At 37.7% G+C, this 57,671-nt stretch carries 47 protein-coding genes and 2 pseudogenes; 28 read left to right on the forward strand and 21 right to left on the reverse strand.

The genetic code is table 11. From position 1 onward, the window contains the following. Nucleotides 1–143: 143 nt before the first annotated feature. Nucleotides 144–1,257 (reverse strand): annotated as a pseudogene (locus CV014_RS09635) (transposase); the annotation flags it as partial. A 366-nt stretch (nt 1,258–1,623) separates the two neighbouring features. Beyond that, complete coding sequence (locus CV014_RS09640) at nt 1,624–1,941, reverse strand: GNAT family N-acetyltransferase (RefSeq protein WP_236141818.1); 318 nt, start codon at nt 1,939–1,941, stop codon at nt 1,624–1,626. Nucleotides 1,942–2,215: 274 nt separating this feature from the next. On the opposite strand from CV014_RS09640, the pseudogene CV014_RS09645 reads away from it, so the two are divergent. Beyond that, a pseudogene (locus CV014_RS09645) lies at nt 2,216–3,329 on the forward strand (transposase); the annotation flags it as partial. Here CV014_RS09645 and CV014_RS09650 read toward each other — a convergent pair. Next, nucleotides 3,277–3,831: a hypothetical protein gene (locus CV014_RS09650; RefSeq protein WP_236141819.1), complete on the reverse strand. Its 555-nt coding sequence runs from the start codon at nt 3,829–3,831 to the stop codon at nt 3,277–3,279. The pseudogene CV014_RS09645 and the gene CV014_RS09650 overlap by 53 nt on opposite strands. A 302-nt stretch (nt 3,832–4,133) precedes the next feature. Here CV014_RS09650 and CV014_RS09655 point away from each other — a divergent pair, with 302 nt between their 5' ends. Next, complete coding sequence (locus tag CV014_RS09655) at nt 4,134–5,261, forward strand: site-2 protease family protein (protein WP_236141820.1); 1,128 nt, start codon at nt 4,134–4,136, stop codon at nt 5,259–5,261. Between the two features lie 151 nt (nt 5,262–5,412). On the opposite strand, the gene CV014_RS09660 is transcribed toward CV014_RS09655, so the two are convergent. Then, on the reverse strand, nt 5,413–5,808 hold the full coding sequence (locus tag CV014_RS09660; RefSeq protein WP_236141821.1) for a hypothetical protein: 396 nt from the start codon (nt 5,806–5,808) through the stop codon (nt 5,413–5,415). 698 nt (nt 5,809–6,506) lie between these two features. On the opposite strand from CV014_RS09660, the gene CV014_RS09665 reads away from it, so the two are divergent. Beyond that, nucleotides 6,507–7,277, forward strand: coding sequence for a superoxide dismutase (locus CV014_RS09665; RefSeq protein ID WP_268964579.1), 771 nt, complete (start codon nt 6,507–6,509; stop codon nt 7,275–7,277). 95 nt (nt 7,278–7,372) lie between these two features. On the opposite strand, the gene ureC is transcribed toward CV014_RS09665, so the two are convergent. The 8 genes from ureC to CV014_RS09700 all read right to left on the reverse strand — a co-directional run bounded on the left by ureC (nt 7,373) and on the right by CV014_RS09700 (nt 13,140). Continuing rightward, nucleotides 7,373–9,079 (reverse strand): urease subunit alpha, encoded by a 1,707-nt coding sequence (gene ureC, locus CV014_RS09670; protein WP_236141822.1) that lies wholly within the window; start codon nt 9,077–9,079, stop codon nt 7,373–7,375. A gap of 167 nt (nt 9,080–9,246) precedes the next feature. Continuing rightward, on the reverse strand, nt 9,247–9,432 hold the full coding sequence (locus CV014_RS29960) for a Coq4 family protein (RefSeq protein ID WP_268964580.1): 186 nt from the start codon (nt 9,430–9,432) through the stop codon (nt 9,247–9,249). Continuing rightward, the gene (locus tag CV014_RS09675) at nt 9,432–9,920 is read right to left on the reverse strand and encodes a Coq4 family protein (protein WP_268964581.1); all 489 of its coding nucleotides are present in this window, start codon (nt 9,918–9,920) and stop codon (nt 9,432–9,434) included. Before CV014_RS09675 ends, CV014_RS29960 begins: the two co-directional genes overlap by 1 nt. A 46-nt stretch (nt 9,921–9,966) precedes the next feature. Continuing rightward, a complete protein-coding gene (locus CV014_RS09680) occupies nt 9,967–10,272 on the reverse strand; it encodes an urease subunit beta (RefSeq protein ID WP_236141823.1) in 306 nt (101 codons plus the stop codon). Between the two features lie 16 nt (nt 10,273–10,288). Then, entirely contained in the window at nt 10,289–11,062 is a 774-nt protein-coding gene (locus CV014_RS09685) for a Uma2 family endonuclease (RefSeq protein WP_236141824.1), read from the reverse strand. Between the two features lie 75 nt (nt 11,063–11,137). Continuing rightward, nucleotides 11,138–11,440 carry an urease subunit gamma gene (gene ureA, locus CV014_RS09690; protein ID WP_236141825.1) on the reverse strand — a complete coding sequence of 101 codons (303 nt, stop codon included), beginning with the start codon at nt 11,438–11,440 and terminating at the stop codon, nt 11,138–11,140. A gap of 163 nt (nt 11,441–11,603) precedes the next feature. After that, entirely contained in the window at nt 11,604–12,464 is an 861-nt protein-coding gene (locus CV014_RS09695) for an urease accessory protein UreD (protein WP_236141826.1), read from the reverse strand. A 58-nt stretch (nt 12,465–12,522) separates the two neighbouring features. Next, nucleotides 12,523–13,140 carry a tetratricopeptide repeat protein gene (locus CV014_RS09700; RefSeq protein WP_236141882.1) on the reverse strand — a complete coding sequence of 206 codons (618 nt, stop codon included), beginning with the start codon at nt 13,138–13,140 and terminating at the stop codon, nt 12,523–12,525. A 76-nt stretch (nt 13,141–13,216) separates the two neighbouring features. Between CV014_RS09700 and CV014_RS09705 the strand changes: the two genes are divergently transcribed. The 4 genes from CV014_RS09705 (at nt 13,217) to CV014_RS09720 (ending at nt 17,825) form a co-directional block, all read left to right on the forward strand. Beyond that, on the forward strand, nt 13,217–13,681 hold the full coding sequence (locus CV014_RS09705; protein WP_442946898.1) for an MEKHLA domain-containing protein: 465 nt from the start codon (nt 13,217–13,219) through the stop codon (nt 13,679–13,681). Continuing rightward, nucleotides 13,663–14,460, forward strand: a complete 798-nt coding sequence (locus CV014_RS09710; protein ID WP_236141827.1) for a hypothetical protein — start codon at nt 13,663–13,665, stop codon at nt 14,458–14,460. The genes CV014_RS09705 and CV014_RS09710 overlap by 19 nt, the downstream gene beginning before the upstream one ends. Nucleotides 14,461–15,450: 990 nt before the next feature. Further along, complete coding sequence (locus CV014_RS09715) at nt 15,451–16,449, forward strand: terpene synthase family protein (RefSeq protein WP_236141828.1); 999 nt, start codon at nt 15,451–15,453, stop codon at nt 16,447–16,449. Nucleotides 16,450–16,457: 8 nt separating this feature from the next. Continuing rightward, complete coding sequence (locus CV014_RS09720; RefSeq protein WP_236141829.1) at nt 16,458–17,825, forward strand: FAD-dependent oxidoreductase; 1,368 nt, start codon at nt 16,458–16,460, stop codon at nt 17,823–17,825. Nucleotides 17,826–17,869: 44 nt separating this feature from the next. Here CV014_RS09720 and CV014_RS09725 read toward each other — a convergent pair whose 3' ends face one another. The 5 genes from CV014_RS09725 to CV014_RS09745 form a co-directional block, all read right to left on the reverse strand. Beyond that, nucleotides 17,870–23,551 (reverse strand): ATP-binding sensor histidine kinase, encoded by a 5,682-nt coding sequence (locus tag CV014_RS09725; protein WP_236141830.1) that lies wholly within the window; start codon nt 23,549–23,551, stop codon nt 17,870–17,872. 507 nt (nt 23,552–24,058) lie between these two features. Next, nucleotides 24,059–24,946: a hypothetical protein gene (locus CV014_RS09730; RefSeq protein WP_236141831.1), complete on the reverse strand. Its 888-nt coding sequence runs from the start codon at nt 24,944–24,946 to the stop codon at nt 24,059–24,061. Between the two features lie 76 nt (nt 24,947–25,022). Beyond that, entirely contained in the window at nt 25,023–25,532 is a 510-nt protein-coding gene (locus tag CV014_RS09735) for a hypothetical protein (protein ID WP_236141832.1), read from the reverse strand. Nucleotides 25,533–25,783: 251 nt separating this feature from the next. Beyond that, complete coding sequence (locus CV014_RS09740) at nt 25,784–29,866, reverse strand: hypothetical protein (RefSeq protein WP_236141833.1); 4,083 nt, start codon at nt 29,864–29,866, stop codon at nt 25,784–25,786. A 423-nt stretch (nt 29,867–30,289) separates the two neighbouring features. Next, nucleotides 30,290–30,553 (reverse strand): hypothetical protein, encoded by a 264-nt coding sequence (locus tag CV014_RS09745; protein ID WP_236141834.1) that lies wholly within the window; start codon nt 30,551–30,553, stop codon nt 30,290–30,292. Nucleotides 30,554–30,736: 183 nt separating this feature from the next. On the opposite strand from CV014_RS09745, the gene CV014_RS09750 reads away from it, so the two are divergent. Beyond that, nucleotides 30,737–31,411 carry a Crp/Fnr family transcriptional regulator gene (locus CV014_RS09750; protein WP_103135626.1) on the forward strand — a complete coding sequence of 225 codons (675 nt, stop codon included), beginning with the start codon at nt 30,737–30,739 and terminating at the stop codon, nt 31,409–31,411. Between the two features lie 13 nt (nt 31,412–31,424). On the opposite strand, the gene CV014_RS09755 is transcribed toward CV014_RS09750, so the two are convergent. Beyond that, nucleotides 31,425–31,568: a hypothetical protein gene (locus tag CV014_RS09755; RefSeq protein ID WP_236141835.1), complete on the reverse strand. Its 144-nt coding sequence runs from the start codon at nt 31,566–31,568 to the stop codon at nt 31,425–31,427. Here CV014_RS09755 and CV014_RS09760 point away from each other — a divergent pair. Then, nucleotides 31,567–32,298, forward strand: coding sequence for a DUF2232 domain-containing protein (locus tag CV014_RS09760; protein ID WP_236141836.1), 732 nt, complete (start codon nt 31,567–31,569; stop codon nt 32,296–32,298). The two genes, CV014_RS09755 and CV014_RS09760, sit on opposite strands and share 2 nt — an antisense overlap. 221 nt (nt 32,299–32,519) lie before the next feature. Here the strand turns inward: CV014_RS09760 and CV014_RS09765 are convergent, their stop codons facing one another. Next, on the reverse strand, nt 32,520–32,903 hold the full coding sequence (locus tag CV014_RS09765) for an HNH endonuclease (protein WP_236141837.1): 384 nt from the start codon (nt 32,901–32,903) through the stop codon (nt 32,520–32,522). Nucleotides 32,904–32,978: 75 nt separating this feature from the next. Beyond that, a complete protein-coding gene (locus CV014_RS09770) occupies nt 32,979–33,224 on the reverse strand; it encodes a hypothetical protein (protein ID WP_442946899.1) in 246 nt (81 codons plus the stop codon). 277 nt (nt 33,225–33,501) lie between these two features. Here CV014_RS09770 and cobT point away from each other — a divergent pair, with 277 nt between their 5' ends. Next, entirely contained in the window at nt 33,502–34,677 is a 1,176-nt protein-coding gene (gene cobT / locus CV014_RS09775; RefSeq protein WP_236141839.1) for a nicotinate mononucleotide-dependent phosphoribosyltransferase CobT, read from the forward strand. 104 nt (nt 34,678–34,781) lie between these two features. Beyond that, the gene (locus CV014_RS09780; protein WP_236141840.1) at nt 34,782–35,099 is read left to right on the forward strand and encodes a hypothetical protein; all 318 of its coding nucleotides are present in this window, start codon (nt 34,782–34,784) and stop codon (nt 35,097–35,099) included. A gap of 16 nt (nt 35,100–35,115) precedes the next feature. On the opposite strand, the gene CV014_RS09785 is transcribed toward CV014_RS09780, so the two are convergent. After that, nucleotides 35,116–35,490, reverse strand: coding sequence for a hypothetical protein (locus CV014_RS09785; protein WP_236141841.1), 375 nt, complete (start codon nt 35,488–35,490; stop codon nt 35,116–35,118). Nucleotides 35,491–36,279: 789 nt separating this feature from the next. Here CV014_RS09785 and CV014_RS09790 point away from each other — a divergent pair. The 17 genes from CV014_RS09790 to CV014_RS09870 all read left to right on the forward strand — a co-directional run bounded on the left by CV014_RS09790 (nt 36,280) and on the right by CV014_RS09870 (nt 57,598). Then, nucleotides 36,280–37,086, forward strand: a complete 807-nt coding sequence (locus CV014_RS09790) for an ABC transporter permease (RefSeq protein ID WP_236141842.1) — start codon at nt 36,280–36,282, stop codon at nt 37,084–37,086. Beyond that, a complete protein-coding gene (locus tag CV014_RS09795) occupies nt 37,087–37,833 on the forward strand; it encodes an ABC transporter ATP-binding protein (protein WP_236141843.1) in 747 nt (248 codons plus the stop codon). A gap of 80 nt (nt 37,834–37,913) precedes the next feature. Then, a complete protein-coding gene (locus CV014_RS09800) occupies nt 37,914–38,846 on the forward strand; it encodes an NAD-dependent epimerase/dehydratase family protein (protein WP_236141844.1) in 933 nt (310 codons plus the stop codon). Nucleotides 38,847–38,858: 12 nt separating this feature from the next. Continuing rightward, on the forward strand, nt 38,859–39,599 hold the full coding sequence (locus CV014_RS09805) for a sugar phosphate nucleotidyltransferase (protein WP_236141845.1): 741 nt from the start codon (nt 38,859–38,861) through the stop codon (nt 39,597–39,599). Nucleotides 39,600–39,601: 2 nt separating this feature from the next. Beyond that, nucleotides 39,602–41,080: a glycosyltransferase gene (locus CV014_RS09810; RefSeq protein WP_236141846.1), complete on the forward strand. Its 1,479-nt coding sequence runs from the start codon at nt 39,602–39,604 to the stop codon at nt 41,078–41,080. Between the two features lie 83 nt (nt 41,081–41,163). Beyond that, nucleotides 41,164–42,144, forward strand: coding sequence for a GHMP family kinase ATP-binding protein (locus tag CV014_RS09815; RefSeq protein WP_236141847.1), 981 nt, complete (start codon nt 41,164–41,166; stop codon nt 42,142–42,144). Nucleotides 42,145–42,171: 27 nt separating this feature from the next. Beyond that, entirely contained in the window at nt 42,172–45,141 is a 2,970-nt protein-coding gene (locus CV014_RS09820) for a glycosyltransferase (RefSeq protein ID WP_236141848.1), read from the forward strand. Nucleotides 45,142–45,233: 92 nt separating this feature from the next. Continuing rightward, entirely contained in the window at nt 45,234–46,457 is a 1,224-nt protein-coding gene (locus tag CV014_RS09825) for an FkbM family methyltransferase (RefSeq protein WP_236141849.1), read from the forward strand. A gap of 30 nt (nt 46,458–46,487) precedes the next feature. Then, nucleotides 46,488–47,432 carry an FkbM family methyltransferase gene (locus tag CV014_RS09830; RefSeq protein WP_236141850.1) on the forward strand — a complete coding sequence of 315 codons (945 nt, stop codon included), beginning with the start codon at nt 46,488–46,490 and terminating at the stop codon, nt 47,430–47,432. Between the two features lie 118 nt (nt 47,433–47,550). Next, nucleotides 47,551–48,807, forward strand: a complete 1,257-nt coding sequence (locus CV014_RS09835) for a class I SAM-dependent methyltransferase (RefSeq protein WP_236141851.1) — start codon at nt 47,551–47,553, stop codon at nt 48,805–48,807. 3 nt (nt 48,808–48,810) lie between these two features. Next, nucleotides 48,811–49,740: an NAD-dependent epimerase/dehydratase family protein gene (locus CV014_RS09840; protein ID WP_236141852.1), complete on the forward strand. Its 930-nt coding sequence runs from the start codon at nt 48,811–48,813 to the stop codon at nt 49,738–49,740. 9 nt (nt 49,741–49,749) lie between these two features. Continuing rightward, entirely contained in the window at nt 49,750–50,319 is a 570-nt protein-coding gene (gene gmhA, locus CV014_RS09845; protein WP_236141853.1) for a D-sedoheptulose 7-phosphate isomerase, read from the forward strand. Between the two features lie 56 nt (nt 50,320–50,375). Beyond that, on the forward strand, nt 50,376–50,948 hold the full coding sequence (locus tag CV014_RS09850; RefSeq protein WP_236141854.1) for a D-glycero-alpha-D-manno-heptose-1,7-bisphosphate 7-phosphatase: 573 nt from the start codon (nt 50,376–50,378) through the stop codon (nt 50,946–50,948). A gap of 33 nt (nt 50,949–50,981) precedes the next feature. Further along, complete coding sequence (locus tag CV014_RS09855; RefSeq protein WP_236141855.1) at nt 50,982–52,154, forward strand: hypothetical protein; 1,173 nt, start codon at nt 50,982–50,984, stop codon at nt 52,152–52,154. Then, nucleotides 52,123–53,295 (forward strand): glycosyltransferase family 4 protein, encoded by a 1,173-nt coding sequence (locus CV014_RS09860; RefSeq protein WP_236141884.1) that lies wholly within the window; start codon nt 52,123–52,125, stop codon nt 53,293–53,295. The genes CV014_RS09855 and CV014_RS09860 overlap by 32 nt, the downstream gene beginning before the upstream one ends. A 537-nt stretch (nt 53,296–53,832) precedes the next feature. Continuing rightward, nucleotides 53,833–55,023, forward strand: coding sequence for a class I SAM-dependent methyltransferase (locus CV014_RS09865; RefSeq protein ID WP_236141856.1), 1,191 nt, complete (start codon nt 53,833–53,835; stop codon nt 55,021–55,023). A gap of 28 nt (nt 55,024–55,051) precedes the next feature. Beyond that, the gene (locus CV014_RS09870) at nt 55,052–57,598 is read left to right on the forward strand and encodes a glycosyltransferase (protein ID WP_236141857.1); all 2,547 of its coding nucleotides are present in this window, start codon (nt 55,052–55,054) and stop codon (nt 57,596–57,598) included. Nucleotides 57,599–57,671 lie beyond the last annotated feature (73 nt).

Genomic DNA, 57,671 nt, shown 5'->3' on the forward strand with positions numbered 1-57,671 from the left:
TTTTTTCTCATCTGAGTATCCTCTTGGTGGGCTGTAGACATCAATGAATTGGCGAGCGCATGATACACAAATGTAATTTTGTTTACTCACATCTTGCACCTGGAAATCTGGATGTCAAAACCATGACTACGTGCAAGGGGAGTTAGGCGTTCAATGTGAAGTAAAAGAAGATACACAACCATTTGTGGAAAAATAGACTCAAGGGCAGTTTGTGCAGCCTGACCCCAATCAGGTGGCGATGGGGACTGAAAATGCAGATAAGTCCAATGAGCAATCAGGTATGCAGCTAGAGAAAGAATTAGCCAGCGATACATCCCCTTGAGAGTTCCTTGCCCAAAACGGTGCAAGCCAAAACGATGCTTTGCGGTTTTAAACCACCCCTCAATCTGCCAACGACGCTTACCCCACCCTTCGGGTTCGGCAGTCGCTCATGGGGGAAACCCCCAAGACCGCGCTGCCTCACCACTTAAGAGTAGAAGCTTTCATGGGACGGGTAGACAAAACAAATCGTTTTTCTAGCTTGCCGTTATCACGCTTTAAGTAATACCACGAAACAGTAACAGGGAACTTTAAACCAAACAGATAAACCTGTTGCCCCTGCTTATGTAAACGTCTGATAAGTCTGCCATCGGCTAACTTACGACTGATAGATACACCTGTAACAGCATGATATTTAAGCTGACGTACACCCTCAAGAAACTCTACACTACCAAAAGCAGTATCTGCTAAAATAATAGTCTGAAATTGTTGAGTTAAAGATTGAGGTAAACGTTTCACAAGTTTCAATCCAAGCTGTGCTGGGGATGGCGTTCCCTTACCCCTCCAAACACGAAAATTCCAAGGAATACGCCATCTTCCTATAACTAAATAAACGACAACTATATGTAAACCACGCTTGCCGTTGTAAACTCTAATTAAGTCCCCAAATTCTGAGAACTTTCCCCGCTTTTCTAACGTTGTTAAGTCAATAATGACTTGTAAAAAAGGTTTCCTTCCTGGAGTTGATGACGATAATATCTTTAAAGCTGTTAAGAGCGCGTGGTGACGGATTACTTTAATCATTTTCCTTGTTGACCAAGGGTTTATGTTTAAGAATCTGCTGATTGCGCTTGAAGATTTTGTCTGACTGTGTTCGGGTAACGGGTGTCCTTGTGCCTCTAAAAATAAAGTCAGCATCGCTTCTAAATTATCTTTCTGATACTGCGTCGGCATCAATTCTTTGAGGGTGTAAACTAGGTTTTGGGCGTGGGCAAGCATTTTTCTTGCTTTTTATCGAATCTACATTTCACGCCTTTTCTCTCATGTTTTAAGCTTCAAAAGCAACCCTGACGATTTCATGTTGGTCATCTCCTTGCTTATGACGCTCAAAGCATCATCCCAGCATTTTGTTATCTCTGCGGTTAAATACGTAAAAATGCTAGTTACTGAGTATATTTAGTTACAAAGGTATTTTCCTTATGCTTCTTCCGTTACTGTAATCTTTTGCGCTGTTTATTCACTTTTTATGTGTTTACACAGCTAGGTGCAAGATATGAGTTTACCTCTTCTCTTTCCGTTCTTACGAATTTTCGTAGCTCCGCAGTATGGACATTGCACAGTAGGTGTCCTCAATTCATCCCTCTATTATGCAATGCCAGATTTTGCTTCTAGCAATGAGCCAGCCACCACACATTTAGCGTAGCCTTTACCTCGCAATGCTGGGGGTGTCCACACTCCACCAATCTGTACAATGTCGGGTAAACAGCTATTAAATGCAGAGTAAGCTACTGGTGTATTTTCTGCTACTAATAGCCAGTGAGTAGCCATAGCTTGATGTGCTTCCAGGGTTTGACGACAGGTTAGTTGCAAGTCTGGGGTGGCTACTATTCCTAAAGCTTCCACATTATAAGCAACGCTCCAATCGGTGAGTAAATCTAACTCATCAAAACGAGGTAAACTCATATCTTGCACCTAGCTGTGTAAACACATAAAAAGTGAATAAACAGCGCAAAAGATTACAGTAACGGAAGAAGCATAAGGAAAATACCTTTGTAACTAAATATACTCAGTAACTAGCATTTTTACGTATTTAACCGCAGAGATAACAAAATGCTGGGATGATGCTTTGAGCGTCATAAGCAAGGAGATGACCAACATGAAATCGTCAGGGTTGCTTTTGAAGCTTAAAACATGAGAGAAAAGGCGTGAAATGTAGATTCGATAAAAAGCAAGAAAAATGCTTGCCCACGCCCAAAACCTAGTTTACACCCTCAAAGAATTGATGCCGACGCAGTATCAGAAAGATAATTTAGAAGCGATGCTGACTTTATTTTTAGAGGCACAAGGACACCCGTTACCCGAACACAGTCAGACAAAATCTTCAAGCGCAATCAGCAGATTCTTAAACATAAACCCTTGGTCAACAAGGAAAATGATTAAAGTAATCCGTCACCACGCGCTCTTAACAGCTTTAAAGATATTATCGTCATCAACTCCAGGAAGGAAACCTTTTTTACAAGTCATTATTGACTTAACAACGTTAGAAAAGCGGGGAAAGTTCTCAGAATTTGGGGACTTAATTAGAGTTTACAACGGCAAGCGTGGTTTACATATAGTTGTCGTTTATTTAGTTATAGGAAGATGACGTATTCCTTGGAATTTTCGTGTTTGGAGGGGTAAGGGAACGCCATCCCCAGCACAGCTTGGATTGAAACTTGTGAAACGTTTACCTCAATCTTTAACTCAACAATTTCAGACTATTATTTTAGCAGATACTGCTTTTGGTAGTGTAGAGTTTCTTGAGGGTGTACGTCAGCTTAAATATCATGCTGTTACAGGTGTATCTATCAGTCGTAAGTTAGCCGATGGCAGACTTATCAGACGTTTACATAAGCAGGGGCAACAGGTTTATCTGTTTGGTTTAAAGTTCCCTGTTACTGTTTCGTGGTATTACTTAAAGCGTGATAACGGCAAGCTAGAAAAACGATTTGTTTTGTCTACCCGTCCCATGAAAGCTTCTACTCTTAAGTGGTGAGGCAGCGCGGTCTTGGGGGTTTCCCCCATGAGCGACTGCCGAACCCGAAGGGTGGGGTAAGCGTCGTTGGCAGATTGAGGGGTGGTTTAAAACCGCAAAGCATCGTTTTGGCTTGCACCGTTTTGGGCAAGGAACTCTCAAGGGGATGTATCGCTGGCTAATTCTTTCTCTAGCTGCATACCTGATTGCTCATTGGACTTATCTGCATTTTCAGTCCCCATTGCCACCTGATTGGGGTCAGGCTGCACAAACTGCCCTTGAGTCTATTTTTCCACAAATGGTTGTGTATCTTCTTTTACTTCACATTGAACGCCTAACTCCCCTTGCACGTAGTCATGGTTTTGACATCCAGATTTCCAGGTGCAAGATGTGAGTAAACGACATTGCACTTTTCCTGATGCTAAAGCAATGGGAATTTGTAAGTCTTGTGGAGCTAAGGAAAATAATATCTCTTGCTCGTCTTGACGAATTGCTTGATTACCGATTCTCAATATCTGTTTCGTAGCGGTAACTTGGGAGGCTGGCCCGGCGATTCCAGAAATAGCTTGACCAGACTGTGTTACAGTTGCTTGCACTACTGCTTCTAAATAAACAGGTGCTTGCACCACTAGCATACCGTTCCAATAATGAGCTGCGATCGCAACTATCTGATGATCTACAATAGCGGCTACATAGGTTCCCTGAAATCTTCTACCTTGGTTAATCAGTCCTGCATTGTGACAATTTGAACGCAAAAACATCGATGTATCAATATGTTGCAAGAGGAAGTTTTCTAATAACACTTCGTCTCCAGGTTGTAGGGTTTTCAAGGTATACATAGTTGATTAGTCAATAGTCAATAATCAATAGTCAATAGTCATTAGTCATCTCTAGAAATGAGGTTTTCATCTATACAGCATAAGGGTTTGAGATTCTTTTTCGGAGATGTCTATTTAGTCATTAGTTAGTAGGGGCGGGTTCAGTGAGAAATTCACCTTGTCAAACAGATATTTTGGTTCACCCCGCACGTACATTAGTCATTAGTCTATGACTCTATCTTTTGCTAGAGGGATTAATCATCATTATTTTCTAATATTTTGGTGACTTATTGTTCTCTTTTACGCTCAGGTAAAAGTAAGTTATGCAAGGGTTTCGCTTAGGCTCTATTTTCGGGTTTGAAATCCGAATAGACTTGTCTTGGTTGTTAATTTTCTTTCTGGTTCTGTGGACTTTAAGCGCAGGTTTATTCCCCGCCAATTATCCAGGACTTGACAATATTACTTATTTGGGGATGGGTATAGTAGCAACTTTGCTATTTTTTGCATCTTTACTAGCTCATGAAATTTCTCATTCTTTTGTCGCTAGGTCAAAAGGAATTCCGGTTGAGGGTATTACTCTGTTTATTTTTGGTGGTGTTTCCCGCACGCGTGTGGATGCTTCAACTCCTGGAGATGAATTTCAAATAGCAATTATTGGCCCTGTTACTAGTTTGATACTTGCTGCCCTATTTGCCTTGCTCTGGTATATTGGTCACATTGCTGGTTGGAGTGTAGTAGTTAATGGTGTGACTTCTTATTTAGCATCTATTAACTTAGCTCTAGCTATATTTAATATGTTGCCAGGGTTTCCTTTAGATGGTGGTCGTGTATTTCGTTCTTTGTTGTGGAAGTATACCAATAACTTAAAAAAAGCTACACAAATAGCTTCCACAGGTGGGAAGTGGCTTGGTTATTTACTGATAGCTTTAGGTTTGTTGCAGATGTTTGGTGGTGCTGTTATCGGTGGACTTTGGTTAATTCTGATTGGTTGGTTTTTGTACACTGCGGCTGAAGCTAGCTATGAGGAAATATTGCTGCGTACCAGTTTACAAGGAGTACGCGCACGGGAAATTATGACACCCTATCCAGAAACGGTAGATGCTAATTTGACGCTACAGGAATTAGTGGATAAATATTTCCTCAGTCGTCGTTATCAATCTTTTCCTGTGATGGCAGATAGTCAACCAATCGGTATGATCACTTTAAATCAAGTTAGGGACATCCCGCGAGATGAATGGACTCACCGCACTGTCCAAGAAACGATGATTCCTACAGAACAGGGTTTAAGCGCAAATCCTGAAGAGCCAATGCCTCAAATTCTCCAGAAAATGCAAGAATCAGGGGTAAGACGAGTGCTAGTGACTCAAGATGGTTTACTTGCTGGGATTATTACCGCCAACGACATCGCAAACTGGCTACAGCGACGACGAGAGTTTGGTTCAGTTGGTTGATACCAATTCAAAATACCCTTCGGGAAGGCTTACGCCTACAAAATTCAAAATTAAGAAATCTATATCCTGCAAGGGTTTCTGATTTGGATCTGTTTCATGATTTTATTGAATCGATATGAGGTAGAAGTCACAAGGTTGGAAGCATCATCACCTACGACGGGAAGATGTTTTTATGAGAGTTTTTCTTTTCTTTCTCCGGTGAATATTCAGAACAGTTTTTTGCTTCTTCTGTCATGACTATGCCAGGATTTACTGCACATTTTAAATAATGATTATTAGAATAAAATTTACATTTTTGGCAAGGTAATCGATGTGAGCCTCTTACAGATATGACCATCTTGTCTTCTAAAATAGTCCGAATTTTTCGCAACATGATAAAAAAGACAATCCAGCTAAAAATTAAGCCAACAGGAGTTAAAGATATAGCTAATTCGGGAACGCCTATAGCATCTGTCGGTGATGATTTAGATTGAATCTCTTTGATGTTTTTCGGAGGAAGATTTTGATTTAAGGTGAATTTATTCTGCAATACTGTAGAAACGGCCATATTACATACCTTTGATTTTTTATGAAAAAAGATGATATTTTTAACTTTTTTGAACATTAACAACAGAATTTATGACTATAATAAATACAATCTTCGGACTGATTTGGAAAACCAATAGCATTTTGATGAAATAGGTGATAACTGGTTTATGCTAATTCCATGCAATGAATTAACATATTTAGCTCAATCATTTATGTCGGCTCAAGCCCCTAGTAGTCACTTAATTATATGTTTAGCAAAAGAAATTTTCTTCCATCTCTGCCAATAGTTTTGCTTGTATTTTTTTACTCTATATCCAAAGTTATATATTCTAGACTTTAGATGTGAATATATATTTTTGTGGTAAAATCCATGAAAAAATAGCTATTTCCCCAGATGAAGACCAGGCAATTACTATTTTTGGTGATTAAAATGTAGTGGTTTATCGATTTAAATAAATATCCTATTCTTTGACGATTAAATTAATTATCAATCAGACCATATGATTATTTAATGAATAAATTTTAAAAACCAATTTATATATAAAATATTAATTGTCTAAATTTAAAAATTATAAAATAGGTTATTATTTTGCTTGTAACCTGAAATAATTGCAAATTTAGTGACATTTTTAAAATCAGATGATTGCGGAAAGTTGGTAAAAAGACAAAATGCAGATAGCTGGTTTAGGAATTAAATACATCTTGAGGTAAAAGTTTATGTTTGGGTTCTTGCAAAAGACATTGGCATTGCTGTTGACGGTAATTTTGTTGGTCGCTTGTGGGACAATGCCATCAGCTGAGTCACAGTCTCTCCAAGATACAAAATCTAATGCTAAGTCTTCTTTACCCGTGGCTTATGTTGATCAAGAATTAAGTGCTGCGCCTGCTAAGTTACCACCATTACCTTATGATTACTCAGCTTTGAGTAAAGCTATTGATGCGGAAACTATGAAACTCCATCATGATGCACATCACGCTAGTTATGTCAATAATTTGAATGATGCCCTCAAGGACTTTCCAGAATTACAGAAAAAGAGTGTGGAAGCGATACTGCGGGATTTAAATAGTGTACCGGAAAAAATTCGGACTAAGGTACGCAATAATGCAGGCGGACATTTGAACCACACTATTTTCTGGCAAATTATGAGTCCTGATGGCGGTGGAGAACCAACAGGGGAACTCGCCAAGGAAATTAACCAAACTTTTGGCAGTTTTGATGCTTTTAAAAAGGAATTTAACGCAGCTGGTGCTGGTCGTTTTGGTAGTGGTTGGGTGTGGTTAGTGCGTAATGGTCAAGGTAAGTTGGAGATTACGACTACTGCTAATCAAGATAGTCCGATTATGGAAGGTTTATATCCAATTATGGGGAATGATGTTTGGGAACACGCTTATTATTTGCGATATCGTAACCGTCGCCCTGAGTATTTAACTAATTGGTGGAATGTGGCGAATTGGGCGGAAATTAACAAGCGAGCCTCCGTTCGGTAGGAGCTACGCTAACGCAAGCTTCACTAAAATCATAATTTAGGTAATGGGAAAGCCTTCTGACTAGCATCTAGCTACAAGAAGGCTATACACAAGATTTAAAACAAAAAGTATCTTTGCGCCATCGGTAGAACTGTGGCGGGTTCACAGGTTAATAATTCGCCATCGGCTTTCACTTCATAGGTTTCGGGATCTACTTCTATGTGAGGTAAAGCGTCATTGAGTTTCATATCCTGTTTAGTTAATTGACGTGTCCCGGAAACTGCAACGGCTGATTTTTTCAACCCCAATTGCTGGGGAATGTCTCTAGCTAAAGCCCCTTGGGACACAAAGGTTAAAGATGTGGCGTGTTTCGCACCAGCAAAACTACCAAACATCGGTCGCATATGTACAGGTTGGGGTGTGGGAATGCTGGCGTTAGCGTCTCCCATTTGTGACCATGCAATCATCCCGCCTTTAATGACTATCTCTGGTTTAACTCCAAAAAACGCTGGTCGCCACAAGCATAAATCTGCTAGTTTACCTTCTTCTACAGAGCCGACATACTCCGCAATTCCATGTGCAATGGCTGGATTTATTGTGTATTTAGCAACATATCTTTTAGCGCGCAAATTATCAGCTTCCCCATCTAACGCAAGGCTTCCCCGTTGCACCTTCATTTTATGAGCTGTTTGCCAGGTGCGAATAATTACTTCTCCCACCCTTCCCATCGCCTGAGAATCGGAGGAAATCATGCTAAACGCGCCTAAGTCGTGGAGAATATCTTCGGCGGCGATGGTTTCGCGACGGATGCGGGATTCTGCAAAGGCCACATCTTCAGGGATGCTGGGGTCGAGGTGATGACAGACCATCAACATATCTAGGTGTTCGTCTAGAGTGTTGAGGGTGTAAGGACGGGTGGGGTTGGTAGAAGAGGGGAGGACGTTGGGTTGACCGCAGACTTTAATGATATCTGGTGCGTGTCCACCGCCTGCGCCTTCGGTGTGGTAGGTGTGGATGACGCGATTTTTAAAGGCGGCGATGGTATCTTCGACAAATCCGGCTTCGTTGAGGGTGTCGGTGTGAATGGCTACTTGTACATCATATTCATCGGCGACGCTGAGACAAGTATCTATAGTTGCGGGTGTAGTTCCCCAGTCTTCATGAAGTTTTAACCCCATTGCGCCGGCTAAAACTTGTTCGACTAAGCCTTGGGGTTGGCTGGCGTTTCCCTTACCTAAAAAGCCTAAGTTGATGGGGAAAGCATCAGCCGCTTGTAGCATTCGGTAGATGTTCCAGGGGCCGGGGGTGCAGGTGGTGGCGTTTGTGCCGGTGGCGGGGCCTGTACCACCGCCAATCATGGTTGTAACACCGGAGGCGATCGCAACTTCAATTTGCTGGGGACAGATAAAATGAATATGGCTATCAATTCCGCCAGCCGTGAGAATCATACCTTCACCAGCTAAGGCTTCTGTACCAGGGCCGATAATAATATCGATGTTGTCTTGAATATAGGGATTCCCAGCTTTCCCGATTTTAAATATTTTGCCGTCTTTAATGCCGATATCTGCTTTGACTATTCCCCACCAGTCGAGAATTAAGGCGTTGGTGATGACTAAATCTACTGCACCATCGGCGTTAGCAATCGGGGATTGTCCCATCCCATCACGGATGACTTTCCCACCACCAAATTTTACTTCGTCGCCGTAGGTGGTAAGGTCTTGTTCTACTTGTATAAATAATTCTGTATCGGCTAAACGGATGCGATCGCCTACTGTCGGCCCATAGGTTTCTGCGTAGGCGCGGCGACTCATTCTGTAACTCATAACTAATCCTGATAATTATTTTTTATTCCCATCTGAAACACTCCAGCTACTGATAGCATTTCACAAAAGAATGATCCAAATTATTGGTTTTCCATTCTTTCCCCTGCTCCCTTGCAGTCTATTTGTATCAAACTTAAAGTGAAACGCTATGCAGGCAGATTTAAGTTTTAGGGTATATAGACTGAGGTGGGTTCAATTCCTAGTTCACTGCGCCATTGAGATAGGGGTTTATCCCAATTTTCTTCCCATTTTTGGGCTATGAGGGGTTTAGCTTTTGCTCCCATACGATAGCCTATGGCAATTTGTGTTAATAAATTATCCATTTGTTCTGGTGCATTAATTAATGTTCTCATTAATCCCCTGCTAAGAGAATGATGGGTAAGGGGATACGAATTTGGGCTAAACAAAAGGCTTGTAATCCTAATTCGCCGTTGACATCAAAGCCTAATCCTGTAACTACGTGCCAAATATCATGAGTTTGTCTGAGGCGATGTAGGATATAGCTGGTGTCATCTGTGATTTTTAAACCCCGATAGTAATTGGGGTCAAAACCTGTATCTTTTATATATTTAGCAAAGGCATATCCTAATGAACCTTCAGGACATTTGCCAATCGCTTCCATATCTGGAGGTGGTGCAATATAACGTTCTTGAATAATTTGTGCTACTTCTGGTTTTGATTTGATATATTCAATTGCTAATTTAGTCGCTTTGATGTTAATCATCCCATCTTCAATATCAGGAGTTGCATCAGCACGACCAGGATCTATAAATAGAGTAATTGCACCTTTTAGTGTGTTTAAAAACTCTAGATTTAACCCACGTAAATCTTTCAAAAACATCTGACCCTGCCTTTGTGTATTTGGTATTAAGGTATGCAAGACTTAACTATAATTGACCATTTACCTTAGCATTAAAACCGTAAACTTGCCGACTACCAGTAAAGGGTATTAAAGTGATTTCCTTTTCATCCCCTGGTTCAAAGCGTACTGCTGTCCCGGCGGGAATATCTAAACGCATTCCTAATGCTTGTTCCCTATCAAAAATCAAGGCGTTGTTAACTTCATAAAAATGAAAATGTGAACCTACTTGAATCGGGCGATCGCCTGTATTTGCTACAGTTAATTTCACAATGAGACGACCTGCATTGAGTTCAATTTCTCCGTCTGGTGTGATGATTTCCCCTGGTATCATATGTAATCTGAATTCCTTATTGAGTTGGTAAGTTATTGGGGTCTATACCTTGCGATATTAAATAAGCAAGTAATCGTTCTTTTTCCTGTTTTTCCTGTTCTGCGCGTTGGCGTTCTTGTTCTGCAATTTGGCGTTCTTGTTCAATTTTTTCCACCGCCCAAGGTAACAAATTTCCCTTTTGATCCCACCAACGTAGCCAATAACCTGTATGGGCTTCTTTTGTTCCTTGCCATGTTCCCAAATATAAGCCCATTGCATCTACCCAATGACAACCATTTTCATCAGGTAATTTCAGTTCATATCGCCCATTTTCTAGTTGATAATATTCTAATAATCCGCTAATAGGTTCAAAAATGATATAGATGGTAACTTGCAATATTTGCTCATAAAAAAACCATCTTCCTGGCGGATAAGTGCGTTTAACAGAATATTCTCCACCGTCATTATCTGAGAGAAATTCCATCACTATTAGAGGAATTTCACCTTCTAAAATCGGTGTGTAACTTTTGCGATTACTAATTACTTCCTTTACTGACGGCACATATACCCAATCTGGGGCTTTAATCACCAGTTGTTCGTTAATAGTTGCACACAATCCAAAGTTTGATGCTATCAGCATTTGTGGTTGAATAAAACCACTAATTTCTAAACTTTCACGCAAAGCACCAGCCAAGATAGGCTGACCTGTATTTTCCACCGGTTCATCCTCTAGTTTGAAGTCTTGGGGTAAGGCTTCCCACTTGATATTCAGTTCAGTTTGGGGTTTAGTTTGGCTGAGTTGGGTTGCCATAATCAATTCACAATTCCAAATTAAGAAACTGATTTTTAAATTATCTACAACTATTCTGACTTAAAAATCATCTTTTCATCGAATTGGATTATGGACTGTAACTAATTTTGTGCCATCAGGAAATGTTGCTTCTACTTGCACTTCATGTACCATTTCTGCTACACCTGTCATCACATCATCTCTGGTTAATAATGTTGTACCGTAACTCATCAATTCGGCTACGGTTTGACCATCTCTTGCACCTTCTAAAATTGCTGCGGAAATATAAGCCACAGCTTCAGGATAATTTAATTTCAATCCTCGGTTTTTGCGCCTTTCTGCTAATAAAGCAGCCGTAAAAATCAATAATTTATCTTTTTCTTGTGGCGTAAGTTGCATTTTATTTTCTCCTTTACAAGTTGATTAAACCTGACTTTTCACGTTATGTGGAAAAGTTAACGTAAAACCTAACCCCCTAACCCCCTTCCCTACTAGGGAAGGGGGAAAATTAAAGCCTCTGAGGTTTGGAGAGGGGTTTTCCAGATCCCGTGAAAAGTCAGGATTAAACTTGCCACACTCTAGGTATGCAATAACTGCGATTGAAGATATCAAATCGTAGCATTTGCCACACGGACGTAAACCAGTTTCTCACCTCAGATGTAGAAGCACCACGGTATCGACACAAAAATCCATTTTCTAAGTTGGTAACGCCTATTTGGGAGTGCTGAGTGCTGAGTGGGGAGTGGGGAGTAAAGAGAGAACGTGCTTTTTCAATGGTTGCTTGGGTAACTGGAGTACCTACGTAGATAAAGTTAGCGGCGATGGGTTGTCCTGATAAGCCGTGGGGACTGTGGAAAACTGCTTCACTACCAGGGAGATACTGACGATCTATCCATAATGGCACACCATTTTGCCAAATTTCGGTGTGCGATCGCCATTCTCCTTGAACAAATTTCTCTCCTCTGGTACTGCGTCCAAAGCGGGTAATTTCCCAGCCTACGAAATTAGCCCCAGTTGCTAATTCTATCCGTAAATCTTGGCGATAAATTGCCCCGTTAAATAAAATTGTTTCTTGGGGTAGCCACTCTAAACAAGCACCTGCATCTATTTGGATATTAATAGTTTGTCGAGCCTGTAAGCCATTGCTGCGATATATCTTAGAGGCTGCGGCGGTAGTAATTACGGCTTGGGTTTGGGGTTGGAGGTGAATATCAGTAGATAGGCGATCGCCTCCCACAACTCCCCCGGCTGTGTGTAAAATGACGCTATGACAGACTTTTTCCCCTTCTGGATAAAAGGGACGTTGTACTTTTAGCGGTGCTTGGTGATGATTATAAATTAAATCAGTTTTACCGAGGCGATTAGCATAAACTAAATTAAGTTTGCCACACCAACCCGTTTCAATTCCTAAATTAGCCGTCATTATATCTATTCATATTTCTAAAGTTTCTTCTCTATCTTTTTCCTTTTGCCTTTTCAATTCACCATCCTCTAACTTTTTTATGTACTTGCGCCAAATACCACATATAGTCTTCAATTTGATATTTATCAGCCGCTTTAATTATATAATCTTTAGCTAAATCTACACTATTCTCAGCTTCATAATATAATCCCAGGTAAAGATGAGCATAAAATTGACTGCGATTTCCACCTGATTTGCCTACTCGCAAAACATCATCTATTGTACAATTACCTGCATATAAATCATAAACACAGCGCATAATTTCTCTGGGGTCATTTTTGACTGGTAAAAGAGATTTTTTTGCCTCATTCACGCCCATTAAGCGCGCTATGCAAAGATATCTCCAGACTGTTTCTTCCACATCTTGGGAGTTGACAGTCAAATCAATTTCAAACTGTTGCGCCCCTTCTGCAAATCTTTCGGCATAATAATAAGATAAACCACGCTGCCATAAGTAAGGTGTTAAGCGTCTATCTAATTGCTCTGCTATGTCAAAATCTTGAACAGAAGGTGTAATTTCAGCTAACTGAAATTTGACCATACCCCTACGAATATAAGCATTAGGATTTTGCGGTTGCTTACTAATGATTTCATGCCAGTGTTGGAGTTGGTTTTCTAGAGAATTGCTAAACCACATCATCTTAATTAGTAATTTTTATGTAATACTAATATATTTGTTGTCACTCAATCATGATTTACATCTGCATAATATTATGGAATTTCCCTGGCAGCAAGAGAAAATTATTCTCCACAGTCAATGCTTAATTCAAAGTTTTCAACATTTGACTGGAAAACAATTAATAGATGTGAGTGGTTCACCAAGAGAAATATCACAAGCATTATTTCACGCACCATTTGTTTTGGTTTCTCATGGTACGGAAGCAGATCCAATCTTTAATTATGGCAATCATCAAGCTTTGGCATTGTGGGAATTATCTTGGGACGATTTTACCAAAATGCCTTCACGGAAAACTGCTGAAGAAATAGTACAACAAGAACGCGATCGCCTGCTAGCAGCAGCAACAACTCAAGGCTTCAGTTACTTTTCTGGTATTCGGTTAACTAGCACCGGTAAACGCTTCCACATCCAAGACGGTATCCTTTGGAATCTCATCGATGAACAGAATCGATATTGTGGTCAAGCGGCAGTATGCTCCCAGTGTACGTTTATTACATAATTGATCGCACTCTTAAATTACCCAAGTATTGTAAATACATCGATAGAGGTTCAGAAGCAATGCTACGTGTTTATCATCTACTAATCGCTATTATTTTATTAATTTTTATCCCCATAGGAGCTAGATTCTTTTTACCTCAAGTTACTGACAAGAAAGCCACCACACCCGCGCCAACTGTCAAATCTACAAGCACCATACCAGACAAACCTAGTGTTAAGACAGAAAATACTTGGCAAAAAATCTTGGGGAAAACTACTGTCCCCACTGGTTGGAGTGTTGTACCTTGTCCAGACAAGGCTACATTATTATGTATTTCTGACCAAGGCAAACCTGTTGGTACGGTAGAAATTCAAGTTGAACCAGTCAAAAACAACTCAGAATTTCAAAAACATTTAACCGCCGCAGGTATTCCTCCGGGTTCACCAACAGAGTCTCAAAATCCAGAATATCAAACTAAACTCACCACCGCTCTGCAAGCCTGGGTAGCAGATTTCTACGCTAGCTTGGCGAAAAATCGTCAGAATGTCTCTACCTATCCACCACAGCAAGTAAAAATCGGAAAGCTTCCTGGTGTGCGTTATGGTTTTGTCGAGTTCACATCAGAAAGTGGTGTGAAAGAACAGTACATCAGCCATGTTACTTACGATGGCACACAACTATATATAATCTCTACTTCTTTTGCTTCAGATACCGGTAAATTCACCAAGTTGGAAAATTTTGCAGCCTTTCAACCATATCTCGATGCGATCGCAGAAAATTTAAATTTACCTATCCAGTAAACCCTTACTCAACCCTAATACCAATTTGGGATTTTGGATTGAAAGCCAACATTCATAGGCTATTTCAGAAGCGCAAAACAATACTACCCAAGCTATTCCAATTTGGAATAACTCCTGATCATGAAGATTATTAAATAACCTTACTGTCTTTTACATAAATCTTGAGGATTTGTCATCTATATTCAGGATGAATATCAGTATATTTAAATTCGTCTTTAGATACTTGTGTGATTTATTACTTTATTTTTGAATATCTACTTGCTTGATATTTGTATTATATGTAGTAGAAAAACTTGCGTAATGACAGGATTTTGAACAATCGGATGCTGTTATTTAACAATTTTGATAACAATCGCTATGTCAAATTTCCATGACAAAGCCGCAGATATACTGAAGCAGTTACTTCTCAGAATTAATAAATCTTGTAAAGACACGTAGATATTCACCTAATTTGTTTTATGCAAACTTAAAAATTTACTTAGTTATATGGATATATTGTAATTTTTGCGTAAAAAAACTTACTCACGCCAATTTTTTCTAAGTATTTATAAGTAATAAATATAACGTTGTATCAATAAAACTCCAAATTTATTTGTAATTAGATATAAGTACAGTTATGTTTTATTGAAAAATATAAAAAAATACTTAAGTATGGAAATGACAGTTCTTTTAAGACTAGTGAAATTTGGCATACGTAAGTAGATATTTATTGGCTGTCTGTCGTTTTTTGATCATGTTCCGGTAATACCAAGACATAAACCTTAAATCAAGATAATTTCTGAATTTCTGACACTGTAATTTATCACTATGGTGCGTCAGATATAGGTAGATTTATTTTGTCATAAGGAATATGTTTACTCACAATTTTTCTGTTATTAGACAGCAGTTAAATGCTGTTTTTATTGCATTGCGTGCTTTTATTTTGCTGCCAATTTCTAGCTGTAAAAATTTACTACTTCTCCATATATTTTTACCAACAGAGGACTCACCATGCAGAACAATATCACTCTCCCAAACCTATATTCCCCCTTTCAGCATCAATTTAATCCTCATGTAGAGGTATTAGAAGCCACCGTTTTTGATTGGGTGCTGCGTTTCAATCTAATTGCAGATGACTCAGCATTTAAAAGGTTTTCTAAAGCTAAATTCTATTTATTGATAGCTAGTTGTTATCCAAATTGCCCGCTTGCAGAACTCCAGATTGCCAATGACTGGTTAAGTTGGATGATGACTTGGGATGATGAGTGTGATATTTCCCACTTATCAACCCAGCCAGAAGTCATGGAAAGATTACATCAGAGATTTATAGAAGTATTAAATGGGGCAGAACTCACAAGTGAAGATTCTCTACGTTCTCATGCCTTAGCAGATTTAAGACAAAGAATGTTTCAAAGAGAATGGGCTGCTAATTTTCATTACTTTGTCCATAGTGTAGAAGACTACTTACATGGATGTATGCAAGAGGCTATCAATCGCTCCCAAAAGAATGTACCTGATATCGATACATATATTCAACTTCGTAGATCAACAGGAGCAATGGAGCCTTTATTTGAATTAATAGAATTTACCAATCATTTAAAAATTCCCAGAATTTTAAAAGAATACGAAAAACTCAAGCGATTAAAAGACATGACTAACAATATTGTCTGTTGGTGTAATGATATCTTTTCAGCACCCAAAGAAATGGCTAGTCATGATGTCCATAATTTAGTATTGGTCTTGCATTATCAACAAGGCTTATCATTAAACGAAGCTTTTCAACGTGCAGCAAAAATGCACGATGAAGAAATTAGAAATATGTTCGATATAGAAGCTTCTATCCCCACTTTCAGCACTAGTGCAGATGCTGAATTAGCCAAATATATATCGGGACTACATAGTTGGATTGGTGGTCATCTTAACTGGTATTCTCTCTCTAAACGTTATCAAACGGTAGAAACAGCAGAGGTATTTGCCTTACCAGAACTACAATACTCAACTTCTCACTAATAATTACAATGGAAATTAATCATTCATTACGTATTGGTATTGTAGGTGCAGCCTGTGCTGGGTTAACTGCTGCCGAGGAATTGCGAGATTTAGGATATCAACACATTACCCTCATTGATGCGAAAAATCGTGCAGGTGGTAAGACGTATTCCATTCAATATGCAGACAGAACAAAGCAAACACGAGGTATTTATGAAGGTGGAACCGTCTGGGTATTACCTAGTCCTCTCTATAAAAAGTACAAAAAGCGGTACGGTATTTCCCCAAGTCAACATATAATGCCTCCTGTACAAGTGTTTGACTTAAGCAGTGGCAAAATTTCCAGTCCGTTTTTAGTTCAGTCGCAATATTCTTTATTTAGTCGAATCAAACAGCTAGCAAAATTTTTCGGAAACTTAAAAAAATATACTCGGTACGATGATCCTGGGTATATTAACACTGCTTACCGAGAGATGAGCGAATTTTCACCGCAATGGTTTGCTAATAAAGATTTAGGTTTTATTCGAGAAGCATTAATTCCTATTGCTAATGCTGCACAGTTTGGCCATATAGAGGAAGAAGTAGCAACTGCTTATGTGATCAAACTACTAGCATTGCTAAACCGATGCGATTTACCAAAGAAATTGCTTCTTAATATGCCTCAGTTACAAGAAGGCAATCAAGAATTATGGAATCGAATCGCGGCAAATCATAATGTCTGTTTGGGACAGACTATTACGCGCGTGACTCGTTCTCAAACAATTCTTGTAGAAACCACCTCCCAGCAGTGGGAATTTGATCATTTAATTTGGACTGCGCCTGTAGACGAATTTTTGGGTGTTGCGGATACTTCCCCTGAAGAAAGAAATATTTTTTCTAAAGTTCGCACAATTAAGCGAGCAGTTATTACCTGCAAAGTAGAGGGTTTACCTAGCAACATTTTTTACTTTGTCAGAAATACTTCTCAGCAGCCTTTGCCAGCTAGTTATCCATTGGCAATGTATGAAGTTGATCCTGGCAGCAAGATTTATAACTTTTATCCATTTATGGATGATACAACAACTGTAGAGGAACTAGAAAATAGTGTGCTTGATTTGGTGAAAAAATTGGGAGGCACTCAAGTTGAATTTTTAGCTAAACCTCTCATCTGGAAGTGGTTTGCTCATTTTTCACCTCACGATCTTCGTGATGGCATTTATGAGCGATTAGATATGTTGCAAGGCTGTCGAAATACATACTTTGCCAATGAGTTAACGGCTGGGGTAAGCGTACCCTATGGTATTGAGTATGCTGCTGATATCGTGCAACGCTTCTTCTCAGCACAGGCATCTAGTATAGGTAAAATATTACAAAAACAAGAGTTTTCTACAGCTTCCAATCAATTATCCACACGTTAAACCTATCTTCACTAGCAAAGGCTAATTTCCGCTACTTGAGGTTTTTACTTGAGTAGTGGAATTTCAATGATCAACTCAGTGCCGGCTCCTGGAGTAGAGTTACAGATCAATTGACCTTTATGTTTTTCCACAACAATTTGATAACTAATAGATAATCCCAAACCTGTACCACTACCTACAGGTTTAGTAGTAAAAAAGGGATCAAAGATTTTTTCCCGCACCTGCTCTGTCATTCCCAATCCATTATCAGCAATGGTAATTCGTACAGTATTTGACTTGGTTAACTCTGTAAAAATACGAATTTCTGGTTGTGTTAATAGTTGGTTGTTGTTGATGTTTGAACCTTCTAAAGCATCAATCGCATTATTCAGAATATTCATAAACACCTGATTAAGTTGACCAGCATAACAATTGACTGGTGGTAGTTTAGCGTATTGTCTATTAACAATAATTGCTGGTAAATCTCGTTTTTCTTGGAGTCGATGCTGCAAAATCATTAGTGTATTCTCAATACCGTCATGGATATCTACAGGCTTCATGTCTGATTCATCTAGACGAGAAAAGTTACGTAGACCCAAAACGATATGCCGGATTCTCGCACTTCCTACCATCATTGATTCCAGAGTTTTTGGTAGGTCTTCTGCGATAAAATCTAGGTCAATTTCTGCGGCTTTAGCTGTTACAGCAGATGAAATATTAGGCAATTCTTGCTGATATAAAAATAATAAGTCCAACAAATCCTGTACATATTCATGAGTATGGGTAATATTACCATGAATAAAGTTTATGGGATTATTGATTTCATGGGCAATCCCTGCAATCATTTGACCCAACGAAGACATTTTTTCACTTTGAATTAATTGAGTTTGTGTACGCTGCAATTCTTGTAAGGTTTGTTGCAAGCGTTGATTTTGACTATGTAGTTCCTGGGTTCTGGCTTCTACCTTTGCTTCTAAGCTGTGGCTATATTCCTCTAAACTTTGATGAGCCTGTGCCAAATTATTGTAGAGCATGGCGTTTTCTATAGAAATTGCCGCCTGAGTAGTGAGAAGCTTCAGAACTTCCACGCGATCGCAGGTAAAGGCTTCTGTCAATAAATTGTTTTCTAAGTACAAAATACCCAGAAATTTACCTTGATTGATAATTGGAATACACAATATACTCTTAGGCTGCTGATTTGTAATGTAGCGATCGCCTGCGATAAAAGCTACAGTTTTCACATTATCAATCACTAAAATCTCTCTGTTCCTTTTGACGTAGTTAATCAAGGTTACAGGTACATCATTACTAGATTCTAAACTAGTTGAGGGGAAAGATGTAGAAATAGAAGCTAAATTTGCACTGTGGCTAACTGTGGTAACTATTAATGCCGATGTATTCTCTTCGCTTAATATTAATGCAGATTTAGAAGCTCCAGCATTTTCCATAACTACTTGCATTAATATCGCTAGTAGTTTCTCTATCTCTATCTCGCCAGAAAGAGCTTGTGAAGCCTTGATTACAGATGCCAAATCTAGGAATTGGGAAGTGCTAGTTTTAGAAGCAATAGCAGTCTGTTGATCAATTTTTTTGGAGATACTTTGATGAATAGATAATGTAATTTTTCCACTGGTGATTTTATCACTAATTTGAAGACTGAGTTTTTCCTGCTGAAGAACAGGGGCAAGTAATTGCGGATAGCGTTTAGCCAAATCATCAACTTTAGCTTTTGCCCCCCAGCGACTGTAGTTATAGTAAGCATCTGTTATATAGGTTTGGGATATTTTTTGTTTACCCCACTCTAGATAAAACTTAGCTGCTAGCTCATTAGCTAATGCTTCTTCTTGAATGTACTCATTTTGGTGAGCTAGAGCAATGGCACGATCATAATAATTTATTGCTTCTAGATATTGCTTGGACACACGATACTTTTCTGCTTCTACAAGATAATACTTATGCAGATAATTCATGGGTGCATGATGCGCCCAATGCTGCATTTTTTCTTGGTTTGCTATCACACATTGAAAAATTTGTTCTTTTTCATTTTCTGGACTAACTAAATAGATTGCTAACCGAGTTAGTGAATCATAGAAATATAGTTGCGGAGTCATCAACATTCCTATGCCACCATATAAATACTGCTTGGCATAATTTGTATATGCCAAGGCATTATTGTATTCACCGAATAAATAACATACTATAGTTTTGCATAAATGCAAGTGTAAAATTGCAATTCCGTCATTAGATTTAAGATGGATTGATAAATTGTTATCTTCATCATAAGCATCGCCAACTAAGATACAAATTTGTTCCGTATTCCCTAGCAGATTTAATACTGTTTGCCGATAAATTTCGTTCCAGTAAAATACCCTTTCTTGTTTAATTTGATTAATTGAATTACTATGTTTCTCTAATTCTGGGAGTAGACTACTTAACTCTGCACCTTTAAAAAACAGGAAATAGGAATAAGCATTAATAGCGTAACTAGCAAACTCCAAATCTCCAGTTTCTATCCCTGATAAATAAGCATCTAGAAATGAATTTATGCTTTCTTTTATATGCTCTTTCCAATGTCTAATATGGGCATTGAATGAGTGACAAATTTTCGCGGTAACTGCCTGTGTTTGGAATTTATCTGTTAATTCTGTGGCAAGTTTGCCAAATTGATAGCCATCTTCAATTTTATCGACAGAACCGCACAGGATTAAACCATACACAACATATGCAAAAGCAGATAATATATTATTACCATATTCAAGCGACAAATGAATTTGCTTCAGTGCAATTAATATAAATAAGTTAGGATTAGATTGATAAGCAAAAACAATGATGTTTGATAAGAGTCGCATGACCGCTAGTGGTTGTGCTGCTGTCATTTCTGGCAAATCAATTAAAGTTTTAATACTACGATTAGCCAGATTTGAATTGATTTGTTGCATTTCTTGCTGAATATCAAACTCAGTGGGATTTTCAGAAAATTCCACTCCCAGCAACTTCAAAAATGCTAATCCTGTATTTACAGCCTCTATAGCTTTATTCTGCGCTCCATAGGCTTGAATTACAATTTCATAAACTTTGACTTTCTCTAGCAAAGTTTTAGTATTTAACAAAACTATCTGAACCAATGTTTCCATCTGGTCAAAATCACCAGCCAAATAAGCTGCTTCTGCTGCTGTCTCATATAATGCTAAAGTCAGTTCATATTTGCTTTCCCATTTGTCATCTGCAAGCAGTTCAATTCCTGTCTTTAAATATTTAACTGCTGCTGTATAAGCTGTGGAAGTTAAAGCTTTTCTTCCAGCAAGTAAATTCATATCAGCTAGTTCATCGCGCTGAGTCTGATCTGTGATTAATTCCACAGATATATTGAATTGATTCACTAGCTGAAAAATATTGGCTTCTCGTTCTTGAATTGGAATATTATTTAACAATAATGTGCCAATCTTTAAATGAATTTCCTTTCTTTCTGATTCTGGAATTAAGCTATAAGCAGCCTGTTGGACTCGGTCATGAATAAATTTATACTTAGGTATGGGTAAATTACGATTTTTTACGTTATTCTTTGCACTCTTATCTAGAAAAACCTCATTACTATCTTGGAATAATTTATAAACATCTGTTTGTGCTAAGATGATGCCCTCATGTAATGACTGCCAGATATCAGAGGCTGTATCTACTACTGATTTTTCGCGGATAATTGCTAATGTCTTCAAATCAAATTCATTACCAATACAGGCTGCTAATTTTAAAACATCTTGCGTCATTTTTGGCAGTTTTTCTATCTGCATTGCCATGAATTTTACGACATCGTCTGTCAGAGCTAATTCCTGTATTTGATTAATGTCATACTGCCAATATCTCAACTCAAAATTAAATTTAATTATGCCTTCTTGATGTAAAAATTTTAAAAACTGGGTGGCAAAAAAAGGATTGCCTTTAGTTTTAGCAAACACCATTTGGGTTAAAGGAACAGATATGCCTTCTTCACAATGTAGAGTATCAGCAATGAGAAGATTTAAATGACTTTGATTTAAAGGCAATAAGTCTATAGAGTTGATTTTAGTTCCTGTTTTAGAGATTTCCTGAATTGTTAAAGCAAGCGGATGAGTTGGGCTAACTTCATTGTGACGATATGCACCGATTACGAGTAGGCTACCTGCGGCTTGCTCATCGGTGTCTGTTGTATCAACTAACCAAGGTTCGCCATCAAAGATGGGTGTCCAAATATTTTCCTTAATTTCTGGATGCGATGAAGTAGAATTTTCTCGTGTTCCCTGACCTTGACTGAGCAGGAATTGAATAAATTTTAATGAAGCTGTATCTGCCCATTGTAAGTCATCTAAGAAAATTACTAAGGGATGAGACTTAGTATTAAATACTTGAATAAATCTTTGGAATAACAGATTAAAGCGGTTTTGAATAGCCGTCCCAGAAAGTTCTGACACCGATGGCTGTTTACCGATAATTTTCTCTAGTTCAGGAATGACATCGATAATTACTTGAGCTTGTTCGCCTAAAGCTGATAGAATTTTAGTCCGTAATTCCTGGATTTGAGCATCATTTTCTAATAATATTTGTCCGATTAAATCACGGAAAGCTTGTACTAATCCTGATAGGGGAATATCCCGTTGAAATTGATCAAACTTGCCTTTAATAAAGTAACTTTGTTGCCGGACAATAGGTTTGTGAATTTCATTAACAACTGCTGTTTTGCCGATACCAGAAAATCCTGCGACTAAAATCATCTCTGTCGCTCCCTTGGTGACACGTTCAAAAGCTGCAAGTAAGGTAGCAACTTCTTGTTGACGACCATAAAGTTTTTCTGGTATGAGGAATCGGTCAGAAATATCTTTCTGTGCTAATTCAAAGGGTTCTATTTTGCTATTTTGTTGCCATTGGTGATGACAAATTTCTAGGTCATATTTAAGTCCATAGGCACTTTGATACCGGTCTTCGGCGTTTTTCGCCATCAATTTGGCGACAATATCACAAATTACTTGGGGAATTTCCTCTCCATTACTCAAAAGCGGTGGTTCTTTAGCAATGTGAGAGTACACCAACTCCATTGGATCTTGGTTGGTAAATGGTAAGTGTCCACTGAGTAGTTCAAAAAATGTCACCCCCAAAGAATAGAAATCACTGCGGTAATCAATACCTCGGTTCATTCTTCCTGTTTGTTCAGGGGAGATGTAAGCTAATGTTCCTTCTAAGACATTGGGATTGGTAATATTCTGAATTTCTCTGGGTAATAGAGTGGCGATACTAAAATCAATTAGTTTAATTTCTTGGGTGTTGGGGTTGATGAGGATGTTGGCGGGTTTGATGTCTTTGTGGATAATGCGATCGCGATGTAATTCTGCCAAAATAGACACTATGGCTATTGCTATCGGTAAAAACTCCGTAAGAGTCAATCGACCTGCTTGTGTAACTTTATACTGCTTTACCCAGTCATTCAATGAGGTACTGTGAAAGTCCTCCATAACTAAAGCATAGCCGTTGCGATAGTTTTCTAAACACAGAGGTTTAACTATCCCTGCAATATCTAAATTTTTGGTAATGGTGTACTGATTACGGAATTGAGCAATTTCATTAAATGTAGGGTACTCATTCCGCATCAATTTAATGATCACAGGTTTTCGGTCTTTTTCTCTAATAGCTCGATAAACTAGGGTTTTGCTGCCAATATAAACTTGCTCTATGATCTGATATCCAGACAGAGGAAAAAAAGTATTTGATAAGGCTAGCATTGCAGGGATTTTTATATTTTTATTGAGCGATTTATATTTTATTATTCCCTAAAATTTATTATTATCCAAATATTCTTTAACAAAAAATATATTTAAAAAACAAAAAACTTTGAATAATTTTTACTTCAGTATTACCACTTAATTAATGCTTATTTCCCCATAAAAATCAATTCTAAATTCCACTGAATTGATATTTTAATGTTTAGATATTTATAAGTAATAGCACTGAAATACAAAATTCATCTCAATTATTTATGAAGCTGCATATAATTTGATCCCCACTAGAGCATCGATTCAGTAATCAAAAACCTAACCCCCCAGCCCCCTTCCCTGCGAGGGAAGGGGGAGCCAAACTCCCCTCTCCTCGTAGGAGAGGGGTAGGGGGAGAGGTTCTTTCAAGATTACTGAATGGGTGTTCTAGCCACTCTTAAAAAAAGGGGAACAACAAACAAAATTAAAGTCCCCTTAAAAAGAGGACTTTAGGGTGATATAAATGTGTGGAAACTGTTAAATCTCGGCCACTGCGCGTTCAATTAAACGGCGTGCTAGGGTTTGAGTACCTGTGTGTTCGTAGTAATTGGTAGATACATCTAAAAAGGCTGCTAGATAATCTAATTTGTCATCAGAAAATTGAATAAAACTTTGCAAATTGCCCACAACTTTTTGGGGACTTAAATTATTTGCAGAGACAATGCCACCCATCCAACCTTTAACTGAATCTAAACTGTTACCAATAAAATCGAGTTTACTGCCCACATTATTACCAGGAATTAAATCTTTCATTCCTTGGAAAGTAGAACTTTTATCTAACTCATTGGGGTTGGTTTGACTTAATCCAGATAACGCTTTATTGATAAAATCTGGCCCCAAGGGTATCAAACCATCAACGCAGACTAAAGCCACCATACGAATTAGGGATTCGCCACTGTATTCTCCTAAAGAAGCGACAAAATCACCGATGCTATCCCCAGGAATGCCATTAATTTGACAAAAAGCGACTAATTCCGCTACTACCTTCAAAGATAAATCGATGACTTGAGCCTTATCTGCTTTGGGAGTAATTGAGTTGAGAAAACCTAAAAGTGGAATGCTTTCACCAACTTTATTAGCTAAGGCTGCTGCACCTAAAGCCTTATCTGTACCGTCAACAGTTTGATAAAGCCACATTGCTGTTTGATATCCTTGGGAGCGATCATTGTAAAGATAGATTGCTCGTTCGCCAATTTGCTGAATTAAACTATCGTCAGTTTCACCAGTAACAGTCTTAATAGTATTGACAAAGCCGACTGTATTTTGCCACTCACCAGGAGCGACAAAATCTAAAGCATTTAACATGGAAATTGTCAAGCCACTGGTTGGTAATTGATCAACCAACTCAAAAATTGGTTTGCTCACAAAAATCTCCTAATTTAGATTTGATTATTCTTGATGACAAAGTATTTTCCACTCTGTTCTTGAGTGTGAATACAGACTATTTGAGTTTGGCTAGTCCATCTAGATTAAATTTGGCGATCCAATCAGCGCGATCGCTAGCTTTAAATGATGGAGAACGCGATAATACTTTTACCTGATATTTACCCACTAACACCGCAGTTTGAGTATTACCTACTTCCACAGCCGGATAACCAGCGATGTTTTTCGTACTATTAGAAAACTTCGCGGCTGCGCCTGGTGTACTGCTAGTATCCGAAATCGATAACACTGCTACGTCTTTACCAGCTTTTTTTAATTTAGCTTCAGCAAAACCCTTTTTCTCTTGAGTGTAGACTCGTTGATAATCAGCTTCCTCACTGGGGAAAAATTTATTGAACTCACTCCCTTGAGTCGCATTTTTCGCAACCGCCTGACCATTCTTTTGACGACTGCTTTCTTGTTGTACTTGATCAAAACGGCCTGGTGCTTTGGCTGTACAAGCTGTAGTCAGTAATAACACTGACAGCAACACAGCAGCTAAGACCCTACGCGTACGAGGAAAAATCATCTCTAGCTTCTCCTAATAGTTGAGCTTTGAGGCAATTATCTGTGCTGCTGCCAGTTTCTACCCAGAAACTTTACCTTTTGATAAGTATTTGGGTTAGGGGTGTAGGGGTGTGGGGGTGTGGGGGTTTAGGGGTTTAAGAATTTCAATACCCGCCCAAAACGGTTGCACTAAAAAGCAAGGTTTCTAATCCTTGGGTTAGGTTGGGTGCTAGTTTTCCCCCTACACCCCTACACCCTTACACCCTTATACCCTCATATCCCTCTCACCACCGAGAAGTTAAGAGTATAAGGCTCATCCCAGGACTGCTGAGTGCTGGCTTTGACAGCATCTAGATAGCGATGGAAAGTTTGCAATTGGGTGAAGTCGGGACGATAGCCGAGATTTCCTTGTTTGGTAAATAGAGGTGTAGTAGCGATCGCCTGATAATCAGAATTAGTTTGCGATTGTTGTGTTAACCAAGTTGATTCAGGATTTATAGGAATTAATCCTGGTGGAATTTCCCCTTCTAAAAATGCCAAAAGTCTCTGCTGACAAGTGCTGGTATTAATACCGCGCCCTTCAAATAGTTGCAAAACTTCCCCAAACATCAAAGTCCGGTTGGGCAGCAGTCGCAGCAATTCTGTAAATAAGAAGTAATCTGTATACTGATGGCGAGATTCTTCTAAAACTTGGGGATGTAGTGCTAACAAAGCTAAACCATAGGCTACACGGCTACAGTTGGGAATGCCATTTTCACCCAGGTATGCGTCCTGAATTATCCTGGCGTTGGGAAGTTTCTGACGTAACCAACGATTCACCACGGCTAAATTTGCCACTCCCCCAGTCAAAATTGCTTGATTAATCGCTTCCGTGGGAATACCACGGGCTACTAATAGCTTATTCAATTCCCGATTCAACCGCCGCACAAAGGGAACAAAGACCTGAGTTTCTAAATCTCGACGCTGTAAAGTCCACTTTTGATCAGCTAATTCAAAACTAAAGGTTTCTTGACGTTGCAAAATCAGCTTTAAAGCTAAGGCTGCATCTAAGACCGCTTGTCCGAGTAGGGAACTTTCTAAGTGTTGTTGCAACAAAATTCTGGCTTGAATGTCAGGTTCTCCTACACGGGGTAATTCTAAATCATCTAAATTCAAACTTTGCCACTCTACGCCATCTAAATTAGGAAAGGCTGATTGCCATTGTGAAGCAGAATGATGAGTTTGCTGGCGATCCTCTGGGTTTTGCCAGCGAGATTGACGGTATTTGGGCGGTAATAACAATTGACAGATAATATCTTGTTCTATGCCTTTGCCTGCATAGGCAAAACCATGAACCATAAAATCATTGTGGGTGAGTGGCTGTATATTCTCTGGGACATCCACTAGTCCCATTTCCGTAGCGGTTGCACCGATATTAATCACCAAAGTATTGCCCATCATCGCCCCATCGTGACTTTGTACTGGGGTCAACCCTTTGTAGGTGCTGAATTGTACCTTTTCACCGTTAGCCCCATTCAGGACACTGAGTAGACTAGCGATCGCTTCTTCTATAAAAAATACTTGCTGTGGGTGCTGCACTAATCTACTTGTCAGTAAAGCTTCCCGCACATTAAAGCGATATTGTTCAGACCAGGTAGAAGGACAGTTACAAATTACACCAGCAATTTGACTGACAATCTCATGAAAGGTACTATCATCCAAACCCACGGCTGTCGCAATTAATCCTTGGGTGGTACTGTCGCGATCGGCTTTGAGAGTCAACAGTAACTTCGAGAGCGATCGCACCACCCAAATTAACGGCCCTGCCGAAAATTCATTGAATTGCAGCACAGGTTGCCATTTTTGCTGGTCATTTTTGTAGGGAATTGCCACCTGTAAGTAAGGTTTTAACTGTGCTGAGTACAGATGATTTTTCAGATGCGATCCTTGATTTTCTCCATGACTCTGTATTGGCGGTGCAGAAGCATTCGGCAAATACACCTCTGCGGGTAAACGGAAGGATTGCTGGAAAGTATTAGTTCCTGGTTGCTGTTCTGCTGACCAACAAATCGGATAAACAACGCCTGTAGAACGATTTAATAAAGTTGCAGAAATCCCCGTTGTCCCTAAATCAATACCTAAATACCAAACTGAGTCTAAAGTTTCAGGTGCAGTTTCTCTATTGTCAACGGGAGTATCAGGCGTGATTACAGAACTCTCGTAATTTGTAGTTGTGGCTTCCTTTTTTTTTTCAGCAGGGCTAAAGTCAGAGGTGGATGCTGTTTGGGGTGAAGCGATCGGCCGTGATGGGGCAACATCGAGACTTGGTGTATTGTCTTTTGCTTCTTGCTCTAATTGTTGCCGATCCTTTGCCCAAAACTCGGCACTTTCCAAACCAATGACTGGAGACTGGGGACTGGATGCTTCTAGTTTGGCTAAATCTTGATGTAATTTCAGCCATTGCTCTTCATTCAGGGAAATTTCTGGGAGATTGGCTAAAGAGTTGACTTCCGGCGAGAGTAAATTTTCCTGGGGTGAAGCGGCAATAAATTGTTCAGGTAATGATTCTGGTTGTTTTGGCGTTAATGGTAATGGTTCTGACTCAACTTTTTCCTCAACCACCGCTAAATTATCCGTTATCTCAGGTTTAACTGCTAACGGTTCTGTAATTGGTGGTGATGGTGGCGGCGTAGTATTGGGGGTAGTGACTTCTAATGGCGGAACTGCTAAAGCTTCTGTAATATTTACATCCCCAAATAAATCAGTTAAAGATGTAATTGTATCTTCAGTAGCCGGTTGTAGTTCGGGCAAACCTAAATCATCATCAACACTCTGGGTTGGTGCAGTATCTGCAAACAGAGTTTCCAAACCCACCATTGGTTGTAAGTCGTCTACTTCATCCTCTAACTGGAGTGGCGATTCCTCCCAAGGTAGAGAGTCTATAGTCTCTAGTGACGCATCTGTGATTTCTGGGGAGTCAGGCTGATCCAAAAAATCTGTATCTGATTGATCAAACCAAGCATCCGGCATCATGGCGGCTGTATCAACTTCTGCCAGTACATTTTGCGGTGCTATAGATATACTACTAGCCGTATCTTCTTCTGATAAATCCGCTATGACTGACTCAGAAGTCAATTCCAGAATGGCGGTGAAATTGTCCATGCCAAACAAGCTGGCGTAAATTAGATCAACCTCATCATCTGTTGATTGCCCACTTTCTGGAGACAAGATATCTGGTGTAGTCAAATTGTCAGTAGAAATAGACTCATCAATACCCAGTTGCAAAAGCATCTCATCTAGTTCATTTGTCATCAGGGCTTCAAATTCTGACGTTTCAGGCTCGTCTAGAATGTTAGACACTGAGGCTGTTGCCACTGGCTGTGACTCTTCTAGTGTTAATGTATCAAATATATCAGTATTATCCGACTGCGATAAATTAGTAGTAGCTGTAGTAGTTGATAATATCGGCGTAGTCAGGGGTTGAGTTTCTAATTTAGAAGTATTTACAGGGTAATTAGCTAGATTTTGCTGTATAATTTGTGTCAAATTATTTAAGAGGTTTACTAGTAAATGTTCACCTTGTAAACCTGTACTGTGCATTCTCGTCAATGCTTGCGATAAAGAATCATGATAAGTATTAATATTGCGCTGTAGGGCATCAAAAACAACATTTACAGTCCCATCCAAAGATAGTAAACGTTGATCCAATTCCTGGGCTAGTTGTGTTAAGCGTTGAGTTTGTTCTGGTGCTTCCCACAAAGCTTGATGTTGGTTGGGTGGAATTTCTAGACTATTTTGATAATTTTGCGTTTCACTAGAGTGATTTGCCGCCGCCTCAATCATTTTGGGTGTTAAAGCGGGAACAAGGCGACTCATTAAAACTTGTAAAAATTCAGTAATAATTTGCTCTTGATTTGCCAATTGTTGGCTGAGAGAGTAATTATGTAATCGCTTCTGCTCTAACTGTCGAATTTCTTGCACCAAAATCGCCCGTTCTTGCAATAGGGCTGTAACTTCTCCTTGCAAGGGTTGGACACAGGCGGACAAATCATTTTGCAGCTGTGTTACCAGAGAATGAGTGTATTCTTGAAAATCGGGGGCGGGTGGTGTTGGTGGCGTGGGGGGATTTTGCCCTTGGTCAATAAACTTCACTAACAAAGGCGATTTAGGAGAAACTGTACTAGTGGGGTTCTGTTCAGAATTCTCTGATATTTCTGATGTTTGTAACTGAATTAAAAAATCACGCGTTCTTTCTAAAACTTCCTTTGGCTCTTGCGCTTGACTAGACAAAAGCTTAGGTAAGCGTTTACCACTGCTGTTAAGCAAGTTGTCAATATCTGCAATTAGTTTTTGAAGTTCATCTTTGCGGGAAGTCACTTTAAATTACCTTAGCTAAAATTTTAGGTTAACTGGCTGTGTAAATTAATTTACAATCAATTTTTGGGATGGATAACTGAAAATAGTAGCGTTGCGTCAATCAATTTTAGATTTTAGATTTTGGATTTTAGATTGACCCCGACTACAAGGGTACGGGGCTTGGGGATTGTAGATTGAGGATCTTAGATTTTTTTACCCGAATCTTAGGTGGGGCTTGTACCTAAAAAATCCTTGCATCACAAATCCAAAATCCAAAATTTCGAGAGTCAACAGTCAATTTGCCAGAGGTGATAGATTCCGCCCCACCGGAGTTAATCGCCATTGGACAATGATTTAGAGCTAGTGACAGTCTCAAAACATCAAAATATTCTGAAACTGCTAATATGAGGTAGTTTACTAGGCGATATTACAGTTTGAAGGACTTCATAGTATAAAAACACAAAAAAATTCAAATCGCCATGTTGAGTAATGAGTGCTGAGTGCTGAGTGCTGAGTGCTGAGTGCTGAGTAATGAGTAGTGAGTAATGAGTAATGAGTAATGAGTGCTGTTATTGGTAGCGCGTTGTTTAGCCGATGCTGAGTTGGGAAATAAATCCTACCTTGTCTACCTTCCAATCCCCAATACTTCGACAAGCTCAGTACAAGTCTCCAATCCCCAGTCCCCAATCCCCAGTCCCCAATCCCCAATCCCCAATCCCCAGTCCCCTATTCGCAAAAATTAACAACCTTGGATACCATAAGTTGTGTAAAAATCCTCTAATACACTTGCTTTTGCCACATACTGAGTTCTCTTTTAAAATTAAGTGTAAAGCGATCGCTTAGGCTAGATATAGCGTTTAGTTTCCCTTTAGCCGCTTGAATAATGTCGTAATGGAAGACAATCCCTGGATAAACTCAGCTCCCTTTTTTCAAGGTTTACCAGAAACCTCTGTAGAAATAGCTCTTAACCATCTCGTAACCCGCACCCACCCAGCTAATCAAGTCATACTACTAGAAAATGACTGGGGGGGTTCCGTATATTTTATATTTGAAGGTTGGGTAAAAATTCGTACATATAATTTGGAAGGGAAAGAAGTAACACTAAATATTATTGGTAAAGGGGAATTGTTCGGTGAAATGGCGGCTTTAGATGAAGTACCCCGTTCTACAGATGTTATTACTCTGACACCTACAGTAATCGGCAGTATGCCAGCACAAGATTTTGTTAAATTACTCCATACAGAACCTTTAGCGGGAATTCGTCTATCACAATTGATGGCGCGACGATTACGCCAAGTAAATCGTCGTCTAAGGTTGCGAGAATCCGATAGTCAGTCACGAGTAGCAGATACATTATTATTTTTGGCAGACGGTCAAGGTAAACAAGGACAAACTGGAACGGAAATCCCTAATTTACCCCATAGAGAACTCAGCAGTTTGAGTGGACTAGCACGGGAGACTGTAACTAGAGTATTGACAAGATTGGAAAAAAAAGGCTTGATCAAGCGAGATCAAGACAATATTTGTATTCCCGATTTGTCAGCTTTAGAAAAAAGAATCGTTTAATCTAGGTTAAAGTTTACGAAGTTATGCTGTAAGGGTTTAGGGGAAAAATTTTAGATTTTAGATTTTGGATTTTAAATTGAATTCCAATCCAAAATCCACTCATTGAATCGCCCAATCCCCAATCCCCAGTCCCCAGTCCCCAGTCCCCAATCCCCATGAGTATTCTAAATTCCCCACACTCTGAACCAGAGGAAAATTCCGGCTCCGATTCTCAACCTTCAACCCAGAAATGGTCATATCATCCAGCAGAGTTAAAACGACCACAATTAAAGGTTGATGCGCCTTTAAGAATGGTAGAAACAGCGTTTTTAGCTAGTACGGCTAGTTTGATTTGGTTTATTAATTTTTACTTTCCTTTGGGGCCAGTCTTACGAATATTTTTCCCTGTCCCCATCGCTTTAGTTTATCTCCGGTGGGGTAAACGGGCTGCATGGATTGCTGCTGTTACTTCTGGGTTACTTTTATCGGTACTCATGGGGCCAGTCCGCAGTTTATTATTTGTTATGCCCTTTGCCTTTATGGGCGTGCTACTTGGGGCTACTTGGTATCGTCGTGTTCCTTGGCTAGTTTCTATCACTTTGGGGACATTATTAGCAACTTTAGGAAACTTTTTCCAGTTGTGGTTGCTGTCTATTTTGTCAGGAGAAGACCTTTGGGTTTACACCATTAATCAAGTCACTAGATTGACAGATTGGATATTTTCGCTATTTGGATTGTTATCTAGTCCCAATGTGTTGTTCATCCAATTGGGTGCAGTAGCTTTATTTATTGTTCATAACTTCATCTATTTATTTGTAGTACATTTAGCTGCTTGGTTATTGTTAGATAGACTAGGTAATCCCATCCCTCGCCCACCGCATTGGGTACAAGTTTTGATGGATTATTAAAAGTTAGTTATTTATTAGTCATTAGTCATTAGTCATTAGTCATTAGTCATTAGACTAAATACAGTTCAGATAAGTGTTTAAATCTTAAATCAAACCTCATATATAGGAATTCGCTTTGATTCCTAAAATTGTTTGCGTAGGGAGGGAACTGGGAACACATGGAACAGGGAAGAAAAAATAAATGTGTACTGAGTTTTTTCTCCAAATCAAATACTAAATTTTCAACTTTGAATTGGATCATCTGCTGGTGGATGCCTGCCAATTTCTTTATCAGCACAACGAATATTAATTATTCTAGCTCGGTTAAATGCTAATTCTGCAATTGTCGCACGTCCTGTTGCTGTCAAGCCAACAATCAAGAGTGCGTCCATTGACCAAATAAAGTGTTTTTGCCAACTATCAATGCGTGGGTTAAATAAAGGTACTTCTGATGAAGAATATTCATCAAAGGCTTTAATTTTGTCTGATTTTTGGCGATTGCAATGAAAACAGGCTAAAGCTAAATTATCTATTGAATTCGCGCCACCTTTGGTAAGAGGAATTACATGGTCTACAGTGAAGGAAACATATTGCCACTGTTCTGATGCGTGACAATATTCGCACAAAAAATTAGCTCTTTGTCGTACTTGATGTTGAGTAGCCTAACTAATGTATCGATTCACAGACAAATCTCTAATCCCCTATAATTCACTTTGACTTTCAATTAGTGCTGAATTTCTGATCATCCGATTTACTAAACTCAGATAATCATCTAATTCTTCATATTCATCAAGTTCTTTTTCTTCTTCTAAAGTAATTGTTGATTCTTTTTGTTTAATTAATAATGCTTCAATTCTCCCCTGAACTAAGCTAGAGGCTCGAAATATTGGCACTCCTTCTACTAACTCAATACGGATAGCACCATCTAATGGCAGGGCCTTGGGCAAGTGCGACAATTTTATCGGTAAATTGGTTTTCATTGTGTAAGTTTTAAAATATACATTACAAAGATAAGAAACTGATCATGAGCTAATAATTTTACTGAAATATGAAACTAATAAAATCATTTTGTCATTGTATCCTGAAAATTATAAGTCTCATTTCAATTACTACTAATTATTGTTAACTACTGAGGTTAAATTAGTTTTTCACTGTATACTTTGCAGTTTGTATATTTTGTACTTATTTAACTTGTTCTATAGTTAAACTATACTCTTAAAGTTTATGATTAATATTTATACTGAAAAAGAACAGGGCAAAGCGTGGCTAGAAAAGTATCATGGTTGTTTACCTTTGTTTACCTGTGTTCTAGGTTTTACAGAAACTGCTTTAATCCCAGGAATATCCGCAGCTGGTTTGACTCCAGAGGATCGGAAATATACTGCTTGTGCTGATGCTGAGTTCTTATATTATGGTGCAAATCACAAACCCCAATACTCTCTCCCTCCTCTGACGGCTGGAGCTTCACCTGTGCTGATTTCTCGTGCTGTTGTAGAGTCATTAAATATACCGTTGTATTTATTTAATGCTGGGTTAAGCCAAACTTTATCCTTACCCGCAATTGATTTAGGTGGCTCTTCGGCTCAGTGTTTAAGTACAGGTAAAGCAATGGATTTAACGACTGTACATAAATTATTGCAGCAAGGGCTACTTTGGGGCGATCGCCTCGCTACTCAAACACGCGAAAGTTATCTAATTCTGAGTGAATGTGTCGTAGGTGGAACAACTACAGCTTTAGCAATTTTGACTGGTTTGGGTATAGACGCGATCGGCAAAGTGAATAGTAGTCACCCCATTTGTAACCATGAACAAAAATGGCAAGTCGTACAACAAGGTTTGCAGAAAATGCACCAAAAAAATCAGGGGGACAAGGTGGAAAAAACTTCCTTGTCTCCCCAGTCTTCTAACTCTGCTGTTGATCCTTTGGAATTAGTTGCGGCGGTGGGTGATCCCATGCAAGTAGTAGTGGCGGGAATGGCGATCGCAGCTAGTCGCCGTTGTGGTGTGATGTTAGCAGGTGGAACGCAAATGCTAGCGGTTTATGCTCTCATGAGTGCGATCGCCGAAACTTACAATTTATTTTGGCAGCCAGCAGCAGTAGTTGTGGGAACAACTCGCTGGGTAGCAGAAGATCCCACAGGTGATACAGTGAATCTCACCCTCAGTTTAGGCAAAAATAGCCACTATCCTAGTAGCCCCACACCTCCTTTACTCGCTACTCAGCTGAGTTTTGCTCATTCAGCTTATCCCCAACTCCGAGCCTATGAACAGGGATTTGTCAAGGAAGGCGTGGGTGCGGGTGCTGCTTGTATCGCCGCTAGTCTTAGTCACAATTGGCAACAATCAGAACTTTTACTAGCGATCGAAACCCAAATTCAAAAACTCAGCCAAATTATTTGAGCGTCCGTTAGCGAAGTTAGACCAAAATACAATGATGTAGAGACGTTGTGTAAAACATCCTTACAGAGCAGAATCAAGTGCATCTTCGATCAATACAGGACTTTGTGATCGGAACAAAGTTTGGGGAAGCAATCCCAACATCAAGAGAGATTACTACCCTGCGGGAACACTTTGTGAACGCGATCGCTCGTAATGACGAAGTTAAATTATTTTTGCGTAAGTCCAGCAATAAACACTATCACGACTCGTTACTCATTACTCATTACTCAGCACTCATTACTCATTACTCAGCACTCGTTACTCAGCACTCAGCACCGGCTGAACGCCGCGCTACCGCTAACAGCACTCATTACCCCGCCTCACTTTGCCATAAAAACAAAAATACCGGACTCATAACTTCCGGCAAATTTTCATCGGAGTAAATTTAACTATCGCAACTTAATGTATTCTTTCTCTCAGTAATTGTTCTTCTAAAGCCGCAATCCGATTGTAGGCTGCTGTCAGCTGTGCGGTAAGTCTCTGTATTTGAATTTCTGGTGATAAGCTCTTTTCTCCACTTTGGCTGCTCGTATCTAAATAAATGCCATCGATTAATACATCCTTGTGTTCTAATTCTGAAGTGATGCTGAATTGTCCTTTGAACTGAGAATAGCTAATCTCTCGATTCTCATGAAAACTCTCTTTGGCTTTTGTTCTAGCTAAAGAACATTCTGAAATAGCTTGTGCTACTTTTGTGTCAAGTTGCTCAATAAACTGGTAGAGGGCATCCAGTTTATGACTTACAGTTAGGATTTGTTGTTGTAATGGCTCCATTTAATACCCTCGTCTGCACATTTTCTATATGTTATTCAATTTACTGGCAATGTTAAACATACTTATGAATTATTTAATTATTCACATTTTCCTTGGGAATGCGATACACAGTTAATCATTTCGATATATCACTCAACATTTTTCTCATTTAATGCTCATCTTTATATTGAGATTAATTAACTTTCTGGCTAAAGTGCAGAAATAATCAGCGAATCGGCATTAATTTTTTCAGCATAATTCCTGTGTAGTAAGGGCTTCAGCTCTGCTCTTATGCAAATTGAGAAATCAACATCATCAGTTTTGGTTGCTGATATCAATGAGACATCATTAGCTTTGTATTCCATCTCTGAAATAGTTGATAAATGAATGAAATTTAATTGATTATCTGCCTGTGTCTAATGCAGGCTAACAATGGCCAGACTTTTGTCAATTGTTGTTAGGTCTTGGCGATCGCTATCCACAATACTTGATATAGTCTGATAGTCGCTCAAGACTGGCACAGAGATACGTAAGTATTTTTAGTTGACTTTTACAGAGTAGTGTGACTATAAAGAGGTTAATAATTCCTGACAAATAATTTTAGGAACTAACCGACAAGTAAACTGGTCTGGCGGAATGTAATTATTGGGTAATCTATGGTGGCTATGAGACAAGACTTGATGAACCTGGCTGACGCTCAGTCATGATGGGGAAAATATAGGTTAAGTCCTAGTTTCGTGCAGAAATGTACTCGCTAATACGATAGAATGCGCGAATGACAGATGTGTGCTGTGTGGTCTTGGAGTGCGAATGACGCTTTCAATTCAAAAGAGTTTAAATTGGCTACAAATACGCCGCTACTGGGAGTTGCTGCAAGTCTTGGTCATGCGGAATCTCAAAGTGCGTTACAGAGGTTCTCTACTAGGCGTGTATTGGTCACTATTGAACCCCTTGATTATGACAGCACTCTATAGTGCAATTTTTGGTGCGACATTCGCATCTTATTACGGTAATTCCATCGTCAACTACGTGCTAGCCGCCTTTACTGGCTTAGTCGTGATTAACTTCTTCTCATCCTCCACATCCCAAGCTTTATCTAGTGTCGTCAATAATGGGGCGTTGTTAAATAAAATTCGTCTCCCTGTGAGTGTCTTCCCCGTCTCAATGGTGGTAGCCAATATTTTTCAGTTTGCAGTGGGAGCATTTCCCTTATTAGCTGCGATCGCACTCATCAATTCTAAAAGTATATTAAATGTGTTAGCATTACTACTTCCATTGCTGTCCCTAATTTTAGTGTGTGCAGGAGTGGGATTCTTAGTTAGTGCGCTTTATGTGTTTTTTCGAGATTTACCTTACTTCTATGAGTTAGTCGTGTTCGTACTGTGGATTAGCAGTCCTGTATTCTACCCAGCGGCCATTGTACCACCCCAAGTTAAACCGTTTTTAGGATTAAATCCACTGTCCCCAATCATTGAAAGTCTACGTCAAATTACTTTATCTGGTAATCTACCAGATTTAAATTTAATTTGGGGGGCTTTGCTCAGTGGCATCATAATTTTTGCCTTGGGATGGACTTGTTTTCATATGTGGCGACATCAGTTTATGGATTTACTCTAGATGGAACTTATTCGATTAGAACAAGTATCTCTGTGGCGGCGGACGCAAGAAGAATTTTCCTATGACTTAAAAAAGACAGTTCTATCGCTGATTGAAGGTAAGTACCGTAAGCCTGCACGTAAGTTAGTTCTTGAGCAGATCAATCTGGTTGTTAACTCAGGTGAAAAAGTAGGAATTATTGGCGCAAATGGTTCAGGTAAATCAACACTGCTGAAAGTAATTTGTGCTATTTTACAGCCAACCAATGGTACAGTCAGAGTTAGGGGACAAATTGCACCTTTGATTGAACTTGGTGCTGGTTTTGATGCTGAGATTTCCGTAATGGATAATATTCTCCTGTATGGAGTTCTCTTAGGTTTTTCCAGGGTAGAAATTCAAAAAAGAGCCTCTTCGATATTAGAGTTTGCAGAATTAGAAGATTATGCTTTAGTACCCGTTAAGGGTTTATCTTCTGGTATGGTAGCTAGGTTAGGATTTGCGATCGCTACAGATGTACAACCGGATATCCTGATTCTCGACGAAGTTTTATCTGTAGGAGATGAAAAATTTAAAAACAAGTGTAAGCAAAGAATCGATAAATTTTGGGACGCAAACGCCACAGTCTTAGCAGTTTCCCACGATTTAGAATTTATCAAAAATTCGTGTAACCGAGCAATTTGGTTGCACAAGGGACAAATACGGTTTACAGGTGATGCAGAAGAAACTGTAGATTATTATCTACAAGCAGTCAGAGAAGGTAACACCTAAATTTTTATTTTTCAGTAACAACTTTTACTAAAAAGCTCTTTTAGTTGTAAAATCTCACTCAGAGTAAGCTAGGAGCGAGTATGAAAGTATTAATTACTGGAGGTGCTGGTTATATTGGGTCAGTGTTGACACCAACTTTATTAGCTCATGGTTATGAGGTGACTGTACTAGATAATTTCATGTTTCACCAAAATAGCTTGGCTGATTGCTGTCAATATGACGGGTTTCAAATCGTCAGAGGTGATTGCAGAGATGAAAACACTATTAAACTTCTGCTCAAAGATGCTGATGTCATTATTCCCTTAGCAGCATTAGTAGGCGCACCATTATGTAAAAATGATGCGATCGGTACCCAAACAATTAACTCCGATGCTGTCAAAATGTTGTGTAGGCTAGCCAGTAAGGAACAACGCATTCTCATGCCAGTCACAAATAGTGGTTACGGCATCGGTGAACCAGGAAAGTTTTGTACAGAAGAAACACCTCTACGCCCAATTTCTTTATACGGAATCACGAAAGTAGAAGCCGAGCAAGCTGTTTTAGAAAGAGAAAATAGCATTACGTTTAGATTGGCTACTGTCTTTGGTATGTCCCCCCGTATGAGGGTTGATTTGTTAGTCAATGACTTTGTTTATCGTGCTGTCCATGACCGAGCAGTTCTAGTTTTTGAAGGTCATTTTAAGAGGAATTATATCCATATTCGTGATGTTAGCAAAGTATTTTTGCATGGCATTGTCAATTTTGCAACCATGAAGGGTAAACCCTACAATGTTGGATTAGAAGATGCGAATTTATCCAAATTAGAACTATGCGCTGAAATTAAAAAACATTTACCCAACTTTGTATATCTAGAAGCTCCCATCGGTGAAGATCCAGATAAGCGCGATTACATAGTTTCCAACGCCAGAATTTTAAATACTGGCTTTGAACCAGATTGGTCTTTAAGCCGAGGTATTCAGGAATTGATTAAAGGTTATACAATCTTACGCAACAGCTTGTATTCTAACGTTTAGTAGAGTGAGCTTATGTCATTTCCCCCAAATGATGTCATAGCTGTAATTTTAGCCGGTGGGTACGGCACACGCATCAAACACCTATTAGACGGTGTGCCTAAACCTATGGTGTCAGTTGCAGGTAAACCTTTTATTGAGTGGGTTGTACGTTATCTAAAAACACAAGGCATTACAAAAGCCGTCATTTCCACAGGTTATCTAGGAGAAGTTATAGAAAAATATTTCCACACACAACCTGTTGATGGCATACAAATTATTTGCTGTCGAGAAACCAAACCACTAGGCACTGCTGGGGGTTTTTTAAATGCTGTACATCTCAGTGGAAAATCGCCTCATGCTTGGTTAGTCGTTAATGGCGACTCTCTAGTTTTTGCCAACTTGGCATTACTTAGTCATCATCTTTCTGGTAATAAAACTAGTGGTGTAATTCTTGGCTTATCAGTAAGTGATACTTCCCGATATGGTTCACTAGTATGTAATCAGTTAGGTGAATTAGAAAAATTTGCAGAAAAACGTCCAGGTTCTGGAATAATAAGTGCAGGAGTATATTTATTAAGAAACTCTTTGATGAAAGAATTTCCAAATACATTACCTTTGAGCTTTGAAAATGAGGTATTCCCCTTATTAATAAGTCAAAATTTTAGCTTGCAAGTAGCTATTACTGATGCTCCTTTTTTGGATATAGGCACTCCTGAATCTTTACCACAAGCTGAATCTTTCATTTTGGATAATCATCAGCAATTTACATGGTAAATATGGTTACACCTTACTCTATTTTGAAAAAAATCATTCCACCTCCGATTAGAGCATTCATTCGAGATTTAGATAGTGCTTATCATGCACTAGAAGAACGAATTGATGCACAAAAACAACACATTAATAAATTAGAACAATCTTATAGTAATTTAGAAATTACTCATAATAACCTCAAAGACTGTTACCAGCAATTACAATCTAATTACCAAGAATTAGATGTAGAATATTTTGATTTAGTAATTAAGCACTTTCTTGATAGAGAAGATTTCGCTCAAGAGGATTTTTGTAATCAACTATACACTGCTCTAAATAGAAATAATATTCCCCAAACAGACTATTCAAATAAACAGAGTAAACGGATTTGTATTTTAATTCCTGAAGATATTCGTTATTTTTACCCCACTATTAAGTTAGTTGCAGATCAAATAACAGAGATAGGAATTGATGTAGATATATTCTGTCTCTGTTTTGGTGATCAAGAAGAATTAAAATTAAAACATAATTTTAATACTATTAGTTATCAAACTACCTGTAATCATCACTATACAAAATCTGGTAAGCTAGAGTTTATGGCTAAAGCTTTCATACAGTTAAAGATGTATGATGCTTACATAGGATTAAATGATTTGGGTTTAGCAACTGCCTACTTTATCTCCAAAAAAATCTTCCATAAACCACTAATTGCTTATATGTTGGAAATCCCATCTATTCAGGAGAATTTTGATAATTATGTTGCATCTTTATTTGATAAGGTAGATGCTTTTGTAGATGTAGACCCAGGTAGATTGAAATATCGTCTTACACACGCGTCAATTACTAACACTCGGTTCTCAATTCGGAATTTAACTCGTCAGAAAGAAATCCTTAATATCCAACCTTGTGAAGAATTTAATCAAAATCCTTCATTGGTTTTATGGTATCACGGTACTATTAGTCGGTTTCATGGCATTACAGAAATTCTGGATGCTTATTATAAGAGTAAATCAATAGCAGAATTACATCTGACTGGATCATTTCTACTTCATGAAGATAATCAGCAATTGTTGAAACGGATTGAAAAAGAAAATAAACCAGTCCTTATACACCAACCTGTACCTAGAGATATTATACTGAAACGTGCTGCTGAGTTGGCAAGTATAGCCATTTGTTTTTACCCTTTCCGATACTCGAATTCCCATGATTATTTAGGTAGACTATATGCAAATCCAGCAAAAGTTTTCGATTACATGGCTTTAGGCATCCCTACTATTACATCAGATAATCCTAATTTAGTTGAATATGTTCAAAATGAAGGTTGGGGAATTTGTGTTCCACCTGAAGATTCAGATGCTGTAGCTGAGGCAATCGATTTGTTAGCTCAAGACGAGCCAAGGCGTTTAAGCATGAGCAGGAAAGCCAAAGAATTATTTGAATCTAAATATAATCTAGAGCAAGAGGTTAATCCTTTTATTAATTGGTTGAAATCTTATTTAAATTAAAGTATCTCTATTAAGTTTATTTATTAAATAGCCATTTAAATAAAACCTGTAAAAGCCAACAACATCAATTGTTTATAAGAATTATGCTAATATCTCGCGCTCCTGTTCGTATTAGTTTTTTTGGTGGTGGAACTGACTACCCTGAATATTTTATTCAACACGGAGGTGCTGTATTAGCCACAGCAATTGATAAATTTTCCTACATTACGGCTAGTCCCTTTTTTAGCCGCTTATTTGATTATTCAATTCGACTTTCCTATCGCAAAGTTGAATTAGTCAAAAACGTAGACGAAATTGAACATCGTGTCTATCGTGAGTGTTTAAAATTTTGTGGTTTAGACAAAGATATTGAATTACATAATGTAGCAGATTTACCAGCTTTTACAGGACTAGGTTCTTCTTCAGCATTTACAGTTTCCTTACTGCACGCCCTCCACAGTTTTAAAGGAGAATTTGTCAAACCTCTCGAATTAGCCTATGAAGCAATTTATGTAGAACGTCACTTAGTTCAGGACAAAGTGGGCTGTCAAGATCAAGTTCTAGCCGCAGTTGGTGGTTTTAATTTGGTTGAATTTAGGGCTGAAGACAATATTATTGTTAACCGTGTACCTCTATCCCCACAACGCTTACAAGAATTTGAACAGCATCTTTTCATCGTTTTTACAGGTATTAGACGCAAGGCAGCTGATGTTGTGGCCCAACAGTTGCAAAAAGTCGGGGACAACAAAGCCACTTTGAAGGAGATGCGATACATGGTTGATGCAGGATGGGATATTTTAACTAGCAATCGACCATTATCAGAATTTGGCGATTTACTACATCGTGCATGGTTAGCTAAACGTAGCCTTGATGGGAGTATTTCTAATACAGAAATCGATCAAATTTATCAGATGGGGATAGAAGCTGGGGCTTGGGGTGGCAAATTATTGGGAGCAGGCGCAGGTGGATTTATGTTATTTTTTGCCCCTCCAGAATGCCACAAAAACTTACACAGTTGCTTTAATAAGCATCAAATTTTAAGTGCTAAAACTAATGCGCCTGGTTCGCAAATAATCTTTTCTTAGAAACGTATTGAAAAAAACAAAAAACATATGAAAGTTTTAATTGTAGATTTTGATTTATTTAATAAGATTGGTGGTGGGCAAACATTTTATCGGAGTTTAATTGAGAAGAATCCCCAGATTGATTTTTATTATTTCATAGTTTCCGAACGCTTAGAAAGCACTCGTCCTAGCAATGCACACCCTATTGTTTATCGAGAAAGATATCATCTTGCGGATTATGTAAAATTCTTGGATTTGACCCCACCAAAATGGATTTACCGCGCATTTATCTTAGCTAGCAATATAGCTGCTTCGGTAGCTGGACAGCGTTTTGATGTTGTAGATTTGCCAGATTATGAACAAGTGGGTACTATGCTCAGACCTGCACTCAGACATCATAAAGTGGACTTTGAGCATCTTGCTTTGTCGATGCATGGCAATATATCCACTTCTATTCAGATGGATTGGTTTTATGGTGGAAAAGTTGATCAAACCTTAATTTGGCAAGAGAAAATACAATACAGTGTGGTTGATATTCGCTACGGTATCAGTCAGACTTATTTAGATGAGTGGCGAGAAGTTTTTGATTTGAAATCTTGTTATCTAAATCCTTTGTCGGTGATCTCACTGCCTAAACCTAAATTAGCTACTAATTTAGACGAATTACCAGACCTGAATTTTGTCGGTCGCACAGAAAGGCGTAAAGGCCCCGATATTTTTGTCGATTTGGCTTGGTGGCTACCTAGTTCTAAGTTCAAAACAGCTAATATTATAGGCCCTGACAGTTTTGATTATAAAGGTGAATTAGGCTCAGGACTGCTACTTTATCAAATGGTGAATAACCGCATCAAAGATGAAATTAAATTATTGCCATCTATGAGCCATGAACAATTATATGAACAGGTGTTTTCCAGAAAATCTGTAACTTTCTTGCCTTCTAAATATGACACATTTAATTTAACTGCTCTTGAGTCGTTATTCTCTGGCTGTCCGACTGTGATCGGAACTGGAGCTGGGGTTGTGAGATTTTTACAAGAGATTTATCCTAATCTACCTTTAATAATTATAGATCCGAACGACATTTATTCTTGTATTCCTTCTCTGATTGCATTATTAGATAATTATGATAACTATCGTTATCAATTAGTCGAATATTTATCTCAGGCTAAACCAGAAATATCTGGTTTATCTGTAGAAGCAATATACGAAAGTCAGCCAGCATATGATAAATCTATGCGTCGTGAAACAGAAACCTGGTATTCTAAACTAATAAAACTTCAGGATGAACGCAGATTTTTGGCTACGACTAATTATATAAAAAAAGATATAGTAAGGAATTTGAAAAAGCAAATTAGTCCAGAAATTAAGCGAGGATTAAAAAATATCAAATCTTGGCGCATTAATCCTCAAAAGTTTCTCAAAGAAAAGGTAAAGGCTATTTTAAGCAAGGATAATTATGAAAACCTCAAAATTGTGGATCAAGGGCTAAAAGCACTATCTTTAGTTGATAGTTATCAATATATCTTCAATTTAGGTGAAGGCAATCAAAAAGAATTAGCTGGTAAAGTTAGTAGTTGTTGGAATTTTGCTTCTGAGCATCGAATTGACCGTGTGAGAATCTGGAGAGAGATTGCCAGATTAGAGATGCTCCAGGGTAATGATATAGTTGCTGCAACTTATCAGATTAGATGTATGCGATCGCTTGGCTATGATTATTTTAATGATCTGCCCAATGTCGTATCTATACTACAAGCCAATGGCTTTAATCGAGAAGCACTAGCAGCTGAAGCTATGTATGGAAACTTTCCAGATCAATATGAACGTTGTCAAGCAATGATCAATCAGGCTTTAGCAGACAACAAATTTAATCAAAAGTGGGAGTACGAATTCCTCGATGATCGGCGGACTTCCTCCAGCTACCGGGTTTCCATTATAGTTTCACTGTATAATGCTGCTGCAAAACTCCCTTTATTTTTACAAACACTCAAGCTCCAAACTTTGATTCAAGCTGGTGTTGCGGAGGTAATTCTGGTTGATAGCGGTTCTCCTGGTGATGAATATCGCGTATTCAAGCAGGTGATGGAATCTCTAGATATTCCTATTGTTTATGCACGATGTGCTGAACGTGAAACCATACAGAGTGCGTGGAATCGCGGAATCGACCTTGCTCGTTCACCATATTTGACTTTTTTGGGTGTTGATGAAACCATACTGCCTGAGTGTTTAGAAATCTTAGCGGCAGAATTAGATGTAGATCCGACACTAGATTGGGTACAAGCGAACAGTTTAGTGACAAATGTTGATCAACATGGCTCATGGATGAGTGATGTAATGGTTTATGACCGCAGAGGTTATCAACAACATTTAGTTTATTTAGAAACCTGTTACCTATCGTGGGTAGGTGCGCTTTATCGTCGGTCTATTCATGATAGGTTCGGTTTCTATGATGCCACTTTTAGAGCAGCAGGAGACACAGAATTTAAGAGTCGCATTTTGCCATTCATTAAAACTAAAGCCATACCCCAAACTTTGGGAGTTTTTCGGAACTATCCAGATGAGCGAACTACACAACATCCGAGAGCAGAAATAGAAGATTTACGCGCTTGGTATTTGCATCGGACTTTAGCTGGAGTCGAATATGCTTTTGGAAATCATGACCCTCAAGAAGTTGAGGAATTATTCTATAGCTGTTTAAAATACCGCAAATCATACTGTCAACACTGGAGTACAGATGTAGAGTATGCCTACAATGTAGGGTGTTTTATACAACAAAAATTCCCAGACTCACAAATTATAAAATACTTGCCAGGAACTAAAAGCTTACTAGATGTTTACAGAGCATTAGATTGGCTACCTCAGCTTTCTAAGCTCTTACCTGTTAATACGGTAATTCGCACAAATCGCGTAATTAAAGAAATTGAGCAACAGCATCAAAATATTACACTTACACCTATGTATAAAATCTTTAATGATAATCGTCACGAACAACACGCCTTTTTGTGGTTCACTGAGGTATAAAAACTGTCTAATTTCAGCTATTTACCAAGACAATTGACTGCTAGTTATCGATAAATGACCACTAAAAAATTAGATGATAACACTGTACTCGCATGAAAATTATAAAAAATTGGCTCAAAAATAAACTTCGTAATGGTTTGAAGATTGCAATATTAGAAGATGCTGTTAATCAACTCAGCAATAAATTTACTTCCTCCATTCCAGCATTAGAAAATTCTGTTAATCAACTTAATGATGCTGTTGCTAGAGATGTTCAGGGTTTATTTGGTGTTTCTTACTGGTATGAAGGTAACTTATGGGAACCTACCGTTCAAATTGCGTTACGAGACCTTTGTAAACCAGGCGATGTAGTTTTTGATGTGGGGGCTAACTTTGGGGGACTAACAAGTGTTATGTCCCGGATGGTAGGGCCAAAAGGTGTTGTATGTGCTTTTGAGGCAAGCCCAAGAATTATAGATAAATGTCAACGAAATTTAGTGTTAAATGGGTGTAATAATGTACAAATTTACAATGTTGCCGTCTATAGTAAGTCCAACGAAAAGGTACCAATTTACTTAGGCGGTCATCTTAATGACAGTATTTATTCATCTAATGATACAGATGTAGCAGCTTTTAATGTTTCAACAGTTGCCCTAGATGACTTTATCCATTTTACAGGTTTAGTCCCGAATTTAATCAAGATGGATATAGAAGGAGCAGAATTTGATGCCATTCAGGGTATGTCACACACACTTGTGAATATCAAACCACATTTGATTTTAGAAACACAGCCACAAGACACTAAGTGTCTTAGTTTCTTAAGGGAGAAAGGGTATGTTGCTATAGACTTAAATAATTATCATGAAGTTAAAAGTTCTAATGACTATCCTGATGGTGTTGCTATACGTAATAATCTTTATATTCATCAAGATAGATTATCAGAAACTCTCTACAAACCACCATTTATTTTTCATGAGATAAGTAGTTTTTCACAGGAAGATTTCACCAGTTCTGATAACTTAATTAGCTTAAAGTCTCCTATTAATCTTGATAAAGGTCGATATCTAATAGATATAGATTTTAGTGCCAAAGGTATAGATAACGAAATGATGTGTGGCGTAAAAATGGGTGACACTGTTATTTTTAGATATCATGCTTACACAAGTTTCCTAGCTCAAAGTTATCGGGATTGGATAGTTAATTTAACAGAATCTTCAGAAATTAATCTCTATTTTGAATTTTTGAATGGGACATTTGATGATACTTTTTTGATAAATCAAGCAAAAATATTCAGAATAGCTGAGTTTGATAATTCATCCTCTTGTTTGTATACATAGTGTAACTTAAATTTTCATTTATCAAATATTATGAACATAAAACACTGGTTAAAGTTGAAAATCCGTAGTGCTTTAAATTTGCCAGAAATTGAAGCATATATTCGTCAAATACATTTAGATACTTTAAATTTAAAAAACTCAATTCATAATTTACGCAGTTCAAATGACATCATATCCCCCTATGATGAATTAACTTTAGAGACAATAAGCTCATTTCTTCTAGAGTTAATAGATGCTAGTAAGCCAGGGTCAGTATTTACTTGCCAAATCAATGGCATGAATCTTTTAGCACCTATGGAATTGTTGCGTTTATATCCTCATTGCTTACATCCTCAAGCTACACAAAAACTAACTTATTGGGTAGAATCTCAACAATCTGATTGGTTATGTTCACATTTACAACCAGGTGATGTGGCTCTTGATATAGGCGCAGCCTTTGGAATCATCACTTTAGCTTTGTCAAAAGTAGTTGGTGCTGAAGGTTTCGTTCACGCCTTTGAACCATCAAGAACAGCACAAAATTGTCTTCAACAACTCTTGGAACTAAATCATGTTCATAATGTTACCTTGGTTAAGTCAGCAATAGCTGATGCTGCTGGATATACAGAGTTTATTGAATATACTTCAGACAATGATTTATCTTGGGCTTCTGATACTTCTACATTAGCATCACCAAGTATTAATCCCACGATGAATCATTTACGTTATGAAGTCGATGTGACCACTATTGATGAATATGTTGCTGCTCAAGATATTAAACCTAAAGCTATCAAAATAGATATAGAAGGCTTTGAACTTTATGCCTTGCATGGCGGAAAAAATACGCTGGAAAAGTTTTTACCATATCTTTGCATTGATATTCACAAGGATGTCAAAACTGGAGAATCTGCTTTACTGGCAGTCGAACCATTCTTATCAAATCTAGGCTACAAAATGAAAATGGAGGGTCATGCGCTTTATTGTACACCCAAATAAATTATTTTAAATACTCACAGATTCAGCTAATTTTTGCGTCACTTTTTAATGTAATTTGTTGAAAATTAGTGTTCATTTAATTGATTTAGTAGAAAAAATATAATTAGCATATTATTTCATGCCATCAAATAGTAGCAAAAAAATTTATGTGCAGGACAAAGGTGTATCTCTCATGCAATGCCGTGTTTGTGATTCAGTGAACTTAGAACTTGCCATTGATCTTGGCTCTCAACCGTGGTGCAATCACTTCTTGAAACCAGGAGAAATTGGTAAAGAACCTTTTTATCCTTTGCGTGTACTCTACTGTCATGATTGTGGAACGGTACAACTAGATTACACTGTGAAAAAAGAAATTATGTTTGGAGATCACACCTATTTATCAGGTGTGACTCGTTCTTTAAGTGAACATTTTAGAAATGTAGCAGAGGAAGTTGATAGCCGCTTTTTTCAGGATACTCAAAATAAGTCTGTGCTAGATATTGGTTCTAATGATGGAACTCAACTTAAGCATTTTCAAACGCTAGGTTATGAGGTTTTGGGTGTAGAGTCTTCTAAAACTACGGCGAAGATAGCTAACGAAGCTGGAGTCCCAACTTTAAACGATTTTTTTAATCTAGAAGTTGTGCAGCGATTAAACCGCAAATTTCACGTAATTAATGCGGCTGGAGTTTTCTTTCACTTGGAAGAACTGCATTCCGTAACGGAGGGAATTAGGGAAGCTTTGCGGGATGATGGGGTGTTTGTTGTGCAGTTTCTCTACATGAAACGGATTGTAGAGAATCTAGCATTTGATCAGATTTATCATGAACATTTACTGTACTACAATCTCAACACAATTGAGGTACTGTTAAACAGACATGGATTATCTATGTTTGATGCTCATATTTCACCAATTCATGGCGGTTCTATTATTGGTTTTGTAACACATAAAGGGAAAAAAGCAGCAAGCGATCGCCTGCAATTTCTCCGGCAAGCAGAAGTTAAGGAAAAAAGCAACGAACTTTCGACATATTTAGAGTTTGCCCAAAGAATTGAACAAATGAAAAGTGACAATCTTACCTACTTAGCACAAGCAAAACAGCAGGGTAAGAAAATTTTTGGTTTCGGCGCACCTGTTAAGGGTAATACTATGCTAAATTACTTTGGAGTCGGCACTAATTATATAGATTTTTTGGTAGAAAAAAATGAATTGCGACGTGGACTTTATTCCCCAGGAATGCACATTCCCATAGTCATTGAGCAAGAACTAAAAGCACTACCAGATATTTATTACGTTTTAGCTTGGAACTTTAAAAAAGAAATTCTCTCTAATAATCAACATCTCATTGATCAAGGGATAGAATTTTACTTCCCTGTGAATCCCAAAGAAGCTTAAAGTATGAAAATTTTAGTTACTGGTGCTACAGGCTTTTTAGGCACAATACTTTGCTCTCATTTAGCAGCACAAGGACATGAGTTAGTCCGCCTCAATTCTCAAAACTGTGATTTGACTCAGCAAGACTCACTATTAAAATATAATCACCAAACCTACGATCACATATACCATTTAGCAGCGTGGACTCAAGCTGGTGACTTTTGTTTGTATCATCCTGGTGAACAGTGGATTATCAACCAGCAAATTAATACTAATGTATTGGCTTGGTGGCAAAAATATCAACCGCAAGCCAAGTTGATTAGTATGGGGACTAGTTGCGCTTATGCTCCTGATTTAGACCTCATAGAAGAAAATTACCTAACAGGAATTCCAATTGATAGTTTGTTTACCTATGCAATGACTAAACGAATGCTCTACGCTGGTCAATTAGCACTGCATAAACAGTATGGTTTAAAGTATCTGTGTTTAGTCCCTTCTACCCTCTACGGGCCAGGCTACCACACCGATGGGCGACAAATGCACTTTATTTTTGACTTAATTCGTAAGATTATTCGCGGTAAACTCTATGGGGAGTCAGTGGTGCTTTGGGGAGATGGATATCAATCCCGTGAATTGGTTTTTGTGAACGATTTTGTCAAAATTATGATTCAATTAGCAACTAATGTTGATAATCAACTCATCAACATCGGTGCTGGTGAAGAGTTCACTATTAGACACTTTGCTAAATTGATTTGCGAAAAAGTAGACTATGATTTTACATCAATCCAGTTTGATACAAAACGCTATGTTGGTGCTAAGTCCAAGTGTCTAGGTGTTGACAAACTAAAACAGTATGTTCCCGATTTAACTTTAACTTCCTTAGAAGTTGGGTTGAGCAAAACTATTGCATGGTTTGGAACACAACAAGATAAACTGTTACCAAACAATAAGTGAGGAATAACTTTGGATTACTGGGTGCAAGATAAACTCAAAAGTTTAGAATCTGCCTTCACAAAAGAGTATTGTCAGGCAATAGATAAAGTAGCAAATTTAATAGTGAACAGTTTTCAGCAAGGAAACACTTTACTGATTTGTGGTAATGGTGGTTCTGCGTCTGATGCACAACATATAGCTGCTGAGTTTATTGGACGCTTTTTAATCAATCGTAAAGGATTACCTGCGATCGCACTTTCTACTAATCCAGCCACCCTCACAGCTTGGACAAACGACCACGAATTTGAAACTATCTTTTCTCGACAGGTAGAATCTTTAGGTAAGCCTGGAGACATCCTCTGGGGAATTTCCACATCTGGAAAATCTCAAAATGTAGTTAAAGCTTTAAAGATAGCTAAACAACTGGGAATTATCACAATTGGGATGGCAGGTAATAACGGTGGAATAATCAAGGAAATCAGTGACTATTCCTTATTCGTTCGTGAACACCATACTCCTTTAGTACAAGAGATTCATGTGATTACTTATCATCGAATCTGTGAACAGGTAGAACTTAAACTATTCACGCCATTAACTTAATTCGAGAACTTCATATTTCTAGCTAATTTTAACTATATTTTATTTATATAAAAAATATGTATCTTGATAATAAAAATGAGGAATTTGCTGAACCTAACAAAGCTTTGTTTCTAGATAGAGACGGAGTGTTAATAGATTATATTCCATACCTAAGCCACCCACATCAAGTTAATATTCCGTTGAATGCAGGTAAAGTTTTTAGGAAATGGCAAGACTCAGGATATTTATTAATAGTTATTACAAATCAATCCGGTATTGCCAGAGGGTATTTTACTGCAAATGATGTCGAGGAAGTTCATGCCAAAATACGCCAAGAATATAAGAAAATAGGTGTATATTTTGAAGATATCTTCATCTGTCCTCACCAACCCTCAGATAACTGTCAATGCCGTAAACCTTCACCATATATGTTGCGACAAGCTTCAGAACAGTATTTCATAGAACTTTCACATTCATATTTCATTGGTGATGCAATCAGTGATGTAGAGTGCGCCATTAATGCTGGTTGTAATCCAATTTTTTTACTAACTAATAGGACTTTAGTAGATGCTAAAAACTTAGCCCAAAAGTACCCATCTGTTTACATGATTAAAGAATTGAGTGAAACCATTAAACTCATTGAATGTTAACCTGTTGTTCAGCAGTTTATGAATCACAACAATATGGAGCAAAGTCCAATATTGATTTCTTTAATTCCTAATCTTATGGGAGGAGAGGGACACATAATTCCATATCATACTTCTGTGAGTAAAGCCGCAAAAATTTTAGGTTGGCAGCATCTGGTTATACTGCCACCAGACTTAAAATTCAGTAATTTACCAGCTAACTGGTATGCTTGCCTTAGTAGTGAAAACTTGGAAGCAAAAATTCATCCATTTATCAGAATATTGAAGTTTATAGATATTTTAAAATTCAGTCTTTCTATTGCTAAAAAACTACGACAGTATGTTTTAATTACCCCCAGACCTTCTATCATTTTTCTAGAAAGATTTATCCACGTACAACTTTTGGCATTACTGATAGCTATTTATCTAATACCTACAAATAATTTATCAGTATGGTTACTTTACCGTAGAGACATACATAAAGATAAAACCGCTTGGATTTATAAAAGTTTAAATCAAGCGATTAAGCTAAAATTAAACCCTGGAAAATTTAAAATACTAACCGATAGTGAAATTTTAGCCAATTCAATATCAAATTACTTTCAGGATTCTGTAAATGTAATGCCCATACCACACACAGAATTTATTGATATTGAAGATACCCGTAACCAAGATGATGAAATAGTTTGTTGGTGGGCTGGCACTCCCCGGTTAGAAAAGGGATGGGAAATAGTTAAATCCTTAGTTAATTGTACTACTGATGGAGCAGATAAAATATGTGTTGTTGCTGCCCAAAGTTCTCAACTCATATCTAATACTGGTGGTGTTAGAATTAACCTGATTGCAGATAGTTTGAGTAACTTAGAATATTTGGAATGGCTTAAAAAATCGGACATTATGTTACTGCCATATGATGCGAATGCTTATAAAGAACGCACATCTGGTATTTTTACAGAATGTATCATGGCGGGTAAAATTCCCGTTGTCACTGCTGGAACTTGGATGGCAAAAGAACTTTCAAAATATCAGGCTCAGGAATTGATTATAGATGATTGGAGTCAACCCAAAATGATTACCAATAAAATTCTTCAATTTGCTAACTCTGTAGAATTGAAAGCGAAAATTACAGAAATTCAGAAAAGTTATCGAAAATTCCATACTGTTGAGAGTTATGCTGTGGAAATAAAGAAATTATTTGATGCCTCAGATCATGCTGAAGATATCAATTGATGCAACACCTTTAACATCTCAACCCAGTGGTATCGGATTATATGTTTATAATTTGATTAATTCGCTAGATTCACTCCAAAAAAATGAAAACTTTGAACTGAGAGTAGTACGTCAAACTAGATTAAAAAATTGGTTACAGTTTAAATTAAATGAACCAAACTTTCGTAGTTTAAATACTCCCATCCATACGTTACCCATTCCAGTTAGTATTACTAATATACTATCAAAAATTCCTAATCCAATTCTTCCTTATTACGAAGGATGCTTTGGTTTATCTGATATTGTTCACGGCACAGATTATTTTGTATATCCTTGTGCTAAAAGCATTAATTTCATGACGATTTGTGACTTAACATTTATTAAATACCCCTATTTTGCTAGTCAAATAGTTAAAACATATACAAATCGTATTAAGCAATGTCTCAAATGGACTGATGCAATTATTACAATCTCAGAAACTTCTAAACAAGATATTATTCAATATTTAAATATTAAACCAGAAAAAATTTTTGTAACACCTTTAGCTAGTCGCTATAATTCTGATTATTTTGAGCAAAAAAATATTCTAAATTTGTTAGGGCAGCAGGTTATTTACGATTTTTCTAAACCGTATCTACTGTTTGTGAGTACCATAGAGCCAAGAAAAAATATCAACACTATAATTACCGCATTTAATATACTAAAACAGCAGCATAAAATCGAGCATCACTTAATCATGATTGGCAAGAAGGGGTGGATTTATGAACCCATATTTGCAGCTATTGCAAGTTCTCCTTGGAAAGATGAAATACATCATCTTGATTACTTATCTGATGAATTAGTGGCATTATTTTACTCAAAAGCAGATGTTTTCGTATATCCATCTCACTATGAAGGATTTGGTTTACCTGTTTTGGAGGCAATGACTTTAGGCGCACCGGTTGTCAGCTCTAATACCTCCTCTATTCCAGAAGTAGCGGGAGATGCTGCTATTTTGATTGATCCTGAAGACCCTATGCAACTAGCTGAAAGTATATTAAAAGTAATTAGCGATCGCCAGTTGCGAAAAGATTTAATTGCTAGAGGTAAGGCTAGAGCAAAGTTATTTTCTTGGGAACGAACAGCAAAAGCCACATTAAATGCTTATAGAACAATTATTTGATCTGTTCAGACTCTTGATCTTAACCGTAAAACCTGCCATATCCGTCCAACACCCTTTATAGCAAAATTAATATAGCAAAAGCAACTTTTTTACATAATAGTCCCGTATTTGCGATCGCCGATAATCAACCTAGACAAACCCAAGAGTATTATCTTAGTTGACTTTTTTGCATTGGTATGATTAAAAATTTAATAATTCCTGACAAATCATTTCTAGGAATTAACCGACAAGTTAACTGGTAGTGCAGATTTCATACATGACAATACCTTGAAGCAAGACTTCATAAATTTTGCTGATATTGAGTTTGACAGTAAGAAATATACTTGTAGTCGTAGTCTCATGCTGCAATGTACTCTCTAATACTGTAGAATGCGCCTTATAGACTGAACTGTTTGTAGTGTTTGGTGCTACGGATGACGTTTCAATTCAAAAAAGTTTAACTTGGCTAGAAGTACCTCGCTACTGTGAGTTACTGTAAGTATTGATCATACAAAATCTCAAAGTTTTTAAATAAAAATTTCATAACAGGAAATAATCATGGATTACGCAAAGGTACTAGAACGAATGAAAGAAGTTTATTGGCAATCATCAAGAACTGATAATCCCAAAAATCAGCACAACTCACAAACAGCCATAGACACAGGAGCATTAAATGACAATCTGGACATAAAAACAAATAAAAACTACATACAAATCAACAGTAACTACTCAGTGGAAATAGATGGTAACTACTTACTATTTTTTAATGATATCTACACCAACATATTCAGTAAAATTCTCAAGAAAATACTTAAGAAAATAGCATGGCCAATTTTAAAAAGACAGGTTTATTTTAATTCTGTAATTAGGCAAGTTATATATAATTTAATACATAAAAATCATGAGCAATCTTTAATGACTGGAGAATTAAATGACAAGATAGTTGAACTAGAAAAAAAAATAGACCAATTATCTCAACTTCAACAGGGAATAGGAAAAACATCTATTGAAATGCAAGCTGATAATATTATTACTAATAACTTTGCCTCTACAGAAGAAGCCAAAATAAAAAGTGGATTGTGGTTTAACGAACCAATAATTGTTGGCTATCGCGAAACCGGAGAAGCTTTTTGGGCTGGTACTAACGAAAGAATATTGGAGAGAGTTTTTGTATTACAATCTCTATCTCGGCTATATGATTCTAATGAAGTCAAAATTTTAGATGTTGGCTCTGCTGAAAGTTTAATTTCTTATGAGTTAGCTACGCTTAATTACTCTGTGACAGCAATTGATATTCGTCCTACAGCTTTATTTCATCCTAATTTGCAATTTATTAAAAGCGATATATGTAAACCCGTAATTCCACCAGCTAGCTTTGATTGTGTAATTGCTTTGTCTACTCTCGAACATATCGGCTTAGGATGGTATGGAGATGAACAAGGAGAAAGTTATGATATAGAGGCTGTTAAACAAATTAACTTACTTTTAAAACCCGAAGGTAAATTTATTCTCACAGTTCCCTATGGTAAAAAGGCTGTAACACCAGTACATCGCATTTACGATAAAGCATCACTCCAAACATTAACTCAAGACTTTACCGTAATGCAAACATCTTACGGATTACGCAAGGATGACTTCACTTGGGTGATCACCGAAAATGAGTTAGAAGCTTCAGTCCAAGAACATAATCCGGAGAATTACCTTCCTGGCGCAGTCGCTATGTTGGTATGTAAAAAAAATAAGTTTTGATTTTTTTGAAAGTGGGAATTAATAAACAATGAAAGTAGCAATTGATATTCAAGCTTTACAAACAAAAGATTCACGAAATAGAGGAATTGGACGTTATACACAATCAGTTCTCGAATCTTTATTCAATCAACACAATTCTCCTATTTTTGAACTATATGCTAACGCTACACTGTCAGAACCATCTTTAAACAGGAATTTGTTTCCTTATAATTCTATCAACTATCCATATATTGGTAGCTGCAAGACGAATGATTTATTGTTAAAAACAACTTTAACATCATCAGACGCTGATATTGTATTGATCCCTAGTCCTATGGAGGGATTGGAATGTACGATACCTAACTATACCAATTTTTCCAAAAAAATATTTGTAATTTGTTATGATTTAATTCCATTTATATTTTCAGATAGATATTTGAATGATGAAAATGTACGATCTCTGTATATGAAGAGATTAAAAAATGTACAGAATGCAGATTTCATATTTTCAATTTCTGAATCGACTCGACAGGATTTAATCAAACATTTAAATATAGAACCTGATAAGGTTTTAAATGTTTCAGGCGGAGTTTCTTCATTCTTTACACCAATCTCAATTAGTGAACACTCGTCTTGGTTGAAAACTTTCGGTCATCAGTTTGGTATTCACAAAAAGTTCATTCTTTACACAGGCGGTGAAGATTGGCGTAAGAATATTGAAGGACTCGTTACCGCATTTTCTAAACTGCCCAAGCATCTCCGTGAAGACTATCAACTAGTAATTGCTTGTAAAGTTTCCAATTTATTCGCCACAGAAATTAGGAATTTAGCAGCAAGAGTAAAAATTTCCCAATCACTAATTTTAACTAATTACATTACAGACGAAGAATTAAGAGCCTTGTATTCAACCTGCTCTTTATTTGTATTTCCTTCCTTTTATGAAGGATTTGGCTTACCATTACTTGAAGCTATTTCCTGTGGCGCGCCTGCAATCGCTAGTAACAATTCATCTTTACCGGAGATTGTAGGGTCTTCTGAGCAACTGTTTGATCCTCACTCACCCCATGATATTGCTAGGAGTATGCAAACAGTTCTTTTAAATGAAGAATTTAGACTCAAAATAACAGAAAATGCTCTTTACCAAGCAGCACAGTTTTCTTGGCAGTCAGTTGCTCAAAAAATGCTTGATGTTTTCCAAGAGCATCAGCCGTTAAATAGGATCAGCATTTGTTTTAATCGAATCAAAACATCTGAGCAAAAGCCGCAAATAGCTTTTTTCAGTCCTTTTCCACCAGCTAAATCTGGTATTGCAGATTACAGTCAAGACTTAGTTCCTTCTTTACAGCAGTATTGTAACCTCGATTTGTATGAGGATGGTTATTTATTGGAGGCTGATGTAGTTAATCGAATACTTCCTCATACAAAGTTTGAAGCAAAATTAGAGTCTCAGGGATATGAAGGAATTATTTATCAAATAGGTAATAGCAGTTACCATTGTAATATGTTTTCTAAATTAATGAGGTATTCCGGTATTAGTGTTTTACATGACTATTACTTGGGAGGACTCATCAACTATATGGATACTCAATGCCCAGAACTTGGGGTAAAACTATCTCAAGAATTAGAACACTGTTATGGAACAGATAAAGGGACAGAATTATTTAAATTAATTAAACGAGGAAAATTAAATATCCATAAAAAATTACCAGAAGAAAAAATATATCTAAATAGGCGAGTTTTCACTCGCTCTATAGGTGTAGTTTTACATAGTAAATGGGCTTGTAATCGTGCAATTAAAGAGTTTGAAGATGATAATCACAATATAATTCACATACCGCAATTAGTTCCTGAATTTGTATGTAATGAAGAATCGTTTACCCTAGAGTCTCAGTCATTAGGGATTCCTGATGATAGCTTCATAGTCGCTGCATTTGGATTTATTAGCTCGACAAAACGTCCTTTAGAAATCCTCCATGCTTTTAAGAAATATATAACTAATCAACCGAAAGCATATTTAGTTTTTGTAGGCGGTACTGATTATGTTGGTTCAATCAATATTGAGCGCGAAATTGAGAAACTAGGACTAGGAAATCAAGTCAAAATTACTGGCTACGTTAGTATGTCAGATTTTTATAGATATATAGAGATATCAGATATTTGCCTTAATTTAAGATATCCATTTAATGGTGAAAGTTCTGCTTCGCTTTTAAGAATTCTGTCTGTTGGTAAGCCTACAGTTGTTACAGATATCGGTTCATTTGCCGATTTTCCTGATAATGTAGTGCATAAAATTCCTCAACCCCATCACAGCGATGAAGTGAATGAAATAGTCAAAGCATTAATTTTACTCACAGAAAATGAGGAATATAGACATTCTTTGAGTCACAATTCATCGGAATATATAGCTAAAGAACATTCGCCAGAAAGATGCGCTCGTTTATATTCTGATTTTATTCAGCAAGTTATCAAATCACCCCAAGCAAAACAAAAATTGTTGACAGATTATGTAGGGCGAGAATTAGCTAAACTGGATACATCTATATCTAACTCAGTATTGGCTTACTTTGTTAAAAATATCAGTGCTAACGATACGTAAAAACAGGAGACAGAGATAGAGAATGAGTCCATGTTTCCCGTTAAACCAAAAATACAACCTTCGTTCACCTTCC

The organism is Nostoc sp. CMAA1605 (assembly GCF_021596505.1).
In the GTDB taxonomy this organism is placed as follows: Bacteria; Cyanobacteriota; Cyanobacteriia; order Cyanobacteriales; family Nostocaceae; genus Trichormus.

Coding starts and splice junctions, on each gene's coding strand:
- CV014_RS09640 (WP_236141818.1), bottom strand. CDS start 1,941: ATGAGTTTACCTCGTTTTGATGAGTTAGATTTACTCACCGATTGGAGC.
- CV014_RS09650 (WP_236141819.1), bottom strand. CDS start 3,831: ATGTATACCTTGAAAACCCTACAACCTGGAGACGAAGTGTTATTAGAA.
- CV014_RS09655 (WP_236141820.1), top strand. CDS start 4,134: ATGCAAGGGTTTCGCTTAGGCTCTATTTTCGGGTTTGAAATCCGAATA.
- CV014_RS09660 (WP_236141821.1), bottom strand. CDS start 5,808: ATGGCCGTTTCTACAGTATTGCAGAATAAATTCACCTTAAATCAAAAT.
- CV014_RS09665 (WP_268964579.1), top strand. CDS start 6,507: ATGTTTGGGTTCTTGCAAAAGACATTGGCATTGCTGTTGACGGTAATT.
- ureC (WP_236141822.1), bottom strand. CDS start 9,079: ATGAGTTACAGAATGAGTCGCCGCGCCTACGCAGAAACCTATGGGCCG.
- CV014_RS29960 (WP_268964580.1), bottom strand. CDS start 9,432: ATGAGAACATTAATTAATGCACCAGAACAAATGGATAATTTATTAACA.
- CV014_RS09675 (WP_268964581.1), bottom strand. CDS start 9,920: ATGTTTTTGAAAGATTTACGTGGGTTAAATCTAGAGTTTTTAAACACA.
- CV014_RS09680 (WP_236141823.1), bottom strand. CDS start 10,272: ATGATACCAGGGGAAATCATCACACCAGACGGAGAAATTGAACTCAAT.
- CV014_RS09685 (WP_236141824.1), bottom strand. CDS start 11,062: ATGGCAACCCAACTCAGCCAAACTAAACCCCAAACTGAACTGAATATC.
- ureA (WP_236141825.1), bottom strand. CDS start 11,440: ATGCAACTTACGCCACAAGAAAAAGATAAATTATTGATTTTTACGGCT.
- CV014_RS09695 (WP_236141826.1), bottom strand. CDS start 12,464: ATGACGGCTAATTTAGGAATTGAAACGGGTTGGTGTGGCAAACTTAAT.
- CV014_RS09700 (WP_236141882.1), bottom strand. CDS start 13,140: ATGTGGTTTAGCAATTCTCTAGAAAACCAACTCCAACACTGGCATGAA.
- CV014_RS09705 (WP_442946898.1), top strand. CDS start 13,217: ATGGAATTTCCCTGGCAGCAAGAGAAAATTATTCTCCACAGTCAATGC.
- CV014_RS09715 (WP_236141828.1), top strand. CDS start 15,451: ATGCAGAACAATATCACTCTCCCAAACCTATATTCCCCCTTTCAGCAT.
- CV014_RS09720 (WP_236141829.1), top strand. CDS start 16,458: ATGGAAATTAATCATTCATTACGTATTGGTATTGTAGGTGCAGCCTGT.
- CV014_RS09725 (WP_236141830.1), bottom strand. CDS start 23,551: ATGCTAGCCTTATCAAATACTTTTTTTCCTCTGTCTGGATATCAGATC.
- CV014_RS09735 (WP_236141832.1), bottom strand. CDS start 25,532: ATGATTTTTCCTCGTACGCGTAGGGTCTTAGCTGCTGTGTTGCTGTCA.
- CV014_RS09750 (WP_103135626.1), top strand. CDS start 30,737: ATGGAAGACAATCCCTGGATAAACTCAGCTCCCTTTTTTCAAGGTTTA.
- CV014_RS09760 (WP_236141836.1), top strand. CDS start 31,567: ATGAGTATTCTAAATTCCCCACACTCTGAACCAGAGGAAAATTCCGGC.
- CV014_RS09755 (WP_236141835.1), bottom strand. CDS start 31,568: ATGGGGATTGGGGACTGGGGACTGGGGACTGGGGATTGGGGATTGGGC.
- cobT (WP_236141839.1), top strand. CDS start 33,502: ATGATTAATATTTATACTGAAAAAGAACAGGGCAAAGCGTGGCTAGAA.
- CV014_RS09785 (WP_236141841.1), bottom strand. CDS start 35,490: ATGGAGCCATTACAACAACAAATCCTAACTGTAAGTCATAAACTGGAT.
- CV014_RS09790 (WP_236141842.1), top strand. CDS start 36,280: ATGACGCTTTCAATTCAAAAGAGTTTAAATTGGCTACAAATACGCCGC.
- CV014_RS09795 (WP_236141843.1), top strand. CDS start 37,087: ATGGAACTTATTCGATTAGAACAAGTATCTCTGTGGCGGCGGACGCAA.
- CV014_RS09800 (WP_236141844.1), top strand. CDS start 37,914: ATGAAAGTATTAATTACTGGAGGTGCTGGTTATATTGGGTCAGTGTTG.
- CV014_RS09805 (WP_236141845.1), top strand. CDS start 38,859: ATGTCATTTCCCCCAAATGATGTCATAGCTGTAATTTTAGCCGGTGGG.
- CV014_RS09810 (WP_236141846.1), top strand. CDS start 39,602: ATGGTTACACCTTACTCTATTTTGAAAAAAATCATTCCACCTCCGATT.
- CV014_RS09815 (WP_236141847.1), top strand. CDS start 41,164: ATGCTAATATCTCGCGCTCCTGTTCGTATTAGTTTTTTTGGTGGTGGA.
- CV014_RS09820 (WP_236141848.1), top strand. CDS start 42,172: ATGAAAGTTTTAATTGTAGATTTTGATTTATTTAATAAGATTGGTGGT.
- CV014_RS09825 (WP_236141849.1), top strand. CDS start 45,234: ATGAAAATTATAAAAAATTGGCTCAAAAATAAACTTCGTAATGGTTTG.
- CV014_RS09830 (WP_236141850.1), top strand. CDS start 46,488: ATGAACATAAAACACTGGTTAAAGTTGAAAATCCGTAGTGCTTTAAAT.
- CV014_RS09835 (WP_236141851.1), top strand. CDS start 47,551: ATGCCATCAAATAGTAGCAAAAAAATTTATGTGCAGGACAAAGGTGTA.
- CV014_RS09840 (WP_236141852.1), top strand. CDS start 48,811: ATGAAAATTTTAGTTACTGGTGCTACAGGCTTTTTAGGCACAATACTT.
- CV014_RS09850 (WP_236141854.1), top strand. CDS start 50,376: ATGTATCTTGATAATAAAAATGAGGAATTTGCTGAACCTAACAAAGCT.
- CV014_RS09855 (WP_236141855.1), top strand. CDS start 50,982: ATGGAGCAAAGTCCAATATTGATTTCTTTAATTCCTAATCTTATGGGA.
- CV014_RS09860 (WP_236141884.1), top strand. CDS start 52,123: ATGCCTCAGATCATGCTGAAGATATCAATTGATGCAACACCTTTAACA.
- CV014_RS09865 (WP_236141856.1), top strand. CDS start 53,833: ATGGATTACGCAAAGGTACTAGAACGAATGAAAGAAGTTTATTGGCAA.
- CV014_RS09870 (WP_236141857.1), top strand. CDS start 55,052: ATGAAAGTAGCAATTGATATTCAAGCTTTACAAACAAAAGATTCACGA.